47 protein-coding genes (1 of these 47 cut by a window edge) are annotated in these 57,671 nt (G+C 47.7%); 30 read left to right on the forward strand and 17 right to left on the reverse strand.

Going from position 1 to position 57,671, the window contains the following annotated elements; all coding sequences use genetic code 11:
* Positions 1–6: 6 nt before the first annotated feature.
* From CWM47_RS12365 to CWM47_RS12375, 3 genes are all read left to right on the forward strand, one after another.
* Positions 7–1,272 (forward strand): MDR family MFS transporter, encoded by a 1,266-nt coding sequence (locus tag CWM47_RS12365; protein ID WP_100988272.1) that lies wholly within the window; start codon positions 7–9, stop codon positions 1,270–1,272.
* 184 nt (positions 1,273–1,456) lie between these two features.
* On the forward strand, positions 1,457–2,803 hold the full coding sequence (gene argH / locus CWM47_RS12370) for an argininosuccinate lyase (RefSeq protein WP_100988273.1): 1,347 nt from the start codon (positions 1,457–1,459) through the stop codon (positions 2,801–2,803).
* A 107-nt stretch (positions 2,804–2,910) separates the two neighbouring features.
* Positions 2,911–3,129, forward strand: coding sequence for a hypothetical protein (locus CWM47_RS12375; protein WP_157815956.1), 219 nt, complete (start codon positions 2,911–2,913; stop codon positions 3,127–3,129).
* Positions 3,130–3,217: 88 nt separating this feature from the next.
* On the opposite strand, the gene CWM47_RS12380 is transcribed toward CWM47_RS12375, so the two are convergent.
* Positions 3,218–4,081, reverse strand: coding sequence for an SMP-30/gluconolactonase/LRE family protein (locus CWM47_RS12380; protein ID WP_100988275.1), 864 nt, complete (start codon positions 4,079–4,081; stop codon positions 3,218–3,220).
* A 198-nt stretch (positions 4,082–4,279) separates the two neighbouring features.
* On the opposite strand from CWM47_RS12380, the gene CWM47_RS12385 reads away from it, so the two are divergent.
* Positions 4,280–4,489, forward strand: a complete 210-nt coding sequence (locus tag CWM47_RS12385; protein ID WP_100988276.1) for a hypothetical protein — start codon at positions 4,280–4,282, stop codon at positions 4,487–4,489.
* 108 nt (positions 4,490–4,597) lie between these two features.
* On the opposite strand, the gene CWM47_RS12390 is transcribed toward CWM47_RS12385, so the two are convergent.
* Entirely contained in the window at positions 4,598–5,848 is a 1,251-nt protein-coding gene (locus tag CWM47_RS12390; RefSeq protein ID WP_100993848.1) for an MFS transporter, read from the reverse strand.
* A 59-nt stretch (positions 5,849–5,907) separates the two neighbouring features.
* Between CWM47_RS12390 and CWM47_RS12395 the strand changes: the two genes are divergently transcribed.
* Complete coding sequence (locus tag CWM47_RS12395; RefSeq protein ID WP_100988277.1) at positions 5,908–6,573, forward strand: phosphoribosylanthranilate isomerase; 666 nt, start codon at positions 5,908–5,910, stop codon at positions 6,571–6,573.
* 72 nt (positions 6,574–6,645) lie between these two features.
* The gene (locus CWM47_RS12400; RefSeq protein ID WP_100988278.1) at positions 6,646–7,410 is read left to right on the forward strand and encodes a hypothetical protein; all 765 of its coding nucleotides are present in this window, start codon (positions 6,646–6,648) and stop codon (positions 7,408–7,410) included.
* 300 nt (positions 7,411–7,710) lie between these two features.
* Here the strand turns inward: CWM47_RS12400 and CWM47_RS12405 are convergent, their stop codons facing one another.
* From CWM47_RS12405 to CWM47_RS12425, 5 genes are all read right to left on the reverse strand, one after another.
* Entirely contained in the window at positions 7,711–8,133 is a 423-nt protein-coding gene (locus CWM47_RS12405; protein ID WP_100988279.1) for an Hsp20/alpha crystallin family protein, read from the reverse strand.
* Positions 8,134–8,570: 437 nt separating this feature from the next.
* Positions 8,571–9,332, reverse strand: a complete 762-nt coding sequence (gene madM / locus CWM47_RS12410) for a malonate transporter subunit MadM (RefSeq protein WP_100988280.1) — start codon at positions 9,330–9,332, stop codon at positions 8,571–8,573.
* A complete protein-coding gene (gene madL, locus CWM47_RS12415; RefSeq protein ID WP_100988281.1) occupies positions 9,320–9,697 on the reverse strand; it encodes a malonate transporter subunit MadL in 378 nt (125 codons plus the stop codon). Before madL ends, madM begins: the two co-directional genes overlap by 13 nt.
* Positions 9,698–9,721: 24 nt before the next feature.
* A complete protein-coding gene (locus CWM47_RS12420) occupies positions 9,722–11,212 on the reverse strand; it encodes an acyl-CoA synthetase (protein ID WP_100988282.1) in 1,491 nt (496 codons plus the stop codon).
* Positions 11,213–11,262: 50 nt separating this feature from the next.
* Positions 11,263–12,033, reverse strand: coding sequence for an AMP nucleosidase (locus CWM47_RS12425; protein ID WP_100988283.1), 771 nt, complete (start codon positions 12,031–12,033; stop codon positions 11,263–11,265).
* 92 nt (positions 12,034–12,125) lie between these two features.
* Here CWM47_RS12425 and CWM47_RS12430 point away from each other — a divergent pair, with 92 nt between their 5' ends.
* A complete protein-coding gene (locus tag CWM47_RS12430; protein ID WP_100988284.1) occupies positions 12,126–12,569 on the forward strand; it encodes a type I restriction enzyme HsdR N-terminal domain-containing protein in 444 nt (147 codons plus the stop codon).
* Between the two features lie 158 nt (positions 12,570–12,727).
* On the opposite strand, the gene CWM47_RS12435 is transcribed toward CWM47_RS12430, so the two are convergent.
* The 4 genes from CWM47_RS12435 to CWM47_RS12450 form a co-directional block, all read right to left on the reverse strand.
* Positions 12,728–13,297 carry a YceI family protein gene (locus CWM47_RS12435; protein ID WP_100988285.1) on the reverse strand — a complete coding sequence of 190 codons (570 nt, stop codon included), beginning with the start codon at positions 13,295–13,297 and terminating at the stop codon, positions 12,728–12,730.
* A gap of 54 nt (positions 13,298–13,351) precedes the next feature.
* The gene (locus CWM47_RS12440; RefSeq protein WP_100988286.1) at positions 13,352–13,807 is read right to left on the reverse strand and encodes a MarR family winged helix-turn-helix transcriptional regulator; all 456 of its coding nucleotides are present in this window, start codon (positions 13,805–13,807) and stop codon (positions 13,352–13,354) included.
* A gap of 54 nt (positions 13,808–13,861) precedes the next feature.
* Complete coding sequence (locus tag CWM47_RS12445) at positions 13,862–15,919, reverse strand: BamA/TamA family outer membrane protein (RefSeq protein ID WP_100988287.1); 2,058 nt, start codon at positions 15,917–15,919, stop codon at positions 13,862–13,864.
* A gap of 188 nt (positions 15,920–16,107) precedes the next feature.
* Positions 16,108–16,626 carry a GNAT family N-acetyltransferase gene (locus CWM47_RS12450; protein ID WP_100993849.1) on the reverse strand — a complete coding sequence of 173 codons (519 nt, stop codon included), beginning with the start codon at positions 16,624–16,626 and terminating at the stop codon, positions 16,108–16,110.
* Positions 16,627–16,791: 165 nt separating this feature from the next.
* Here CWM47_RS12450 and CWM47_RS12455 point away from each other — a divergent pair, with 165 nt between their 5' ends.
* The 10 genes from CWM47_RS12455 to CWM47_RS12500 all read left to right on the forward strand — a co-directional run bounded on the left by CWM47_RS12455 (position 16,792) and on the right by CWM47_RS12500 (position 31,488).
* On the forward strand, positions 16,792–17,373 hold the full coding sequence (locus tag CWM47_RS12455; protein WP_100988288.1) for a Maf family nucleotide pyrophosphatase: 582 nt from the start codon (positions 16,792–16,794) through the stop codon (positions 17,371–17,373).
* A 42-nt stretch (positions 17,374–17,415) separates the two neighbouring features.
* Positions 17,416–20,262, forward strand: a complete 2,847-nt coding sequence (locus CWM47_RS12460) for an alpha-amylase family glycosyl hydrolase (protein ID WP_100993850.1) — start codon at positions 17,416–17,418, stop codon at positions 20,260–20,262.
* A 127-nt stretch (positions 20,263–20,389) separates the two neighbouring features.
* Positions 20,390–21,988, forward strand: coding sequence for an alpha-amylase family glycosyl hydrolase (locus tag CWM47_RS12465; RefSeq protein ID WP_100988289.1), 1,599 nt, complete (start codon positions 20,390–20,392; stop codon positions 21,986–21,988).
* 275 nt (positions 21,989–22,263) lie between these two features.
* The gene (locus tag CWM47_RS12470) at positions 22,264–22,686 is read left to right on the forward strand and encodes a BLUF domain-containing protein (RefSeq protein ID WP_100988290.1); all 423 of its coding nucleotides are present in this window, start codon (positions 22,264–22,266) and stop codon (positions 22,684–22,686) included.
* A 535-nt stretch (positions 22,687–23,221) separates the two neighbouring features.
* A complete protein-coding gene (locus tag CWM47_RS12475) occupies positions 23,222–26,107 on the forward strand; it encodes a PQQ-dependent sugar dehydrogenase (RefSeq protein WP_100988291.1) in 2,886 nt (961 codons plus the stop codon).
* A 190-nt stretch (positions 26,108–26,297) separates the two neighbouring features.
* Positions 26,298–27,731 carry an arylsulfatase gene (locus CWM47_RS12480; protein WP_100988292.1) on the forward strand — a complete coding sequence of 478 codons (1,434 nt, stop codon included), beginning with the start codon at positions 26,298–26,300 and terminating at the stop codon, positions 27,729–27,731.
* A gap of 141 nt (positions 27,732–27,872) precedes the next feature.
* On the forward strand, positions 27,873–28,796 hold the full coding sequence (locus CWM47_RS12485) for an aspartate carbamoyltransferase catalytic subunit (protein WP_100988293.1): 924 nt from the start codon (positions 27,873–27,875) through the stop codon (positions 28,794–28,796).
* A gap of 148 nt (positions 28,797–28,944) precedes the next feature.
* Positions 28,945–29,523 carry a Uma2 family endonuclease gene (locus tag CWM47_RS12490; protein WP_100988294.1) on the forward strand — a complete coding sequence of 193 codons (579 nt, stop codon included), beginning with the start codon at positions 28,945–28,947 and terminating at the stop codon, positions 29,521–29,523.
* A 78-nt stretch (positions 29,524–29,601) separates the two neighbouring features.
* A complete protein-coding gene (locus CWM47_RS12495; RefSeq protein ID WP_100988295.1) occupies positions 29,602–30,705 on the forward strand; it encodes a vWA domain-containing protein in 1,104 nt (367 codons plus the stop codon).
* Positions 30,706–30,804: 99 nt separating this feature from the next.
* Complete coding sequence (locus CWM47_RS12500; protein ID WP_100988296.1) at positions 30,805–31,488, forward strand: uracil-DNA glycosylase family protein; 684 nt, start codon at positions 30,805–30,807, stop codon at positions 31,486–31,488.
* Positions 31,489–31,537: 49 nt separating this feature from the next.
* Here the strand turns inward: CWM47_RS12500 and CWM47_RS12505 are convergent, their stop codons facing one another.
* Positions 31,538–32,074 (reverse strand): lipocalin-like domain-containing protein, encoded by a 537-nt coding sequence (locus CWM47_RS12505; protein ID WP_100988297.1) that lies wholly within the window; start codon positions 32,072–32,074, stop codon positions 31,538–31,540.
* 206 nt (positions 32,075–32,280) lie between these two features.
* The gene (locus CWM47_RS12510) at positions 32,281–32,790 is read right to left on the reverse strand and encodes a lipocalin family protein (RefSeq protein ID WP_100988298.1); all 510 of its coding nucleotides are present in this window, start codon (positions 32,788–32,790) and stop codon (positions 32,281–32,283) included.
* Positions 32,791–32,923: 133 nt separating this feature from the next.
* Here CWM47_RS12510 and CWM47_RS12515 point away from each other — a divergent pair, with 133 nt between their 5' ends.
* Complete coding sequence (locus CWM47_RS12515) at positions 32,924–33,244, forward strand: heavy metal-binding domain-containing protein (RefSeq protein ID WP_100988299.1); 321 nt, start codon at positions 32,924–32,926, stop codon at positions 33,242–33,244.
* A 129-nt stretch (positions 33,245–33,373) separates the two neighbouring features.
* On the opposite strand, the gene CWM47_RS12520 is transcribed toward CWM47_RS12515, so the two are convergent.
* The gene (locus CWM47_RS12520; RefSeq protein WP_100988300.1) at positions 33,374–34,906 is read right to left on the reverse strand and encodes a P-loop NTPase family protein; all 1,533 of its coding nucleotides are present in this window, start codon (positions 34,904–34,906) and stop codon (positions 33,374–33,376) included.
* A 224-nt stretch (positions 34,907–35,130) separates the two neighbouring features.
* Here CWM47_RS12520 and CWM47_RS12525 point away from each other — a divergent pair, with 224 nt between their 5' ends.
* Positions 35,131–36,915: an IPT/TIG domain-containing protein gene (locus CWM47_RS12525; RefSeq protein WP_100988301.1), complete on the forward strand. Its 1,785-nt coding sequence runs from the start codon at positions 35,131–35,133 to the stop codon at positions 36,913–36,915.
* Between the two features lie 18 nt (positions 36,916–36,933).
* On the opposite strand, the gene CWM47_RS12530 is transcribed toward CWM47_RS12525, so the two are convergent.
* A complete protein-coding gene (locus CWM47_RS12530) occupies positions 36,934–37,869 on the reverse strand; it encodes a 2-hydroxyacid dehydrogenase (protein WP_100988302.1) in 936 nt (311 codons plus the stop codon).
* A 153-nt stretch (positions 37,870–38,022) separates the two neighbouring features.
* Here CWM47_RS12530 and pdxA point away from each other — a divergent pair, with 153 nt between their 5' ends.
* The 3 genes from pdxA (at position 38,023) to CWM47_RS12545 (ending at position 41,322) form a co-directional block, all read left to right on the forward strand.
* Positions 38,023–39,684, forward strand: coding sequence for a 4-hydroxythreonine-4-phosphate dehydrogenase PdxA (pdxA, locus tag CWM47_RS12535; RefSeq protein ID WP_100988303.1), 1,662 nt, complete (start codon positions 38,023–38,025; stop codon positions 39,682–39,684).
* A 106-nt stretch (positions 39,685–39,790) separates the two neighbouring features.
* Complete coding sequence (locus CWM47_RS12540; RefSeq protein WP_100988304.1) at positions 39,791–40,678, forward strand: YicC/YloC family endoribonuclease; 888 nt, start codon at positions 39,791–39,793, stop codon at positions 40,676–40,678.
* Between the two features lie 5 nt (positions 40,679–40,683).
* A complete protein-coding gene (locus CWM47_RS12545; protein ID WP_100988305.1) occupies positions 40,684–41,322 on the forward strand; it encodes a DNA-3-methyladenine glycosylase in 639 nt (212 codons plus the stop codon).
* A 22-nt stretch (positions 41,323–41,344) separates the two neighbouring features.
* Here CWM47_RS12545 and CWM47_RS12550 read toward each other — a convergent pair whose 3' ends face one another.
* The gene (locus tag CWM47_RS12550; RefSeq protein ID WP_100988306.1) at positions 41,345–45,556 is read right to left on the reverse strand and encodes a PAS domain S-box protein; all 4,212 of its coding nucleotides are present in this window, start codon (positions 45,554–45,556) and stop codon (positions 41,345–41,347) included.
* A gap of 392 nt (positions 45,557–45,948) precedes the next feature.
* Here CWM47_RS12550 and CWM47_RS12555 point away from each other — a divergent pair, with 392 nt between their 5' ends.
* Positions 45,949–47,433 carry a right-handed parallel beta-helix repeat-containing protein gene (locus CWM47_RS12555; protein ID WP_100988307.1) on the forward strand — a complete coding sequence of 495 codons (1,485 nt, stop codon included), beginning with the start codon at positions 45,949–45,951 and terminating at the stop codon, positions 47,431–47,433.
* Between the two features lie 95 nt (positions 47,434–47,528).
* On the opposite strand, the gene CWM47_RS12560 is transcribed toward CWM47_RS12555, so the two are convergent.
* Complete coding sequence (locus CWM47_RS12560; protein WP_100988308.1) at positions 47,529–48,746, reverse strand: hypothetical protein; 1,218 nt, start codon at positions 48,744–48,746, stop codon at positions 47,529–47,531.
* 258 nt (positions 48,747–49,004) lie between these two features.
* Between CWM47_RS12560 and CWM47_RS12565 the strand changes: the two genes are divergently transcribed.
* The 7 genes from CWM47_RS12565 to CWM47_RS12595 form a co-directional block, all read left to right on the forward strand.
* Positions 49,005–49,352: a LytR/AlgR family response regulator transcription factor gene (locus CWM47_RS12565; RefSeq protein WP_100988309.1), complete on the forward strand. Its 348-nt coding sequence runs from the start codon at positions 49,005–49,007 to the stop codon at positions 49,350–49,352.
* 773 nt (positions 49,353–50,125) lie between these two features.
* Positions 50,126–51,022, forward strand: coding sequence for a glycosyltransferase family protein (locus tag CWM47_RS12570; RefSeq protein ID WP_100988310.1), 897 nt, complete (start codon positions 50,126–50,128; stop codon positions 51,020–51,022).
* 80 nt (positions 51,023–51,102) lie between these two features.
* Positions 51,103–52,566, forward strand: coding sequence for a right-handed parallel beta-helix repeat-containing protein (locus CWM47_RS12575; protein WP_100988311.1), 1,464 nt, complete (start codon positions 51,103–51,105; stop codon positions 52,564–52,566).
* A gap of 821 nt (positions 52,567–53,387) precedes the next feature.
* Positions 53,388–54,200: a polysaccharide biosynthesis/export family protein gene (locus CWM47_RS12580; RefSeq protein ID WP_100988312.1), complete on the forward strand. Its 813-nt coding sequence runs from the start codon at positions 53,388–53,390 to the stop codon at positions 54,198–54,200.
* Positions 54,201–54,242: 42 nt separating this feature from the next.
* Complete coding sequence (locus tag CWM47_RS12585; protein ID WP_100988313.1) at positions 54,243–56,537, forward strand: GumC family protein; 2,295 nt, start codon at positions 54,243–54,245, stop codon at positions 56,535–56,537.
* A gap of 78 nt (positions 56,538–56,615) precedes the next feature.
* Positions 56,616–57,293 (forward strand): sugar transferase, encoded by a 678-nt coding sequence (locus CWM47_RS12590; protein WP_100988314.1) that lies wholly within the window; start codon positions 56,616–56,618, stop codon positions 57,291–57,293.
* Between the two features lie 37 nt (positions 57,294–57,330).
* A protein-coding gene (locus CWM47_RS12595; RefSeq protein ID WP_100993851.1) for a WecB/TagA/CpsF family glycosyltransferase crosses the window boundary here: on the forward strand, positions 57,331–57,671 show its 5' end (the start). It continues 442 nt past the right edge of the window; 341 of the gene's 783 nt are visible here — the first part of the coding sequence; it begins with the start codon at positions 57,331–57,333; the stop codon falls past the right edge of the window.

A 57,671-nucleotide genomic window follows, 5' to 3' on the forward strand; every position in this document is an offset into this window, starting at 1 on the left:
CGCGCTATGCTTCAGCGCACTTTCCATCTCTATCAACGTGCTTACAAAGGCCTGTCGCCTTCCGTGTGGCTATTGGCGGGGGTAATGCTCATCAACCGATGCGGCACGATGGTGTTGCCGTTCATGACGCTCTACCTGACGCAGCACTTGCATTACTCCGTTCAGGACACGGGTATTGTGATGGCTATTTATGGCCTCGGTGCGTTTGTCGGAACGTTTTTAGGGGGCCGTCTCACCGACCGGTTTGGCTTTTACTATGTCCAGTTGTTCAGCCTGTTGTTTGGCGGCATGGCTTTGATAGGCTTGCAATTCGTCACTCATTTTTATGCGCTTTGCGGAAGTGTATTTGTTTTTACGCTCTTCGGCGATGCGTTCCGCCCGGCGAATCAGGCCGCTATTGCCCATTATTCAGAAACCGAAACCCGCACCCGCGCTTTCTCCCTGAACCGGTTAGCCATAAACCTGGGCTGGTCGGTGGGAGGTGGACTGGGAGGCTTGATAGCCGGCATAAGTTATAATCTCCTTTTCTGGACGGATGGCCTGACGTGCCTGGCAGCGAGTGTAGTATTATGGCTGTTTTTACCGGTTCCAGCCCGTCAATCAGTTTCTGAGGCAAGCCCAACAGACGATCAGCCAGTTGTTTTAACGAAAGCTCTATCACCTTATCGCGACAAGTGGTTTATTGCTTTCGTCATCTGTTCCTGTCTTTACCTGATGGCTTTCATGCAGTTATTCTCCATTGTGCCTTTGTTTTTTAAGGAGGTCATGCAGATGGACGTAGGCACCATTGGGTTACTAACGTCACTCAATGGAATGATAATTGTTCTTATTGAAATGACGCTGGTTTATAACCTGGAACGGCAGAACTGGTCCAAGATAAACCTGATTGTAGTGGGTGTTATCCTGACGAGTGTCTCTTACGTCACATTAGCCTTAACCAACTGGATTCCCGTTTCTTACATGGCCATTGCGCTGGTATTTATACTTGTAGGAACGTTCAGTGAGATGCTGGCGATTCCCTTTATTCAGTCGTTTACGGTCGAGCGAGCGAGTCCCGCCACACGGGGGCAGTATCTGGCGCTGGCATCCATGAGCGGGGCACTGGCACAGACCTTGTCGCCGGCAATTGGGTCGCAAATCGTTGCCCACTTTGGTTTCTCAATACACTGGCTGGTTATTGCCGGCATCAGCCTGCTATCGGCCGGTGGGTTTTGGTGGTTGGGAAAAACGGCACTCAGCAGGCAGTTTTCAGAGATAGATCCAGTTGTCTAAGAAATTGTCTCCCCAACTTTCTTTACGACCTTTGCAAAAAACGAAAGAGTGAAAGAGCGAAAGAGTGAAAGAGCGGAAGAGTGAGAAAGCGAAGGAGTGATCAAGCCAGTCCACTCTTTCGTCCTTTCGCTCTTTCGCTCTTTCACTCTTTCACTCTTTCGCTCTTTCACTAACTCATTGTCTCTTGAAACTCTGGCAGAAAGAAGGCGTCAGCACCGCCGAACAAATTGAACGTTTCACCGTAGGCCGCGACCGTGAAATGGACCTGTACCTCGCTCCTTTCGATGTACTGGGGAACCTTGCCCACGCTCAAATGCTTGAAACCATTGGCCTGTTGAGCAGTGATGAATTAGGCATGATGACTGATGAATTGAACGTTATTTTTCAGAAAATTCAGGCAGGCGAGTTCAAAATTGAAGACGGTGTCGAAGATGTTCACTCGCAGGTAGAGCTAATGCTAACACGGGTATTGGGCGATGTGGGCAAGAAAATTCACTCAGGCCGGTCGCGCAACGATCAGGTGCTGGTCGATTTAAAACTCTTCACCCGTGATCGACTCTGGCGCGTGGCCGAAGCCGTTCGAACGGTGTTCGATAGGCTGGTGAGCCGCTCGGAGCAACATAAAAATGACCTCCTGCCGGGTTATACCCATCTGCAAATCGCCATGCCATCGTCGTTCGGGCTTTGGTTTGGTGCCTATGCCGAGGCTCTCGCCGACGATATGCTGACGCTGCAAACGGCTTACCGACTGGCTAACCGGAATCCGCTTGGGTCAGGGGCGGGCTATGGCTCGTCGTTTCCGCTCAACCGCACGCTTACCACCGAGTTATTGGGTTTTGAAGGTATGCACGTCAATGTGGTATATGCACAGATGAGCCGGGGGAAAACGGAACAAACGGCACTGACGGCACTGGCTGCCGTAGCCACAACGATCTCGCGCATGGCGATGGATATTTGCCTGTATAACAGCCAGAACTTCGGTTTTCTGGTCCTCCCAGACGCGCTCACAACGGGCAGCAGCATCATGCCGCACAAGAAAAACCCGGATGTAGCGGAATTGCTGCGGGCCAAGACCAACAAAATGAAAGCGTTACCTATGGAAGTAACGCTTGTCATGAGCAACCTGCCCTCCGGCTATCACCGCGATATGCAGTTGCTGAAAGAAATCCTGATGCCCGCCTTCGACGAAATTCTGGATTGCCTGGAAATCGCCGATTTCATGCTGGAACACCTTCAGGTAAAGCCCAATTTGCTGGACGACCCCAAATATGATTTACTCTTCAGCGTCGAACGCGTGAATGAGCTAGTGTTACAGGGCGTTCCCTTCCGCGAAGCCTACCGAACCGTTGGTAAAGAGATTGCCGAACATACCTATAACCCACCCCGCGAACTGCATCATACACACGAAGGCAGCATTGGCAATTTGGGAAATGATTTAATCGAAAACGCCATGAACAAGGCCATGACGGGCTTTGGCGCTGAAAAAGCCCAAACAGCCATTCGGCAGTTGTTAAAGGAGCGTATTGACTGAACTGAACTGAACTTTAAACGCCATATCTTGAAGATATGGCGTTTAAAGTTCAGTTCAGTTCAGTCAATACGCTCCTGCCAAACCAATGGACGCTCAACTCTCACTCTATGAATACGTTACCAGAAGAAACCAGAAATGATTTACGGCGAATTGGCGGAGAATTATCCCGCTTATCATTCGATGTTTTAACCGTTGTTGGCATTGGTGATCAGGACGACCTGAACCACAAGCGATTAACTGAAGTCATGGATCACATAGATCAGGCCCTATCCGGTCTGGCAGAAATTATCACCGGGGGTGAGGACGATGATGAAGAACTAGAGTAGGTTATTGGTGGAGTAAGTGAAGTAGCCAATTGACTATTTAACTACTTCACTTACTCCACCAATCACTTACTTCACCTACCTCACCATTTTACTCAACCCGATAGGCGACTAATGAATTTTTGTAAAACGTTGGAACGATCAACAGTTTTTTGCGGGCAACATAGTCAAGGTCAGCCGCGTTGATTTTCTGCTCACGGGTGTCGAGTAGCTGCTCTTTGGAGCCATCGGCGTTGACATGGAACACCTGACCATTCCAGTCCGACACAAAATAATTTCCTTTTCCCTCTGCCGCGATACCATCAGTAGCCGCCATTCCATCGGCGAGAGTTGTCATCGTTTTCGTCGCTAAGTCCACCGAGCGCAACGCACCGATTTTGGTGCTGCCAACCATGAGTTTATCTTTACCGACGGCTAGCACGCCGTTTGGTTTGTTGAGCTGTTCACCCTCCATCCAGACTTCCCATTTGTCGTCTTTCAGGCGGTAGATTTTATCATTCTGGTTATCAGACACATACACCGTCCCGTCTTTTGCTACGGTCACATCGTTCAGAAACCCTCCCTTTCCAACGGCATCCCACGTTTTTTCGGCCTGTCCATTTTCAGTATTGATGCACACCAGGCGGTATACATCTGTTACATACAGCCGATTTTTGTAGAGGCCCATACCTTTTGGTGCATTTAATCCAGATGTCCACCGCAAATTTTCGATTTTACCATCCAGCGTAACTTTAGAAATAAACCCACTGCCATCGAGTTCGCCAGCTTTGCCATCAATATTAGCTACATACAATGTATTACTACCGTCATAGAGCACTGACTCAGGGGTTCGAAGCGTCGTGTCGGTTTCCCATACTTTCACCAGCTTCATTGGTTTCGGGCGGGCGGATGGCGTTAGGGCCAACAGACTGACACTGCCGACAGCCAGGGATAAAAAAAAGGCAAAGTGTTTCATATTTTGATTGATTATCAGGTGATTAAAAAGTTTTGAAAAAAAATAGTTGCATCATGCCGTGTTAAGTATTGGCTCTTGTTGTCTATGCAAAAGGAAAAATATAATTTTTCTAACCAGTTGGTAACTGGCCATCTTTCCTTTAAAAACAATAGAATAACTGGGGTGTTTAAAAAACTCGCACGTTAACAACAACAGGTTATGAAAACTCCACAATTACGCTCTACAGAGGGGCCAACACCGACCGACCAACTTAAAGCAAGTATCCGGGATATGATCCGGCTGCAACGTGATTACCAGATTTCGGATGAATTATTCTGGGAGATTTTTAACACCCGTGTGCTGCTCAACGAGCAGATAGATATAGACGAATTTATATGCGATTTTCATCGGTTGCCTGCCTACGCCTGATTGCTCATTCAGGGAATGAAGAGTGTAGAGTGAACAATGAAGAATAAAAGACTGATTGCCTGTATTTTATTCTTCATTATTCACTCTACACTCTTCATTATCTAAAGTTTAGCTCAATCGAACGGCAAATAAAGCTTTCGACTTGGCGTACACGTACCCGACAACAACCAGTGTAACTACGCCCCCCAGCATAACAGAAGGAACCGTGCCCAGTAATCGGGCAAGCAGTCCAGATTCAAACGCACCTATTTCGTTCGATGAACTGACGAACATGCCGTTTACAGCGGCTACACGTCCGCGCATGTGATCGGGCGGAAAAATTTGCAGAATCGTTTGACGGATAATTACACTGACACTGTCGAAAGCGCCTGTCAGGCCAAGCATAATCAACGACAGATAAAAATTTGTCGATAGGGAAAATACGATTGTCGCTACGCCAAAACCGGCCACCGCCAGCAGCATATTTCGCCACGCATTATGGGTAGGCGGATGTTTGGTCATGTAGGCCATAGTCAGTAGCGCCCCAACAGATGGAGCGGCCCGCAAAAAGCCCAGACCTTCGGCACCTACTTTCAGAATGTCTTCGGCAAAGACCGGCAAAATGGCCACGACGCCCCCAAACAACACAGAGAACAAATCGAGCGAAATAGCGTAGAGAACGATCTGGGTTTTAAACACGAACCGGAACCCTTCTTTCAGGCTTTCACTGAGCTTCAGCACCGGCAAGTCATTGACAGGCATAGGCTTGCGATCAATGAGCGAAATCAACACGAAGCAAACAACAAGCAGGGCAATCACGGCAATCAGGCTATTGTCAAAGCCAACCCAACTGTATAAAAACCCGGCCAACCCCGGCCCTATTATGGCGCCTGCCTGCCAAAACGAACTACTCCAGGTAGCCGAGTTTGGATAGAGTTCGCGCGGTACTAAAAACGGCTTTAGCGAAGAACTGGCAGGAGAATAAAACCCTTTAGCGGTTCCAATCAGCATAAGTACCCCATAAATAGTAGCCAGCCGTGCCGTTTGCGACAACCCTACCGCCACAGAGGGCTGAAAAACCAGATACAGAATAACTGACCCTAACAGAATAACCAGCAAACTCCATTGCAGAATTCGCTTCTTATCCCGACGGTCGGCCAGGTGGCCCCCAAACAGGGATAGCGCAATAAACGGAATCGCTTCGGCAAGGCCAACCAGCCCCAGCATCAGCGGATCATGAGTCATTTTATACAATTCATACCCCAGCGTAACCTCCTGAATCAGCAGCGTAGCCGTAATCAGGAAACTGTTCATTACGAAATAACGAAATTCAGGAATTCGGAGGGATGCGAAAGTGTCGACCGGGGACTGTTGAGCCATACTGTTGTCGGCGTATACTATATTTACCGCCTGAGTGTTTGATTTATCAACCCAAAACCATGCAAGCTCCGTTCCGAACAAGGGTTAAAATTTGTTGCATCAGCAGTCTTGAAGAAGCCCAGCTAGCGATTCGTCTGGGTGCCGATGCGCTTGGTCTGGTGGGCCGTATGCCCAGTGGACCCGGTGTAGTGGGCGATGAACTGGCTGCACAAATTGTTCAGGCCACGCCCCCGCCCCTGGCTACATTCATGCTCACCAGCGAAACGAATGTGGCCGACATTCTGGCCCATCAGCAGCGTGTAGGGGCCAACACCATCCAGCTCGTAGACGCTGTTCCTGCCGACACCTACGCCCAGCTTCATGCCGCGCTACCGACTGTAAAAGTGGTTCAGGTTATTCATGTCATTGACGAAAAAAATGTTACCGAAGCGTTGCTTGCCGTTCAGTATGGAGTCGATGCCCTGCTTCTCGACTCAGGCAACCCTACTCTGGCGGTGAAAGAACTGGGCGGCACCGGGCGGGTTCATAACTGGCAGGTAAGCCGACAAATCGTGGAGCAATCGCCAGTACCGGTGTTTCTGGCGGGTGGTTTGAACCCGACCAACGTTCGGGAAGCGATTAATGCAGTGCACCCTTATGGCCTTGACATTTGCAGTGGTGTGCGAACGAATGGGCAGTTGGATGCGCAGAAACTGGAAGCGTTTATGCATGCGATAAATCCTTAGTTTTACTGAAACGAAACCGTACTCGCCGGGTTATTCATTCATTGTTGGTTCCTGAACCTAAACGGCTTACTCATGCGCAGTCTCACAATTCAGATACCGCAGCCCTGCCACGAACGGTGGGACGACATGCAACCGAACGAACAAGGTCGATTCTGTGCCAGTTGCCAGAAAACGGTAGTTGATTACACGGCATTATCGGATCAGGAATTGGTGCGATTGCTTAGTAAGACATCGGGAAGCAGTTGCGGGCGCCTTCGGAACGAACAACTGGATCGACCTCTGGGGTTGGCAAACCCGTCCATCGCTTCCAGTTGGCGGCATTGGGTCGGACTGCTCACGATGAGCTTGTTCGGCTGGCAAACGGCAAGGGCGCAACTTAATCCGGCCAGAAAACCAGCCCAACCAGCGTCTATACGACCAGACTTTGCTGTCAATACGCTTCCTGCACGAACGAGTGCGTCTCCTCCAACGAAGATGGATATTGTAGGGCGGGCCATGCTAATGGACTCCGCTGGAAACCTGTCACCGGCTTTGGAAGCGTATGTATCTATTTCGCTTCATGGCGAGAATTGGCAAACACAAACGGATAGCACCGGTGCATTCAGCCTTCAGGTTCCTGGTCAACTACAGGTTACAGACCTTAAAATTCAGGTGATGACACCAGGGCGGGCGTCAGGAAATAGTACGTTCAGCGTATCACCGTCAACGTGTTCGGTTGTATTGAATGACATTGTGCTACAGAAACCTATGGCTCCACGAACGATCTCTACTGGGGGTCTGGTCCTCATTAAAACACCTTCCCGCTGGCAGAAGTTGACGCGTAAATTATTCAAATAAACGCGATCTATGAGATTTTGACCGCATAGCGGTCGAACGTTTGTAGAAAAAATTCCAGTTGAGTTAACTAGCGTGCCGTAGGTACGCCACCTTTGGCCATTGTTGCGTACCTACGGCACGCTAGTTAACTCAACTGGAATTTTTTCTACAAACATGTCGTACCTACGGCACTTAAACGAGTAATAATCAGACATGAAACCTCATAGTTAGCGTTAAATAAGAACATCTCTTTTCATGACCTCTAAAAAACAAAAACGCCCGAACCAATTGGCCCGGGCGTTTCAATTCTGCCGATTACCCTTAGGCTACGACAATTTCTTTAACTAATTTCTCTTCTTTCACTTCCACTTTAGGCAATTCAACAGTTAGAATTCCATCTGTGTAAGCGGCTTTGATTGCGTCGGCATTAACCGTTTTTGGTAATTTAAACGCACGTTCAAATGAATTTAAGCTGAACTCGTGCCGGGTAAATTTGTCGGCGGTTTCTTCTGTTTTCGCTTCCGATTGATAGCCAATCGTCAGTTTGTTATTTTCCACGTTGATCTTCAAATCTTCTTTTTTCAAGCCGGGAGCGGCCAGTTCAAGAAGGAATGCCGTTTCGGTTTCTTTCACGTTCACGGCTGGTACGTTAGGCGTCGTGTTCTGATACCGATTGATAACGGGACGGCTATAAAAAGGGTTGAAAAAGGTAGGGAGGTTATTATATCGAACTAAGGTTGCCATGTTCTTATTTATTTTAGTAGGTTGTTTATTGTCAAACACAAACAGCCTTGCTCAAATGGCGTACCAAATCTAAAACTTTAACTAATGCTGTCAGTTTGTCTTAATTAGTTCAATAACGGGTAAATTATACTGTCATTTTGGCGCATTTTTGAGAATTACGGTGAAATTCTAATGATAAAATGTCTTACCTGCTGGCATTACGTTTTTTAGGTTTTTGTCATGGCTCCGGCCACCCGGACCGACGAAGAAGGGATCTTCGGATGAGACGAAGTGCTCCAATTTACCGAAGATCCCTCCTTCGTCGGTCCGGGTGGCCGGAGCCGTGACAAAAACACAGGACCACAAAAAGCCTAAATAAACTCATTACAATTCATCACTGAACTTCTGCATAAGCACAATTCATTACACCTACTCCACTCACTTCACCATAATGGCTCTCAGCCAACAATAACCTTCACCAGTAAATACAAAATGGATGGGCAAAGTAAACAGCCCAGGCCTGTATAAAACGTGGCTGTCATGGCTCCATACGGAACAAGTTTTGGGTCTGTGGAAGCCAGCCCTGCCGCTACCCCACTTGTGGTGCCGATTAAACCGCCAAAGACCATAGCCGTTGCCGGATTATTTAACCCGATAACCCGTGCAACGAGGGGTGTACAAATAGTAATGGCGATCGATTTCACGAGACCGGTAGCTATACTTATGGCGATCACGTCAGACGATGCACCAATGGCGGCACCCGTTACGGGCCCAACAACGAATGTGCAGGCTCCAGCCCCAATGGTTGTGATACTTATCGCATCCCTATACCCCATGAAATAAGCAATGGTAGCTCCAGTAAAGAAAGTAAGTATCACGCCAACAAAAAGCGAAATGATACCCGCCAGGCCCGTTTTCCTGACAACGACGAAACTGACGCCCATAGCCGTTGACACAATAGCGAAATCGCGGAACATGGCGCCCCCCATCAGCTCGAACCCACTTAATTCTTTTATGTCGGCGATACCTTTGCTCCCGCCAGAAACAACACCCCCTATATACGCTAGTACCAACCCAAGAAAGATAGCGATGGCCGATCCCGGAATTTTTTTGCGGGTCAGTTTCTCCGACAGGAAATCGGATGAGTACATAATCAGGCCTACCGATAGAAATGCCACGACCAACCCATTTTTGGCCAGGAGAGTTGTTATATACTCCATTCTTCCGGTGTTTTCAGCGAGATTCTAGTAATAGACGGAACGAGAAACAGACAGATAGCCACGGGTATAATCCCGGCGGCAAGAGCAATCAGGCCGCTCGACAAGGCCACCCGAACATTTTGAGTAGCCGACATTGCGACAATAACGGGAATGTACATTTTACTCCAGAACAGGATTCCACTTTCCATTTCGGGATGAAGACTATCCCGTTTTTCGAACCAGTTTTGTGCGAAAACAAGCAGCAGCATGGCAAATCCAACGCCCCCCACATTCGCATTAATATGGATAAGCCTACCCAGGGTTTCGCCCAGCAGTTGACCCGCAATAAAACAGCCCGCTAAAAGGGCAACACCTCTGATAAGCATCGGGATTGATAGTTAATTCGGGCCTTAAAATAGTTTCTTCAAGTCATTTTTTGTGACCTTCCCCATAGCGTTGCGCGGGAGATCGTCCACTATAAGATACTGCCGGGGTACTTTATAAGCGGGCATTAATTCACGAATCCAGGCATTCAGCAGGCTGGTATCGAGCGCTGTGTCATTGACAACGAGGGCCGCAACAACCAGTTCTCCCCACTCTTCGTTGTCCACGCCCACCACGCTGCAATCGCTGATTTGGGGATGGGTTCGTAATACTTCTTCTATTTCCAAAGCCGAGATTTTGTAGCCGCCCGATTTGATAATGTCAATTGAACTTCGTCCCAGTATTTTATAATATCCGTCATCCTGCACGGCGACATCGCCCGTTTTAAACCAACCATCGGCCGTAAACGTCGCTTCGGTGGCGTCTGGTTTACGCCAGTATTCCTGAAAAACGTTTGCTCCTTTCACCTGAATTTCGCCGGCATCGCCCGGAGCCACCTCCTGGTTTTGCTCATCGACCAACCGAATGGTTACACCCGGCAATGCCTGCCCAATATGCCCTGCGCGTCGTTCGCCCAGATAAGGGTTACTTATGGCCATACCGATTTCGGTCATGCCGTAGCGTTCCAGCAACCTGTGCCCGCTGATGGTTTCCCATTTTTCCATCACAGAAACAGGCAAAGCCGCCGACCCGGACACCATTAGCCGGAAGGTCGTCATACTGGCCTTTAATGCTTTCTGCTGTTCGTCGGGCAGGCTGTCGAAATAGGCGATCAGTTTAAAATAAATGGTCGGCACGGCCATAAACAGGCCGCTCACAGGCTGTAAGGCCGTCTTTGTGAACCAGTCAAATACTCGTTCGGCAGAAAAATTTGGCAAAAACTCAACCGTTCCTCCCGCCCATAGGGTACATGAAATTACATTTATAATTCCATGTACATGGTGGAGTGGTAACACACACAAAATAGTATCCTGATCTGAATACGCCCAGGCATATACGAGAGTAGATACCTGCGCTTCGATGTTAGCATGTGTCGTCACCACGCCTTTGGGCAGATTCGTGGTACCACTTGTATAGAGAATCATAGCCCGACGGGTGGGTTCCAATTTCGGCAAAACACTAGCTAGTTGCGTTTGAGACTCCCCTACTACAATAAATCGTATGTTATTCAACTCCGAATATGCCTTCAGGACAGGCTCGAACTCGGGGGATACAACGATGATTTCCGCCTGAGTGTCCTCAATTACATACTGTAGCGACGCCAGTGGATACGTTATGCAAAGCGGTACGGCAATGCCGCCAGCCAACCAGATACCCCATTGAGTACGTACATAATCAAAGCCCGGCAGCACCATAAAAGCGACCCTGGCTTCCAGTAAATCAGCTCGATCCTCCAGTAGTATACTCGCAAACTGGTGCGAAGCTTCCTGCAAATCATGATAACTATATGACCTGTTATTGGCAACAATAGCTGTTTTAGCCGGTTTGATAGGTTGACGTCGTAAGAGCGATAGCATCAGTATTTAATTAACGTACTTGCATTCATAAAATGAACATCGGCTCCTATCTACTCAAATCGCAAATGCTTCACCGAATCGCCGGATGATTCGAGTTCGAGCAGGGCGTCGATACCAATTTCCAAGTGAACATTCACGAACTGGCCCGTTACCCGCTTATCACTCTCTTCGGTTTTGACGCCTTCCGGCACTAATGGGTTGTCGGATACCAGCAACAGAGCGCCGTGGGGAATGGAGTTCACAAAGCCAACGGTGAAAATAGTTGCCGTTTCCATGTCAATTGCCATTGTCCGAATTTCGCGCAGGTAATCTTTAAATTGTTCGTCATGTTCCCATATGCGCCGGTTGGTCGTGTACACCGTGCCGGTCCAGTAATCCAGCTCGTATCGTTTGATGGTCGATGAAACCGCCCGTTGCAGTCGGAACGATGGCAAGGCCGGAATTTCGGGGCGCATGTAATCGTTGCTGGTCCCCTCCCCCCGAATGGCGGCAATGGGCAGCACCAGGTCGCCGATCTGCGTTTTTTTCAACCCGCCACATTTACCTAAAAACAAAACAGCTTTGGGGTTAACAGCCGACAGCAAGTCCATTACGGTGGCTGCCATTGCACTACCCATGCCAAAATTTATAATGGTAATATTATTGGCCGTAGCCGTTTGCATGGCTCGGCCCATACCAAAAATTTCTACATCGAACTTTTTAGCAAATAGATCGACATAGTTTATGAAGTTAGTCAGCAAAATATATTCGCCGAAATTTTCAATAGGGGTTCCCGTGTAGCGCGGCAACCAGTTCTGAACGATTTCTTCTTTTGTTTTCATTTTTAAAGAGTGAATGAGTGAAAGAGCGAATGGAAGATTAAAAAGATTCGCTCTTTCACTCATTCGCTCTTTCGCTCTTTTATCTTTGAGGTATGGTTGCGCTGAACCTCCCGACTTTTGACTGTAAAATTAAACAAGTCGAAGGGAAACCCTACATTTTCGATTCATTACGCCGGAAGTACGTCCGGCTCTCGCCCGAAGAGTGGGTTCGGCAGCATATTGTCAATCTGCTGCTGACTCATTATGCCTATCCCAAATCTCTTATTCGCACCGAAGGAGGACTAATCCTGAACCAGACCCAAAAAAGGACAGATGTGGTGGTCTTCGACCGGCAGGGGCAGCCTTTTCTGGTGGTTGAATGCAAGGCTCCCCATATTCCATTGACCCAGTCGGTATTCGATCAGATTGCCCGCTACAACCACGTACACAAGGCTCCCTACCTAGTCATTTCCAACGGCCTGACACACTACTGCTGCGGCATTGATCACAACACGGCCGATGTGCAATTTCTGGACGATTTCCCGGCATTTATGTAGCGTGGTTTTATGTAACGTGGCAGGAATGCCGCGTAGCTGTAGGCTAACAAGTATAAGTACTATTTCAGCCTACAGCTACGCGGCATTCCTGCCACGCTACATGAAAAACCCCCGGCACCGTTGGGTGTCGGGGGTTTATATACATACGGCAGTGTAAATTAGTTAGCCTTAACAAGCTCACCACTGGCGCGGATCGAGATTTCGTCGCTAACAACAGCCGCAGGAACCGTACCTAACGTAAAGTCAGCACGTTTCACTTCGCCAGTTACTTTAAAACCAGCTAAGGTTTTCTTGTTTTGTGGGTTGGTAACAGGACCGGTGATAACCGCATCAAGCGTTACTGGCTTGGTTACACCGTGCATCGTCAGGTCGCCCATCAGTTTGTATTTGTTGCCCGATACTTTGCTGATCGACTTGCTCTTGAATTCCAGGGTTGGATATTTAGTTGCGTCGAAGAAATCGGGGCTTTTCAGGTGACCGTCGCGTTTTTCCTGGTTCGTGTTGACGCTGCTTACATCGGCAGTCAAGTCGATTTTAGCATCCGTAAAGTCAGCCTTCTCCGATGTCATTTTAACATCGAAATTCTGGAATTTACCATCAACTTCAGACAACATCATGTGTGTTACTGTGAAGCCTAAGTTAGAGTGCGCTTTGTCAAGCGTCCAGTTCTGAGCAAAAGCGCCTACCGAAGCGAACATCAGTGCAGCGATCATGGTTACTTTTTTCATTGGTTTGTAGATTAATAAATGGAAAATAGGTAAAAGTACTACAGGTAAAGTAAGTTAAGCCCGCAACTGATCGAGCAGTTGACTAAGGGTTGCGGCATCATCGGCAGTCAGTTTTTCCTGCAACAGCAAATCCCATTTGGCCTGCCGGGCATCTAACTGGGTCAGCAAATCAAGGCCCTTCTCCGTAATGATCACATCAACGGCCCGGCGGTCACTTGGGCATTCTGTACGTAAGACAAGTTTCTTGGCAACCAACTTGTCGACCAATCGGGACGCGTTCGACATTTTATCGAGCATGCGCTCCGTGATGTCCGATACTTTGATTGGGTCGGGAAACTGTCCACGAAGAATCCGCAACACATTATATTGCTGTAACGTGAGCTTAAACGGCTTCAATAGTTGCGTCTGGCTGCCAGCCAGCCAGTTGCTGGTATATATTAAATTCACAATCACCCGATGATATGAGGATTTGAATGGCGTGCTCTGTTTGATGTCAGTTTCTATAGACATGCCACAAATATAATGTATATGTATTTAATGTTCCTACATTATATGCAATTATTTTTAACGATACGGTACGATCTGGGGCGCGGATAAATCGAAATCGCGCAGTCTCAGGATTGGAATCCCTTCGAACGACTGGCGAAAAGGAATTGTATTTCCCGGAATATTCGGGTAATATGTGAGTCGGATTTGAAAACTATTGAATGTCAGGTTTTCATTCCGGAGTCTAAAGCCAATGCCATACCCCTGATACAAAGGGCTGCTCAGCAACGGGCGCTCGGGAAAAGTGGTCAGGCCAAGGTTGACGAACGTGACGAAAGCAACCCGAAACCCAACAAGATTCAAGCGCGAAAACAGAACATTTTCGTAGTTAATCAACCAGCGTTTCGTGCCTCGCAAAGCATCGCTGTTAATACCGATACCATCCGTCGTGATCCCCCCGCCACTGCTACCCAGGGTAATATATTCGTTCGAAAAGCGGCCAATACCGGTAGTGTACCGGGTATTGAAAAAGTGGCGCATGTTTCCCCACTTCGTTTTCATCAATGAACTAAAAAAATTGGATTCGAACGAAACAACGCCCTGCTCAATTCGACTATTCCGAATGTAGCCACCCATATTGACCAGTCCATACACATACCCGAGACCACGCACATACCTACCCTGCGAAAAATTCAGCCCTGTATACAGTCGTTGCCCCAATTCGGCGTTATCAAAACCAATAACGCCCGCCACCGTTTCGCCGATAGGAACGTCTTCTGTACGGCCAAACCCGTAAATCAATACATCCCGAACGTATTTACGCCGGGAGAAACCCATGCTAAACAGGGTCGTTCGGCTATCCTGATAAACCTGGTTTGTATCGGCCGTTACATTGGGACGTGTTTTGTAGGTATAGCTTGTATTACGTAAGGCCACAATGAGTCGCGAACGCCCTTTTTCGTCAGAATCGCGTTGTCTATAGAATAATCGAAAGGAACGGCCAATCCAGATGTCGGAATAATTATAACTGAGTGGAACCAGCAATACGCTGTCGTTTCGGGTAACAAGCCGATTGTTGATCTGGGTATGATTCAGCTCAATTGACCCGGCATATTTCATGTCGGGGGTTAAAAATGGGCGATATAACTTAACAGATGCCTGTTTCAAATCGCGCAGATACAGCAGGCTGGCTTCGGCAGTCAGGAAGGTTTTGCCGATAAACGGAACAGTATACCGCCCCTGGTATTCTACTTTCTGACGCGGATCGGTACCCGAATACGCCACCTGCGCAAACAGGTGATGTCCCAACCCCCTAAAATTGAGCTGATCGAAGCCAAGACTAAAATTGGTTAAGCCGCCAAAACCACCATTGGGCAAGAGTGACCAGACATCCTGAGTAATGACATAGACATCGACAAACTGCTTACTATTTGGCCTTGGCAAGACCAGAATACGGGCATCGTGGAAGATGGATGTAGTACGCAATAGTCGTTCATTGTCACGAAGCACGTTCGGGTCGAGCACATCGCCTTGCCGGAACAGTAAATATGAATTACGGATAACATGCTCGCGGGTGTTGAAGTGAAGGCGGTTACCTGTGCGTTCAACCCAGTTGGCGGGTTTACGCAGGGTGTCATACACTGTTTGGCCAAATACGCCGAGTCGTTTGATATAAATATCACCAATAATTTTCCCTTCAAATGCCTTAAACGGATTCACTTCAATCTGGTTGACCTCACCCGTTTTTGCCCGGCTGTTATACACATCCTGAAAAACAAGATCGTACAATTGGTGGGTTAGCCGGTGTTTATACATTCTGGTTTTCAGGCGGCTGTAAAAAACACTGTCACGCTGTTGGGCTAAACTGTCGGCTACGGAGCTGGCGCGAATAGTGGCTAGTGAATGAATCAGCGCCAAAGAATCTACGGCCATTTGCCGGATAGGCTGATGCCCCAGGGTGTCTATCTGTAATAGAGTAGGTGCTACGGGCGCAGGGGCCAGCTCTTTCGTGACGGGATTCTTTACGCGGGTATCCTGCTGAGCTACTGCGTTATATGAGTATCCGGATATGAGTGCCAGCCACACCCAGAAAGGATGCAAGCGAGACCAACGCACGACCAGATACAAATTTTCCATTGATACAAAAACGACAATTAGAACGCTGCCGATACAAATGGTTTAATAGGGGTGTCTACCCCACCCCAACCCCTCCCGGCACCGGCCGCCCGGCTTGAAATAAGGGGAGGGGCTAAAAGAGACTAGCAATAGCCCCTCCCCTTATTTCAAGCCGGGCGGCCGGTGCCGGGAGGGGGTGGGGTAATTACTTAGTATAACTGTTTCTGAAGCCAATAATCCCGCTGGCGTTCTGAACCGAATTGAAAATAGTGAAAGCCAAAGCGCTCAAAACCCATCTTCTTGTAAAACTCGATGGCCCGTTCGTTTCGCTCCCACACGCCAAGCCAGACGGCATCGTACCCCTGTGCCTTTGCCCAGTCAATACAATGATTCAGTAGCGTTCGCCCCTGCCCCTGCCCTATTTGCGACGCTAACAGGTAAATGCGCTGGATTTCTATGGCATTACGTAATTTCATCCGTCTTGGTGGCGCGTGCTTCCGTAATTTTGCATAACCAACGGGTGTGCCATCCGGTGAGACCATCAAAAAAAATGTCGAACGGAAGTCTGCCAGTTCCGTATCCAGAATGGGCTGTGTAATAGCCGACTCAATGTATTCGTCAACTAGGTCGGCAGGATTGTGGGGCGGCCCGAAGGCTTCGCGCATAGTTACGGCCGAGAGGTCTGTAAGGATTGCCGCGTCGGCAAGGGTAGCAAGTCGGATAGACAAAGGATGTATGATGTATAGTGTATGATGTATAATAATCAAATCGCCTGCTAAGGTGATCATTTACGAATATAAGTGGAAATTTGCCCGTGTCATTCCCAATACCAACCGAATAACTTCTACAAGCACTCCCCACACATCTTTCATTATTCATTATTCATTATTCCTGTGCTAGCATTACGTTACCCTTTGATACTCGCGTCGGGTTCGCCCCGTCGGAAGCAGCTCATGACCGATGCTGGCTTTTTGTTCACGATCGAAACGCGCCCAACCGATGAGCTATTTCCAGATACCATGCCTGCCGATGAGGTAGCCGAATACCTGGCCCGCCAGAAAGCTGAACAGTTTCTGAACGATGGCCAGCCATCCGAACGGATTGTTCTTTGTGCCGATACGGTGGTCATTCTGGATAACCAGATTCTGAACAAACCGCAGGACGAAGCCGATGCTCGCCGAATGCTCCAGGCCCTGTCGGGGCAAACGCACCGCGTTCGTACAGGCGTGGCAATTTTGTCGCCTACGGGTTTGCACTCATTTACGGATGAAACAGTCGTTCAGTTTGCAACCCTGACCAACGAGGAGATCACCTATTACATCCGGGAATGTAAACCGTTCGACAAAGCCGGTTCGTACGGTGCACAGGATTTTATTGGTCTGGTAGGTATTGAGCGGCTGGAAGGCTCGTTCTACACGGTTATGGGATTGCCCACACACCGCGTTTACCAGGCATTGAAAGCGTACGTGAGATAGGAATAAACCCGTATGTTTGTGGCCTTTTCCATCAACAAGGCTATGAAATTTCTGTACTACCCGCTCTTTCTTTTCATTTTCCTGCTGGCACCCGCCTTTGGACAAGTTGTTACGACACAGCCCGCATTCCCAAACGCCGATGCTGAAATTACCCTGATTTTCGACCTGACAAAGTCTACCGATAGTCGGGCAAAAGGGCTACTCGGTAAACAGGACGACGTTTATCTGTGGTCGGGAGCCGGATCGACAGCCGCCGGTAATGCGTTTGAATTTCAGCCCGCCGGGCAAACAGATTTTGCCAAACCCTTTACACCGGGCAAAATGACAGCTCTCGGCAATGATAAATGGCAGATAAAGCTGGTGCCGCGTACTTACTTTGGTGTACCAGCCGCAACACCCATTCGCAAACTGGGACTGTTGCTGAAAGGTGGCGATGGAAAAGCCCAGACAGAAGATTTTTCGATAGTCATTTACGATGCCAGCTTTAACCTCACTCGGCTGTCTCCAGGTCAGAAACAGTTTTACGTCGATGCCAACACATCCTTACTGGTACGCTACAAAAGTTCGCAGTCGGCAACCTTTAGCCTGACCCTCGACGGGCAACCTGCCGCCAGTGCTACGGGCACAGATTCACTCAATACATTGCTCAATACCGGCACGCAATCGGGTTTGCAACGGACGGTGATTGTGAAGGCAACTTCACTTAGTGCAACGACCGGCACGACGGCTATTTCCGACACGTTTTTCTTTACCGTTAAACCCCAATCGCCAATTGCGGTATTGCCAACAGGGCTACAGGATGGCATTAATTATACGGGTACGAACAAGGCCACACTGGTACTGTATGCGCCAAAGAAAAGCTTTGTGTATCTGCTCGGCGAATTCAACAATTGGGCAATCAACCCGGCTTATTTGATGAACCGGACGCCCGACGGCAACCGCTATTGGCTCGACCTGCCCAACCTGCCCGCCGGTGAAACGGCTTTTGAGTATTTGGTCGATGGTACCATCGGCGTTGCTGACCCTTATGCAGACAAGATTCTGGATCGCAACAACGACAAATTTATTCCGGCCACGACCTACCCTAACCTGAAAGCTTTCCCCGACAAAGCGCAGGGCAATACGGTTTCTGTTTTGCAGCCGGGCCAAACAGCTTATGCGTTCCAGACGACCGGTTTTCAGCGACCCGCCGTCAACACGATGGTTGTTTATGAGCTGCTCGTCCGCGATTTTGTCCAGAATCGAAACTACCAAACCCTCACCGACAGTCTGGCCTATCTGAAACGACTTGGCATCAATACCATTGAACTGATGCCCGTTACGGAGTTTTCGGGCAACGATTCGTGGGGCTACAACCCCATTTTCTACTTCGCTCCCGACAAAGCATATGGTACGAAAGACGCCCTGAAACAATTTGTCGATGCGGCTCATAAACAGGGCATTGCGGTGGTGCTCGACATGGTGCTGAATCAGGCCGATTACGAGTTCCCGTACGTAAAAATGTACTGGGCTGGTGATCGCCCCTCCGCCGACAGCCCGTATTTTAACCAACAGGCCACGCACCCGTTCAGCGTCTTTTTCGATTTCAACCACGAAAGTCCGGACACCAAAGCATTTGTCGATCGGGTGTGTACATACTGGTTGCAGGAGTTTAAAGTCGATGGCTTTCGCTTTGACCTCTCGAAAGGATTTACCCAGAAAAATTCCGGCAATGATGTGTCGGCCTGGGGCAACTACGATGCCAGCCGGATTGCCATCTGGAAACGCATTTATGACCAGATCAGAACCGTTGACCCAACGGCTTACGTCATTCTGGAACACTTTGCCGACAACACCGAAGAAACTGAACTAGCCAATTACGGCATGATGCTCTGGGGAAATCACAACGGCGACTACCGGAACGCCACCCGCTCGGCACAAGGCGATTTTTCGGGCATTTCATATCAGAAACGTAATTTCCAGAAACCGAATCTGGTTGGTTATGCGGAGAGTCATGACGAAGAACGAATTGTCTATGACCTTCGCCAGAATGGCACAACAACGGGTTCGTATACCATTAAATCGCTGCCCACCGCGCTGGATCGGGCCAAACTGGCAGCCGCGTTCCTGTTGACAGTGCCGGGCCCGAAAATGATCTGGCAGTTTGGCGAGCTGGGTTATGATCTATCCATCAACACCTGTTCCGACGGTACAACGATCAACAATGACTGCCGCACCGCTGCCAAACCAATTCACTGGGACTATTACAAAGATGCCGACCGGCAAAAATTATACAAAGTGTACAGTGCTCTGATCAACCTCAAAACCACGGTTCCAGCCTTTGCCACGTCGGACTTTACAACCGACTTTACCGGCGTTGTCAAACGGCTAACCCTGCGCAGTGCATCGGTTACTGTTTTCCTGATTGGCAACTTCGATACGAAACCGCAGACGATCAATGCGGGGTTTCCATCGAGCGGGAAGTGGTACCATTTCTTTACGGGGCAGGAAGTACAGATAACCGACGCCAGTCAATCGGTAATGCTGGAGCCGGGTGCCTTTCATCTGTACTCGACCAGCAAACTCCCTACCCCCGACGCGGGCCTTGTTCCCTTTGCTCTTGTACCCAGCACGGTAACGGCAGTAGAGCCTGAGCCGGTTAGCCAAATCCTCATTTCGCCAAATCCGGCTGGTGAACAGACTATTGTCGATATAAATAGCGGCTATCGGGGAGTGGTGGACCTCAGTTTGCGCGATGCTGGCGGGCGTTCGGTTCGGTCGATGAGTGCGTTGAAAATCAGCGAGCGGCTCCGTCAACCAATCGATTTGCAAACCCTCTCGTCGGGAATCTATTTCCTTCGAATCCAGCAAGGTGAGCAGCAAAGCGTTTTGAAGGTATTGAAACGATAGGAAACTCGAAGTTTGACCATTCCAGCTTATGGTTGTACAATTCTGGAATAAATGCTTATTGGCCCCTTGCGTGTAAACTCATCAGTAATTTTCGCCGTTTGTTACGTACCAGCAGTTTTCCCACTAAATGCAATCTGATATTTCTGACACAAAAACAAAGGCAGGCGACCCATCGCCCAGCCATCTACCTGTAAATCAAATTCGTACAGGCTGTACCGGTGTCCATTACGAAATTTTCGTTCGCTCGTTTGCCGACTCGAACGGCGATGGAATCGGCGATCTGAACGGCGTTACGAGCAAGCTTGATTACCTGAAAGACCTCGGCGTTTCGGCTATATGGCTCATGCCTGTAAGCCCCTCGCCAACCTATCATAAGTATGATGTTACCGACTATTACGGCATTGACCCGGAGTATGGGACAATGGACGATTTCAGGCGGTTAATTGCCGAAGCGCATCAGCGCGGCATTGGCGTTATTATCGACCTGGTTTTGCATCACACCAGCATTCATCATCCCTGGTTTCAGGAAGCATCCAAAGGCCCGGATAATCCCTACCGGCAGTATTACCACTGGTTACGCCCCGACGAAATCAAACGCCGAAAACTGGCTACCCGCGACATTACGGCCGATTCGGGCGAGAAAAGCCCCTGGCATTCGGTTCGGGGAGACACATATCGCAACCGGTACGCCGGAGCGGGCGAACCGCCCGAAAAATATTACGGCATGTTCTGGAGCGGTATGCCCGATCTGAACTTCGACCACCGGCCCGTGCGAGAGGCCGTGTTTAACATTGCTCGCTACTGGCTTAACGAAATAGGCGTTGACGGATTCCGGCTCGATGCCGCCCGCCATTTGTACCGCGAAGCCGAAGAACCCAAAAATCACGAGTTCTGGCAGGAATTTGGGCGCGTCGTTGAATCGGCAAAACCAAATGCTTACACAGTCGGCGAAGTCTGGACACGCCCGGAGCGCATCGCGCCCTATTTTCGGGGATTGAAGGCCAACTTCAATTTCGACCTTCAATTGATGATTGCCGAAATTGTTAAACAGGAAGACGACACCGAAGATCTGGTCGAATTTTTAATCTATGTTCACAGCACGTTCAGCACTGTAAACCCGGAGTTTATTGATGCACTCCTTCTGTCGAACCACGACCAGAACCGCATTGGCAGTGTATTGAAAGGAAATGTCACCCACCTGAAAGTGGCGGCCAATCTTTTACTTACACTATCCGGCCTCCCCTACATGTACTACGGCGAGGAGATTGGTATGCTGGGTATGAAGCCGGATGAGCATATCCGGGAGCCATTTTTATGGGATGTTCGTGCCAACGATACCCAACGCACCTGCTGGCGTCGGGGGAAATACAGCACCAGCCAGACAGTTCGGCCATTGGCGCAACAGCAAAACGACCCCGATTCGCTTTTTAATCAGTACAAACGCCTGATTCACTACCGAAACGGCCATCCGATTCTGAATAATAACCTCAGCAGGCTCTTACCATCGGGTATTCGCCAAAAGGGGATCGTGGCGTTTATGAGGCAAAATTCCGCTAGTGGGCCATGTGTTCTGATCGTGCATAACCTGACAGGCAAACCCATTGATGTTGTCTTTTCGCCGGGCGAAAGCTGGTGCCGGTGTATTATGTTTGAAACAGTACCGGGCAGCTCCTTTACCGGCGACCGCGTAATTGTTCCGGGTTATGGCTGTGTTGTCGTGGAATAGTGCATAGAGTGGGGAAATACCCGTGCCGGATGCGTGCTGAGCGGACATCAGTTTCATGAGCGAAGTTTGGATCGTGTGATAACCCGGCACGAGTCAATAACTAATCTATCTCTCAACGAGTTACCTCTGCAACAGCTACTGGTTTTATGTACAGGGAAGCTACTGAGTAACGGGATATACAGTTTTCTTGAAATAATTACTATATGTTACCTTTTGATTTTAAGGGTAACATTTTATAGTTTAGTAGTTTAGTTTCTACTGCAATTTTAACTCAAATGGAATACTGTATTGTCTACCTTAGTTCGTCAAAAGGTTTATTCTCTGAAGAACAACTAGCCCGTATCCTACAACAAAGTCGACAAAAAAATCAGGCTGTGGGCATTACAGGCATTTTACTGTACTTCAATGGCTGCATCATTCAAGTGTTAGAAGGAGAGGAAGAGCATGTGAAAAACTTGTATAATGTTATCCGTCAGGACGCTCAGCATACCCAAGTCATTTCGTTGTATAGTTATCCAATCGAAAAACGAACCTTTTCAGACTGGTCAATGGGCTATAAAACTATATCGTCCAGCGAGTTTAACCACATAAAGGATCAGCTCCCATTTATTAATAATCCAGCTTCGTCAATATTGCAGGAGGACAATGTTATTCTGTCTTTAGTAAAGCAATTCTACCTGAATAATCGCGGAAATTGACGCTTATTGATCGTTAAGTAAATGGGTCGTAACATAACCAGTAGGGCTCACGGAGCAACCCATTTTCTTTTGCAAAAGCCACCTTATTCATGTGGCAACTGTTCATCTCAAAAATCGGCAGTTAGTAGATTTAAGTACTTTATTGAAAATACATTAGGTTATTTTTTGTCATGCTGGAACGCCAGCCCGGTGGAACGCCAGCATGACAAGTACAGCTAGTCCGAATACGCTAAACTAGTTGTACCTGAGTACTTATTTGGAGTGAGCTTAGACCAATTGATTTCTTCTTTACAAACAACTCAAGTAATCGAGCTTAATCAGTTGGCAATGAAAGTCTGGCTTTAGTAGTCTGTTTCCTTTCCATCGGCAAAAACAGGTCATTGGCCGATGTTCCGCCCCTCTCTGTCTATTGCGTTTTTATAGCGGACCGGATTGTTGTTGCTTTGAGTAATCAAAGCACAAGTCGTTGTGCCCCGTCGCGACTCACTCCGGCATCTCCTCTCAAAAAGCTGTTAGTTTACATACGAATACCTGCATGAGAAAATTAAATTTTACACCAAAGCGGACTGGCTTCCTTGGTAAGGCAGTTCCTGTATTGATCAACGGATTACTCGTAATCGGGCTGGCCTCATTTGTGGTACAGGATGGCCCGGCAAAGCCCGACGAAACACGATTCACGCCCGTTGTGGTGGCCGAAGACCTTGATGAACCAATGACCTTCGAGGTACTAAAAGACGGCACGGCCTTCATTATTGAGCGTAAAGGGGGCGTAAAAAAATATGACCCGACTACTCAAACCGTCGATTTGCTGGCAACCATACCCGTTAACACCAAATACACGTCGGCAGCGGGCAAGGTATCCGAAGCCGAAGAAGGGTTGATGGGTATGTCGCTCGACCCTAATTTCAGCCAGAACCATTTCATGTATCTGTATTACGCTCACCCCACCGAGAAGAAGCATATTCTGACTCGCTGGGAGGTTCGCGACAATAAATTAGGAGCCGAAAAAGTGGTACTCGAAGTGCCTACTCAACGTGAAGTTTGCTGCCATACAGGCGGGGGCATGACCTGGGATCGGTCGGGAAATCTTTACCTGACAGTAGGGAATAACACAGGCAACCAGCAGGCCGCTCAAACCGACGAACGGCCCGACCGCAGTAGTTGGGACGATCAGGGTCACGCAGGAAACACGAATGACCTTCGGGGAAAAATTCTGCGCATTCACCCCGAAGCCGACGGTAGTTATACCGTTCCCGAAGGCAACTTATTTCCGAAAGGAACCGCAAAGACCCGGCCTGAAATTTATTCGATGGGCCACCGTAATGCCTGGCGCATTTCTATCGACAGCCAGACGGGCTATCTGTATTGGGGCGAAGTGGGTCCCGATGCCACCAAAGATTCGGAGATTGGTCCGCGTGGATATGATGAGTTGAATCAGGGACGCAAACCGGGCAATTTTGGCTGGCCGTGGTTTGTGGGCAACGATCAGGCATTTCCGGTTTATGACTACGCCAACAAAAAACCACTGGACAAAAAAGATCCTAAAAAACCGATCAATAGCTCACCAAACAATACGGGCCTGACGGAGCTGCCACCGGTAGCACCATCGTTCATCTATTATCCTTACGCGGTTTCGGAAGAGTTTCCGCTTGTAGGTACCGGCTCACGTTCGGCAACGGGTGGGCCCGTTTATCGGCAGGCCGACTTTAAAGGAGCCAAGCGCCCGTGGCCCGCTTATTACGAAGGCAAATGGCTGGCTACCGATTTCTCGCGCGGCTGGATTATGGCCATTTCTATGGATGCCGATGGCAACTACAAGAGTATGGAAAAGGTGTTGCCAACCTATCACCCCGTCGAACCCATCGACATGAAGTTTAGTCCCGATGGTGACCTTTACGTTCTCGAATACGGCAGCAACTGGTTCCGTAAGAGCGACAACGCCAAACTGGTTCGTATCGAGTACAACGGCGGAAACCGCAAACCCATCGTTCGGGCATCGGCCAGCAAGCCCGGCGGCACGGTACCGCTGCAACTTACGCTCTCTGCCGATGGCACCAAAGATTTCGACGGCGATGCGCTCACCTACCAGTGGAAAGTAAGCACGCCCGGTGGTGCATCGAAAGTGTACACAACGGCTAATCCATCGGTAAGCTTCGACAAAGCTGGCGTGTATACCGCTACCCTAACCGTGAGCGATTCAAAAGGGGCAACGAATAGTCAGTCGATAAAGCTCATAGCGGGCAACGAACCACCCGCTGTTGCAGTCAACCTAAGCAGCAACCAAACATTTTTCTTCCCCGATCAGCCCATTCGCTACGCCGTTCAGGTAACCGATAAAGAAGATGGCAGCCTGGGCAAGTCGAATACGGCAGCGGGACAGATCAGCCCGGCTCGTGTCGCTATGAGTATCGATTATACGTCGGAGGGTTTCGACTATGCCGAAGTGATACAGGGACAACGCAGTGTCGATGCTTCTACGCAGTATGCGGTGGCCCACGCACTCATTAACCAGAGCGACTGCAAAGTTTGCCATCAGGTTGCCACCAAGTCGGTAGGGCCTGCCTTCACCGCTATTGCCGCCAAATATAAAAGCGACGCGGGTGCTCCTGCCCGGCTGATCGCCAAGATCAGGCAGGGTGGCGTTGGTATCTGGGGCGATGTGGCGATGCCGGGGCATCCTGCCATGTCGGTCGCCGACGCGGGCATTCTGGTATCGTATATTCTTCACATCGATGAGAAGACATTCAGCACCCTACCCACCAGCGGAACCTACGCACTCAAATTACCCGAAGGCGACAACGGGAAGGGCTCAGTGCTAATCCGGGCGGCTTATACCGACCGTGGCGGGGTGGTGAAAGGAGGGAAACCTGTACCATCGCAAACAGCCGAAAAGATGCTGATTCTGCATAGTCCCCAACTGGAAGCATCGTCAGCAGCGATCATCCACGGTGCCGATGTAAAAGCAAAAGGCATGGGCAAAGGCGAAAACGTAATTCCTTATGCCAACAGCTATCTTGCTTTCCGGCAGATTGATCTAACCGGTATCAAGCAGTTAGAACTTGTGGCAGCCGCGCAACGACGCGAAGGCAGTGCAGGCGGAACGATTGAAGTTCGGCTTGGCTCTGTAACCGGACCTGTCATTGGCGAAGTGGCCGTTGAACTCGCGCCCGAAGTGGACATGGAGAAACTCATGGCTCAGCTGGAATCTGCCCCTAAACCTGCGGCTGCGGCTCCGGGAGCCAAACCTGCGGCAGCAGCTGCACCGAGGAATCCATTTGCCCGTCCGCCGGTTAAGCTTGCCCTCAAGGCTACTGAAGGTATGCACGACCTGTATTTCGTCTTTAAAAACGATAATGCCAAAGCTATTCAGCCGTTGATGTCCCTCTCGACTATTAAATTTATGGATACGGTAAATCAGTAGGGAAACTTAAACGGATATCATTACCAATCTCTTTTTAATCAATGACACAAGCCGTGCTCAACCTGGTTGGGTACGGTTTTGTGTGTTTACGCACAATATATTGGATTGCAGCAGGGGCAAAAAAATGTCACTAAAGGGCCGTATAATTCCAGCTTTGCAGACTTTAGTAAGAAATTGATAGCTCACGTTTATGACTAAATTTGTCTTACTCCTGTTCCTCATCATGTCTTGCCTGGCAAAAGGGCAAGCACCGAAGCCTACCCGTCCCAATATTATTTTCATTTTGGCCGATGATCTGGGTTTTGGGGATATAGGCGTTAATGGACAAAACCTCATCAAAACACCGGTCATTAATCGTATGGCGGCTGAGGGGATTCAGTTCAGGCAATTTTATGCGGGCACAACGGTATGTGCGCCCTCACGGTCGTCGCTCATGTCGGGACTACATACGGGGCATACGTACATACGGGGTAACAAAGAAGCACTTCCCGAAGGCCAGCAGCCCATTGCTGATTCGGTGGTAACGGTAGCCGAACTATTGAAACAGGCAGGTTATACAACAGCCGCATTCGGTAAATGGGGACTGGGTCCCGTTGGCTCGGAAGGCGATCCAAACAAACAGGGTTTCGACCGATTTTATGGCTACAACTGCCAGTCACTGGCCCACCGCTATTACCCCGATCATCTTTGGGACAACGAGAAGAAGGTGGTACTCCCGGCCAATAAAAACCTGACGCAAACGAATGAGTTCGGCCCTGATCTTATCCAGAAACAGGCCCTGAATTTTCTGGATACCCGCAAAAGCAAACAACCCTTCTTTTTATTTCTGCCCTACACGCTCCCCCACGCCGAACTAGTTCCGCCCACTGATAGCCTTTTTGCCTACTACAAAGGAAAATTCGCCGAAACGCCCTATATGGGTGCCAATTACGGGGCCAATGCCAAAACAGGTGGCTATGCTTCGCAAGGCTATCCGCATGCTGCCTATGCCGCTTTGGTATCGAGGCTTGACAGTTATGTAGGGCAGATACTAGCCAAATTGAAAGCCAATGGGCTTGATAAAAACACACTCGTTATTTTCACGAGCGACAACGGCCCACACCGCGAAGGCGGTGGCGATCCAGCATTTTTCAATAGCAGTGGCGGTTTTCGTGGCATCAAACGCGACTTATATGAGGGCGGTATTCACGTACCGTTTATTGCCCGCTGGCCGGGCGTTATCAAACCCGGTACGCAGAGCGATTTCATTGGTGCCTTTTGGGATCTTCTACCCACTTTTACCGAATTAGCGGGCGCCAAAACGCCAACCCGTCTGGATGGTCTCTCGTTTGTACCTGCACTAACCGGCAAGGGAACGCAGAACCAACACGACTATCTCTACTGGGAATTTCATGAACAGGGTGGCAGGCAGGCCGTTCGGCAGGGGAACTGGAAAGCCGTACGCTTACAAGCCATGAGTGACCCTAACGGCCCGGTTGAGTTGTATGACCTCTCAAAAGACCCGGCAGAAACCCATGATATAGCCGCTAAAAACCAGGACAAGGTCAAACAGCTTAGCCAGTTCATGAACCAGTCTCATGTAGAATCACCTTTGTTTCCTTTTTCAAAACGGGAAAAGCAGTAGGCAACACCCGGTTAGAACGTACGGCCAGCATTAGCTATTCAAACTCTATAGAATTAAGAAACCCGTAAAGACAACTGTACTCAATAGTGTCTTTATCAGGTTAGGGCCTATCTTTGCCCAATTTATAGTTATACTGCTCTCATGGCCCAATCCCTTAGCGTCCGCCATTTGGTGGGTATCAAAGACCTGACCGAGTCTGACATTCAACTTATTCTGGATACGGCCGGGCAATTTAAAGAAGTCATAAACAGGCCAATCAAGAAAGTCCCATCGCTCCGTGATGTGACTATTGCCAACGTTTTTTTTGAAAATTCGACCCGTACCCGGCTCTCTTTTGAGCTGGCCGAGAAACGATTATCGGCCGACGTCGTCAATTTTTCGGCTTCGGGCAGTTCGGTCAAGAAAGGCGAAACCCTGCTCGATACGGTCAACAATATTCTGGCCATGAAGGTCGATATGGTCGTGATGCGCCACAGTAGTCCCGGCGCTCCCCATTACCTCACCAAACACATAAAAGCCAATGTTGTCAATGCGGGCGACGGCACGCACGAGCACCCGACCCAGGCGCTTCTCGACTCGTTTTCGATTCGCGAAAAACTCGGTGATGTGGCCGGTAAACGCATCGCGATCATCGGCGATATTACGCACTCCCGCGTAGCTCTTTCCAATATTTTCTGCCTGCAAAAACAAGGGGCCGAGGTAATGGTTTGCGGCCCCAAAACGCTCATCCCCAAATACATCGTAGCGCTGGGTGTGAAAGTTAGCCACGATGTTCGGGCAGCACTAGCCTGGTGTGATGTGGCCAACGTGCTGCGTATTCAGTTGGAACGGCAACAAATCAAATATTTCCCATCGCTACGCGAATATTCCCTGTACTTCGGCATTTCCAAACAGATGCTCGACGACCTCGACAGGCCCATCGTTCTGATGCACCCCGGCCCCATAAACCGGGGCGTAGAGCTAACATCCGATGCCGCCGACTCATCGCATTCCATCATTTTGGATCAGGTCGAAAACGGCGTTGCTGTTCGTATGGCGGTGCTGTATTTGCTGGCGCAGTTGTAAGGTAGGTGAAGTGTGCTTTTAAGCGCTATTAAACGCCATATCTTGAAGATATGGCGTTTAATAGCGCTTAAAAGCACACTTCACCTGACAGCTCCTAACCGGTATAATACATTTTCTCGTTATATTTGATAAAACAGATTTGCCGCTAATGGAACAGGAACTTCGAACGATACATCCTCCCCGCTTCCGGGAATTCGACGATGACTTTTTCTTCGCTCTTTGCCAGGCCAACGAAATGACGAAGTTGGAGCGCGATGCCAACGGAAATATTATCCTTATGCCTCCCACCGGATCAGAAACAGGACGCTACAACGCCGAAATAGCTATTGAAATAGGAATATGGAACCGCCGGATGAAACTTGGTTACGTCTTCGATTCCTCTACTGGCTTCAAACTACCGAACTCAGCGGTACGATCACCCGATGTTGCCTGGCTTAGCCGCCAGCGCTGGGACACCATACCTGAAACAGACCGCCAGGGGTTTGCGCCACTTTGCCCGGATTTCGTGATTGAAATTCGCTCGAAGAGTGATGATTTGAAAGAATTAAAAGAAAAAATGGAGGAGTATCGAAATAACAGCTGCCGACTTGGCTGGCTGATTGACCGAGCCGGGAAACAGGTACTCATCTACCGGGAAAATGGCTCCATTGAGATTAAACAAGGTCTAGAAATCAACTTATCCGGCGAAGACGTTCTACAGGATTTTACAGTACAAATTGAGCTGTAAGCAGACCGAACAAATCCTTGAAACGCGCTGTTCTTGACATACAGGTTCTGGCTTCACGACTACTCACTTACTGACAATATGAAAGGCTTTCAATTTTCTGATTATGTACCGCCCGAGCAGAAAGAAGGCAGTAACTTCGATAAACTGCTCAATATTTTCCAGCAGCTGCTCCTGCTAACATCCGGCGATGTAGAGCAGGCAATGGCCTGGATGAGTCAGCTAGACCGGCAATATGGCCTCACCGACGATAAATACGGCATCGGCAATTTCTTCGACGACCTTAAAGAAAAAGGTTATTTGACGGAAGAGAATCAGGAAGGCAAAATCTCGATGACGGCCAAAAGCGAACAAACGATTCGTCGGAGTGCGCTCGAAGAGATTTTCGGAAAACTTAAGCGCTCGAAATCAGGTGGCAATCATAAGACACCTTATACCGGAACGGGCGATGAGTTGAGCAGTGATCTTCGCTCCTATCAGTTTGGCGATTCGCTGGAGCAGATTTCCATGACCGAATCCATCAAAAATGCGCAGATTAACAGCGGTGTAGAGGAGTTCAGGCTCATGGAGCGTGACCTTGAGGTGACGGAAAAGGAGCAAAAGACGCAAACCTCTACCGTGCTGATGATCGACATTAGCCACTCAATGATTCTGTATGGCGAAGACCGTATTACACCCGCTAAAAAGGTGGCACTGGCGCTGGTTGAACTGATCAAAATGAAGTATCCCAAAGACACTCTCGACATTGTGGTCTTTGGCAACGATGCCTGGCAGATTCAGGCCAAGGAGCTTCCGTACCTGGAAGTTGGCCCCTATCACACCAATACGGTGGCCGGACTTGAACTGGCGATGGACTTGCTGCGTCGGCGCAAGAACAAGAATAAACAGATTTTCATGATCACCGATGGCAAGCCGACTTGCCTGAAAGAAGGTATTAAATACTATAAGAACTCATTCGGGCTTGACCGAAAAGTTGTGAGCAAAACCCTCACGCTGGCAGCACAGGCACGTCGGCTGGAGATTCCTATCACGACATTTATGATTGCCTCCGATCCCTATCTGAAGCAGTTTGTGCAGGAGTTCACCAAGGTCAACAATGGCCGGGCTTACTACAGCGGGTTGCAGGGACTAGGCAACATGATGTTTGAGGATTTCCAGCGAAACCGCAGAAAGAATATTAAATAGAATTGTGTTTGTTAAGGGTTGACGGATAGTATAAACGCCATATCTTCAAGATATGGCGTTTATACTATCCGTCAACCCTTAACAAACACAATTGACCAAATGATGACTTTTGCCGATAAAGCCATTGCTTATTACAACTCGTTAGCCGCTCCGGCTAATCTGCCGCCCGATATTGGTGTCATAAATCCATACCAACGGCCCGACGTAAAAGGCATTGTCAGTGATTTTTACACCCGTTTTTTCTCCGACAATAGTCCGCGCGTTTTTGTATTGGGTATAAATCCTGGTCGGTTTGGTGCAGGCGTAACGGGTATTTCATTTACAACTCCTCAGAATCTGCGTCGATACTGCGCCATTGACAACGACCTGCGCGATACCCCTGAGTTATCAAGTCGGTTTATCTACAAGGTCGTCGACGCGTTTGGCGGGGCGAAGGCATTTTACAGCCAATTTTTCCTGACGTCTTTGTTTCCCCTGGCCTTGACCAAAGCCGGGAAAAACTATAATTTCTACGACGACCGCGCCACTACTGAAGCCTTATGGCCTGCTATTAACCAAACGGTACAAACCCAGCTTATTTTTGGCTACAACAGACATGTAGCGGTCTGTCTGGGGCGTAAAAACGAAACGTATCTGCGCCGACTGAACGATCAGCAGGGCTTTTTTGACCGCATCGTTACCCTTGACCATCCGCGTTATATTTTGCAGTATAAATCAAAGTCGATGCCCATGTATCTGGAACAATATATTACTACGCTCCATGAGTGCATAGAAGGTCAATAAAAAAGCGGATGCTGGCCAGCATCCGCTTTTTTATTGACAACTCAAGCTATTACACCTTTGTCAGCTCCAGGGTAACTGTATAGGTTTCCTCTTTACCATCTCCGTCAAAATCTTCTTTATCCGGACCGGATAGCTTCAATGTGTTGCCACTAATAACGGTGTCATAAACCGTTACATCGGTACCGCTGGTCAGTGTTAGTTTTGTGCCGTCCAGTTTCCAGGTCGAGTTATCTTCAACCGGATTTACATCGGTCGATGTTGTGCATTTTGCACCCGGCGTTCCGGTAACCTTTCCATTGGCGTTGAATATGATGGTTGTGCCCGTCAAACAGTCTACCAGATCAGTACCAAGTCCATTCGGTAATGATTTAAAATAAGCCAGCAAATCTGTATTTTTCTGACCGGTCCCCAAAAAATCAACGCCAGGGTCAATCTTGTAACCCGATATTTTCCAGCCCCCCTGAATGGACGATGAGGTTGCCGGTGTTACCGTATCATCACTACCTTTTTTACAGCTTCCGAACCAGAGTGGCATCGCCAGGACCAATACCCAGGCAAATGTGTGGACCCAATTTTTGTTTTTCATTGTCTATCGTGTGTTAATAGTTTGGTCAAAACTATTTTACATCCAGACATTACCAGTCAAGTGTTGAGCTAACGGTTCACGGTTGTTCATAAACGGTCATTGATGTTATGTTCAACTTCTGTTAACGTTACTCTATAAACACGGGCGACCGCCCATAAAAAAAACCAGCTTATTATTAAGCTGGTTTTCCAGATTGCACCTGTATTTTACTGTTTCGTTAAATTCATCGTGTACGTATATATTGTAGCGCTTGGAACCGGATAATTTAAGGTTCCCTGCCACTGTAATCCCAGGATGGTTCCTGTGCTAAGTACAGTATATTCTGTTTTAGTACCGTCTCCTTTCGTGATTGTCAATTTGTTGCCACTCTGTGTCCATTTGCTGGTTGCATCAATCCCGGTAAACGTGCTAACCGGTACGGGAAGGCTCTGACAGGAAGATGGATTATCGGTTGTGGCATCACCGCCGGTTTTGAAGGTTATAGTAATGTCATTTAAACAGGTAGAGTTATTGAAAAACAATTTAGAAGCCGCTACCACATCGGTATATAAACCAAGTGCTTTGGGGTCGATCGTAAGCGCGCTGATTTTGTAACTACCTTCCACCGTTGTTGTCGCTACTACTGGGTTATCGTCATTCTTGCAGCTTCCGAACCATATGGGTATAGCGATTACTATTGCCCAGGCGAACAGGCGTGATGAACGTAAATTTTTCATTTGTTTCTGGTTGTAAGTTGTTATTAACTACGTGATGCCATAATTTGGCTTACAAATAAAGAGAGTTCCGTCTTAGATTGCGTGGATTCTACCTATAATTTACTGACGCCCTATCATTTTACACCCTCATCTCATGCTCGTAACTACTACCTCTAACATTGAAGGCAAGCACATCACAAAATATGTGGGCTTGGTCAACGGAGAGGCCATTATTGGCGCCAACCTTGTCAAAGATTTTTTCACATCAATCAAAGATGTAGTTGGTGGTCATTCGGGGGCTTATGTGCAGGCACTGCGCGAAGCGAAAAGTATTGCGCTCAAAGAAATGATCGATCAGGCTACCCGCCTGGGTGCCACCGCCGTTATTGGGGTTGATCTGGATTACCAGACCATTGGCGGCAATGGTGCGATGCTCATGGTAAGTGCCAACGGCACAGCGGTGGTTATTGAGTAAAGCAATTATATTGAGCTAACCACCAAAAAAAAGGCGCATTTATTTTCATAAAAAAAGGTGTTCGAGATGGCTTACGCAGCCTTTCGAACACCTTTTTTACGAAGCGTACTTTCTGTTACTTACGATACCCTAAAACCGATCCTCGTCTTCATCTTCTTCCTCACCACCAAAGCTGGTGCCGGGGTTGAACATAGAGCCGAGCAAGTCTTTGAACGACAGACCCGTGTCCATTGCTTTCTTACCAACCAAGGAATGTTCGGCAAGGCCATGCAACGCAAATTCCATCATGAACAGCTTTTCAGACTTGCCCAATCGTGGGTGGAACTGGTCAACCAGATCATCGAGACCATCAATTGTGCGCAGTCGGGCTTCGTAGTCACGATTGGTTAATTCGTTGAGGAATTCCATCGTGTTACCGTCACCAAACCAATCTGTGATTTTTTTGTAGGGATTGCCGCGTTTATCTTTTTTGGCTTTTTCAGGATTCGGAAAATAGCCAAGAAACTGATTCCGGATCGCTTTACCGATCAGGTTTTGCGCAACAATAACCGGGCCTTCTACTTCGCCTTCATAGACCAGTTCGACTTTTCCACAAATGGCGGGCACAACGCCGTACAGATCGGCAATACGAACGAAGGTGTCTTTTTCGGCATTGATCAATACTCGTCGTTCAGCCGCCGAGAGTAAGTTTTCATAAGCCGAAATCGTCATCCTGGCCGATACCCCACTTTTAGAGTCGACATATTCACTTTCACGAGCTTCGATGGCCACTTGCTCAATCAGGTCGGTAATCAGTTCATTGGTTTTCACCATGCTTTTCTGTTCGTTCTTGACAACAGCTTCCTGCATGGTGATTTTCTTCCCAATTTCTATCGACTTCGGATAGTGGGTCACGATCTGGGAGTCGATCCGGTCTTTCAGGGGTGTCACGATACTTCCCCGGTTGGTGTAATCTTCCGGGTTGGCCGTAAACACAAACTGAATATCGAGCGGCAGCCGAAGTTTGAAGCCCCGAATCTGAATATCGCCTTCCTGCAAAATATTGAAGAGCGATACCTGAATACGGGCCTGTAAATCGGGCAGCTCGTTGATCACAAAAATACACCGGTGCGAACGGGGAATCAGGCCGAAGTGGATCGTCCGTTCGTCCGAGTAAGGGAGTTTGAGCGTTGCCGCCTTGATGGGGTCAACATCGCCAATTAGGTCAGCCACCGACACATCGGGTGTGGCGAGTTTCTCGGTATAGCGGTCGCTTCGATGCATCCACGAAATGGGCGTTTGATCGCCATGCTCGGCAATCAGATCAATGGCAAAACGCGAGAGCGGCTGCAACGGATCATCGTTCAGTTCCGAACCGGCCACAACAGGGATGTACTCATCTAACAGATTGACCATCAGTCGGGCAATACGAGTCTTTGCCTGACCCCTGAGTCCCAGCAGATTGATGTGGTGCATGGACAGTATAGCCCGTTCCACGTCTGGAATAACGGTGTCTTCGTACCCCCATATACCCGGAAAAACGACTTCTTTTTCCTTGATTCGGTCAATTAAGTTAGCCCGCAGTTCCTGTTTAATTGAATGGGTTTCGTAACCGGCGGCTTTTAGTTGACCAAGTGTAGAGATTGCTAGTAATTTTGATGCTTTCAGGCTGCGGTAGCTCATTTGATAATTCTTAGTGAAGACTATCGGGTGAAAGGTGAAGAATAACGGTTAGTTTTTCGAGAATGTGCCAGAATGAATCATACTTTATAATTCTTTTTCGTTCATATTCTGGAGTCTTCGCCCCCCCTTTCCTCTAACAGGCTTTATATGAAAATGGTTTTTAGACAGTCAAATTGACTAATTTTACAGCCTTATGCCCGAGCTTGTACTCACCTGTTGCCTTTATGAAATCAACATTCTTACTTTTCTTTCTTTGCATTCTATCGTTCAGTATTAGTAGTTGTCGGGTCCAGCATAGTCCGCCAGAATTAGTAAAGCTGTCTATTAATCAAGCGTATGTAGACCAGGCAATTACTGTAACTGGTTACCAGTTTGGCTCTTCACCATCTGTTATATTTGGCGCTGCTACTGTGGCTCCAATCGTTAGTAATGACGAAACAACGATTCGGCTAACGGTACCGCGTGTAGCACCCGGCAAAACCCAGATTCGGGTTCAAACCGAAGAAGGAACGTCAGATCCACTTCTATTTACAGTTCTTCAGCCGGGCCCTATTGTCAATTCAATTCAACCGACAAACGGGCTGCCCGGCACAGAAATTATAATTACGGGCGACTATCTGAATCAGATCAAACGGATACGCTTTAATGACAGTGACGCTGTAATAAAAGATAGTACGGCTCAAAAGCTTACCATTGTTGTGCCGGTTACTGTGCCGCGTGGGCCAACGTTTCTATATATTGAAACGGTAGGGGGCGAAGTCGGGAATAGGTTTACGGTTGCGGGAACACCTCAGATCATCAGTGTAAGTCCTTTAAATACTAAACCCGGTGCGGAGTTGGTTATTCTTGGCAAGAACTTCACCGATGGCATCGTCAGTATTAACGGCTTGACGACCGATAAAGCATTGACGACCATTAAGGATACCGAAATTCGAACGATCATTCCGGCAACGGCAACATCGGGGAAAGTGGTGGTCAGGGTATTCGAAACATTGGTAGCCACCAGTACCGATACGGTGAAAATTTTTCAGCCGCCGTTTATTACTCACCTTCTTGCATCAGATGGTTATGCGGGCGAAAAAATTATAGTGGAAGGGAATAATATGAGTGAAGTGTCAACCTTCGCCATTGACAATGTACCGGCATCTTTCCGATTACTGAATAGTCGACAGGTTGAAGTTACCGTACCTGCCCTTCCCGCGTCGAAACAAGTGTCGGTGTCGGCAAGTGGTGTTGGCGGGAATACCTCGGCAACTGATCCATTCTTTTACTACCTGGCTCCTTCTGCGCTGGTTCTCAATCCGGCAAGGCAACTACCAGGCAAAAACCTTACCATTTCGGGTAAAGATCTTTACCGCATTACCAGCGTTACAATTAGCGGTATCACAGTACCCATTACCAGCCGAAATGAGGGAATCGATCTGCTGGTTGGCATTCCTCCAACGGCCGTTAGCGGGCCTGTGACCGTTACCAGCAAGGCGGGTACGGCATCTGCCCCTCTAACATTGGTTCAGCAAGCGGTAGTCACGGATATCATTCCCTTGAAAGCGCGGCCCGGTGAGCGGGTTGTTCTACGAGGCAACTTCCTGATGAATGCCCAGATTTTGTTCACCGGATCGGCTACAGCTGCGGCCGATGGGGGTAAAAATGAGGAAACCGAACGATGGGTAACGGTTCCTGCCGATGCCCAGACCGGCCCTCTAAAAGTAACGAACCTGACAAATACGACAATCACTACAACACCGTTCACGGTATTAAGGCTGATCTCAGCCGTAGATTTTACTCTTAAAACGGGAAAAGTTGGCGACGAAATTATTCTGACCGGCCAGAATATGGCAACCGTTCAGGAAATTCGATTTAGCAATGGTGGTTCGGTCGCAGCCAAGTTTGTACTGGAAGGTACTACCGCCAGAGTGACCGTCCCGACTGGCGCAGTGACCGGCCAGATCTGCCTGACAAATGGTGCAGGAACATCCTGCACCAGTGCTATTTTTACCGTAACCAAGTAGAGACGCAATTCCTTGCGTCTACTTGGCTATTTGCCTGACCAGCACCTCGTTGATGCGAACGTAACTTTCGTGGGTCCACCCGGCAATGTGAGGGGTCAGCACAACGCGGTCGGACTCACGAAGAAAGTCAAACGATCGCTGCTGTTCCGGGGTGAGTTTGGCCAACTTCTCATTTTCCAGTACATCTAAACAAGCTCCCCGAATTTTTCCGCTTTCCAGCCCCCGCACAACAGCCGCCAGCGACGTAATTTCGCCCCGCGCAATATTTATGAAGTAGAATGGCTTCCTGAACTGATCGACAAACGTATCGTTGATGAGCATTCGCGTTTCGCTAGTGAGGGGAATGTGCAGGCTCAATACATCGGCCTCTTCTATGATTTGCGCCAGCGTGGCTTCTTCGGCAAAGGCATCGCCGTAGTTGGTCAGGAATTTATCATATGCCAGCACCCGGCACCCAAAACCACTAAGGCGTTTAGCCGTAGCATTGCCGTTGTTTCCATAGCCAATTAGGCCAACTGTAAGTCCGCCAAGTTCGTAACCCCGGTTTCCTTCGCGGTCCCAAATACCCTGACGCACTTCGCGATCTGCTTTCAGAATATTCGCCAATAGGGCCAGCAACATCCCGACTACATGCTCGGCAACGGCGTCGCGGTTACCTTCGCCCGCATGAAAAACCCGTATACCGCGTTTTTTAACTGCATCGAGATCAATTAAATCCAGTCCGGCACCGGCCCTGCCAATAAACCGTAGCGTTGGCGCGTGCGCTAATACGGCCTCGTCGATAGTTGTTTTACTACGAATAATAAGCCCTTCGAAAGGAGAAATAGCAGTTATAAGCTCTTCCCGCGTAATTTTAGGTTGATAATCGTACTGAAAGCCTGCCTGATCGAGCATAGCAAAAAGCGACGGGTGCATTTCGTCGGCAATGAGAATAGAGGGTTGGTTCTGGGACATCCGTTGGCTTTTCGTAACTTGCAGCGAATACAATGAAAAATGTAGAATGAAAAGTGATGAATAAACACGAGTTTAGTTTATTCCGTTTGTTCATCGCTTTTCATTCTACATTTTTCACTAATTGCTAACTCTTGGCGAAACTACGAAAAGTACATGGAACAACGCCAATCCGAAGAATCGAACCCACCTCGTACGACTCCGTCTGCCGCACCGGCACCAGACCCTCGTTCACGAACTACACAGGAGGCCGAAACGGGTTCAACGTCAACATCACAGGCAGGTAACCAGCAAGAGGTACCTGCGCGCGAGAATCGCAATGGCGAACCACGCAGTAACGACCAACGCAACGGTGGCCAGCGAAATGATCGAAACCGCGATGGCGGACCACGCGATGGCGGACCACGCGATGGCGGACCACGCGATGGCAGACCACCACGTGACGGTGGGCAAAACCAACGCGAGAATCGCTCTCAGAACAACCGCCCCGGTCGCGAAGAACGGCCTGCTGAACCAGAAAGCGCTGGTGAGCCGGGTGCGCCCCCAACCGACCGGCCAGAGCGCAGCCAACGGCCAAACCAGCCCAACCAGCGGCCTAAAAATCAGCGGGATGGCCAGCAAAGCAACAATCAGCGGCCCACCGAGAACCGGCAGCGCGATGACGCTCAACCCAATCGAAATCGGCCGGCGAACGATAACCGGAATGGCCAGCGTGAATCCATTTCGAACGACCCGGAGCCACGACTGAATAACGACCTGTCGGGGCAAGTCACAGAAAACATGGGGCGGGAAGATCGGTTGGTCATCGGTATTTCGCTGGGTGATTATAACGGTATTGGACCTGAGGTAATCCTGAAAGCGTTGCAGTATAATCGCTTACAGAAGATTTGCACCCCCGTTATTTACGGCTCCATGCGGATCTTGAACCGGTACCGTAACCTGTTGAACCTGAAAGACTGGAACCTGAACGGTGCTCAGTCAATCGGTCAGATTAGCCATAAACTTACGAACGTCATTACGTGCTGGCCCGACCAGAATCAGGATATTCAGCCAGGGCAGGTAACCGCCGACGCCGGGCAGGCAGCTTTCGCGTGTTTACAGCGGGCGGTGGACGATTTGAAAGCCGGAAAGCTGGATGCGCTGGTTACAGCACCTATCAATAAAAATAACATCCAGTCGGAGGAGTTCAAGTTTCCGGGTCATACCGAGTACCTGGCTCAGGAATTCGGCGTGCAGGACAACCTGATGTTTTTGGTCAGCCAGAGCCTTCGCGTGGGTGTGGTAACGGGTCACGTGCCGTTGGGGCGCGTTCGGCAGAACATCACCCGCGAACGAATAGCGCAGAAATTAAGCCTGATGATGCGGTCGCTAAAACAGGATTTTGGCATCGAAAAACCCAAAATTGCGGTACTTGGGCTGAATCCCCACGCTGGCGAAGAAGGGTTGCTTGGCACGGAGGAAAATGACATCATCAAACCGCTTATTGCCGAATGGCGCAATAAAGGTCAGTTGGTGTTTGGCCCCTACCCTGCCGATGGCTTCTTTGGCACACGAGCTTATTTGAAGTTCGATGCGGTGCTGGCCATGTATCATGATCAGGGCCTGATTCCGTTTAAAGCGATTGCCTTTGAAGAGGGAGTCAACTTCACAGCGGGCATGTCGGCAGTTCGTACGTCGCCCGATCATGGCACGGCCTACGATATTGCCGGAAAAGATCTGGCCGATGAGACATCTATGTTACAGGCGATTTATACCGCCATTGACGTTGCCCGAAACCGAAAAGAGTACCTGGAACTGGAAGCAGGCGCATTAAAGTAAGTTATTGGTTAGTAGTTACTGGCTTATTAGTTATTAGCTACATGCCAACGCATTAATAACCAATAACCATTTACGACTAACCAATCAACTCAATAACCAAGAATCAATGCTTAAATCAATGACCGGCTTCGGCAACGCAACAGTAGAGGCCGACGGCCTGTCTGTCACGGCGGAAGTAAAAACGCTGAATTCTAAATTTCTGGATATTTACTGCCGCATGCCCCGCCAGTTTTCCGACAAGGAAATTGAATTGCGGGCGTTGCTGACACATCAGCTGGAGCGTGGTAAAGTTGAGCTTTCGCTTAATTTGGCCCGCACAAATGCGATTCGGCCGGGCGTTACCATCAACCGACCTTTAGTGGCGGCTTATGTTTCTGATCTGAAAGAGACAGCCAATACGATGTTAATGAGCATTCCGGATGGCGATGTGCTGCAAATGGCGTTGCAACAACCCAATGCATACCTGACCGAATCGACCGACCATTCGGCGGACTCTACAGACTGGTCAACGGTACTGGCGGCCGTTCAGGAAGCCATTCGGCGGTGCGATGGGTTTCGCAAACAGGATGGTGCGGTGTTGGAAAGTAAATTTCAGGAGTATATAAAAATCATTACCGACCGGCTCGCCGATATTGAGGAACACGATGTTAAACGGATTCCGGCCGTTCGCGACAGGATGCGCAATTCGGTGCGTGAGTTACTGGACAGCGAATCTTTCGACCAAAATCGCTTTGAACAGGAGTTGGTCTATTATGTCGAGAAATTTGACATATCGGAAGAGAAAGTCCGGCTGAATAACCACCTCAGCTATTTTCTGGAAGTGCTGGCAACGGAAGAAGCCAACGGCAAAAAGCTGAATTTTATCTCGCAGGAAATTGGCCGCGAAATCAACACCATCGGTTCCAAAGCCAACGATGCATCCATTCAGCGGTTTGTGGTGCAGATGAAAGATGAGCTGGAAAAAATTAAAGAACAGACCATGAATGTGATTTAGGACGTATGCCTAAACTTACTCTCGACGTTTACCAGAACCACGATACAATAACCCTTGCCCAGCTTTTGCTCGGCTGCGAACTCGTTCACGAATCCGGCAGCGAAGGCAATACGGCAGGGATTATTGTTGAAACGGAGGCTTACCTGACCGACGATCCGGCTTGCCATGCCTACCGCCGACAAACGCCCCGAAACGCGGCCATGTTTGGCCCGCCCGGAACACTCTATGTGTACCAGATCTACAATCATTACAACTGCATCAATGTCGTTATGGGGCCGGAAGGCGTGGGCGAGGCCATCCTGATTCGGGCGCTCGAGCCCACAGAGGGGATTGACCTGATGGGCCTACGCCGAAATGAAGCCTTTAAAACCGGCTTTGAGCGGTACCGCAACAACACCATCGATTCAACCACTGCCGATGGGCAGCGTAACCTCGCCAACGGACCAGGGAAACTTACTATTGCGATGGGTATCAGCCGGACGGAGCACAACTTTACGTCGTTAACAACGGGCGATATCTTTATTCGCGGACCCGTTCTGCATGATTTCGAGATGGTTACGACTACTCGAATCGGCCTGACGCAAGGGGTCGACTTACCGTATCGGTTTTATATAAGAGGAAATAAGTTTGTGAGTAAAAAGTAAAAAGCGTTGCATTACCAACTGGCTAAACGACTGGCTCGCCCACCCATTTTTTCAGTAAACCAGTTAAATAGTCGATTTCCTTTTCTACACTTCCATACAACTCGGCTATTCCCTGAGTATCTGTCGTTTCTACGCATTCCAACTTTCTGGACAACTCCGCCAGGTTAGTGAAATTCACGGTTAAGGCCGTTCCTTTCAATTGGTGAGCCACTGATTTCAGGTCGTTTATATTACCCCGCTGAAGCGTCTCATACATGCGGACTGGCACTGTATTTATATACTCGCGGGCAGCCGCGAGAAGCATATTTATTAATTCTTTATTATTGCCCAGTCGCTCTTTTAAACCTTCCAGATCAAAATGATCGGTAAGGTCAGCAGGCGGATTTTTTGTTGATGGCTCTGCTTCCTGATGGAGCCATTTTGCGATAATCTTTTCCAGTAACGCTGGCAAAATGGGTTTACTCAGGTAGTCATCCATGCCCGCCTGAAGACATTTTTCCCGCTCACCCTTTACCGTACCGGCAGTTAGCGCAACAATAGGTATCCTTTTATTTATCTCCAGACTTCGAATGACTTTAGCCGCTTCGTACCCATTGGTGAGGGGCATCTGAATATCCATAAAAATAAGATTAGGATGGCCAGATTGAAACTGCTCAATAGCCTCCTGTCCATTTACGGCTTTCAGCAGGGTGGCCTCCGGCAAGATACGGGCCAGCAGCGACGCGGCCAGTAACATATTGACCTGGTTATCTTCGGCAATCAGGATGGTAGCAGACCGGTGAGTATAGCCTTGCTCATGCGGCAACACCATCATTTCCTTATCAGTGACCTGTACTGTTGTCTTTAGTCTGATCTGGGCTAAGGAGTTATAAAGCTGCCCCAGTTTAACTGGTTTTACCAGCCGCTGAAATACGTTCAGTTCAGTACAGGCGGCCGTTACTTTTTCATCTTCCGATGAACTGTGCAGCAGCATAATTGGTAACTGCTCGGCCAGCAAATGCAAATCATTTCGAATGTGCCGGATCGTTGACAGGCCATCGAAAAAAGGCATGTGATAATCCATCAAAACAGCATCGTAGCGTTCGCCCGTCTTTAACCGCTCCAGTGCTTCGACCCCGCTCTTGACCTGATCGCTTTGAATGTCTTTTAACCGGAGCATTTCCTGTAAAATATGCCGATTGGCAGCGTTGTCATCAACAATCAGCACGTTTCGTATCAGCTCCAAATTTGTCCACTCTACGGTATCTTCGACCATTGACTTAAAGTCAACATCGAAATAGAATGTACTGCCTTCGCCAAAGACACTGTGCAACTGAAGCTTGCTGCCCATGAGTGCCAGCAGCTTGTTTGAAATAGCCAGTCCTAAACCAGTACCCCCAAACCGGCGGGTTGTCGATGCATCCTCCTGGGCGAAGGCATCAAATATCTTTACCTGATTTATCGGAGCAATGCCTATACCCGTATCCCGCACCGAGAAACGAAAACATGTATTCTCATTGTACTGTGAGCCAATGAGTTCTACCTTCAATTCGATCTCCCCCTCCTGAGTAAACTTAATGGCATTGCTCAGTAAGTTCACTAAAATCTGACGAATTCGAACAGGATCTGTCCAGATAAATCGAGGTACATCGGGCGCAATATTCAGCAGTATTTCCAGGTCTTTCTGGTGAGCCTGAAGTTTAATTATATCGGTTACCTGACTGCCAATCTCCAGCAAATCCGATTTTTCGATACACAGATCCAGCTTGCCTGCCTCAATCTTGGAGAAGTCAAGAATATCGTTGATAATGTCGAGCAGTGAATTGGCCGACTGGTACACCAGCGACAGATAATGTTGTTGAGTCTTGTCGGTATTTGTTTTCAGCAACAGGTCTGTAAAGCCAATCACCCCGTTGAGAGGTGTGCGAATTTCGTGGCTCATATTGGCTAAAAATTCCGACTTGGCCATGTTGGCCGCTTCTGCCAGCTCTCTGGCCCGCTGGAGTTCCTGTTCGGCTTTTTTACGGTCGGTAATATCCTGAAAAGTACCATAGATCCGAACACATTCGCCGTCTTTAAGATCCGCTTCGCCGAGTGCTTTTACCCATATTTCATTGCCTTTGGCAGTAATAATGACCAATTCGAGATCCCAGGGAATACCTTCCAGAACGCTCAGTTCAGCAGCCGCCAAAAAGGCATCCCGGCTTTCGCCCTCTTTGAAAAAAGAAACGTCAGTGACCATGTCAGGAACATAAGCGGGTGCCACTTCATGCATCTCTTTTGTTATGTCTGACCAGTATAATGTCTGTGCTTTCCAGTCTATCTCCCAGCCACCAATGCGGGCCAGTTGGTTGGTTTGGGCAAGATTTTCCTTCGTTCGCGTCAGTTCATCATTGGCTCGTTGCCGATCTGTAATGTCACGGGCGGCAGCGTAAATGAGTTCACCCTCTGTCCTGGCGCGCCATTCAATAACACTGTAAACACCGTCCTGATGTCGATAGCGATTTGTGAAGTTGAATATCTTGTCACCCTGTCCCAGCGTTTGGAAGGCTTCAAGGGTTTTCGGCAGGTCGTCGGGGTGAATGAAGTCCATAAATTGCCTTCCGTTTATTTCTTCGACAGGGTAACCAAGAATAGATTCCCAGGCTTTATTTACCGTTATAAATTTCCCGTCCAGATTGGCAATACAGAACAGATCCAGTGCTGTGTTAAAAAAGGCTTCAAGCTCCTGAGTTTTGGCTTTCAACCTGTCTTCCAGTTGTTTTCTGCTGGTTATATCCCGCTCTACGGCAATAAAGTGCGTGCAGTTACCAGCCTCATCAAAAGCGGGTGTAATGGTCACCTCGAGCCAGTACGTATGGCCACCCTTTCCGTAATTCAGGATAATTTCTGTACAATCTCTTTTTTCTTTAACGGCCTGCCCCATTCGGCGGGTGGTTTCAGGGTCCGTTTCGGGGCCCTTAAGAAAACTGCCCGGCCTTCGGCCGATAACTTCTTCTTTCGAGTAGCCTGTTAATTTTTGAAAGGCATCGTTTACCCAGGTTATATAACCATCTGCATTAGTAATGACAATTATATCGGTCGTTTTGGCCGCAACCAGCGCCAGTTCTTTCAGCTTTTCCTGATCCAGTTTGCGATCCGTAATATCGTGTAGGGTAGCAATGATTTCATTTTTTCGTGAATCAAAAACGCCCTTTGAATTACTCCAGATCCATTGCCCGTTTTTATGCCGTATGCGATGTTCAACATTTGAGGTTAATCCTGGTTTGGCAGCTTGCTTAAGCGCTGAAAAACAGCGGGTAACATCGTTGGGGTGAACAAAATCAACAAACGATTTACCAATCATTTCATCTAGTTCATACCCATACAGCCTCGTCCAGTTTGGGGCAAGATAAGTAAACACCCCTTCCAGATTAACCCGCAGCAGAGCATCACTCATATTGGTAACTAAAAGAGCCAGATCTTCTTCAACAGCCTGTTTATCCGTTACATCGTACCCTATACACAGAATCTCTGTTACTTCATTAGTTGCTACCGATACCTGAGCAATGAATTCCCACTTCGTTAAGAGAATACTACCATCACTAAGGGGTTTTCTAAGAAGTACGTGATGGGCTTTTCCTGGGTCCTGTATACAGTTGACTGCTGTATCCAGACATTTACCATGATCTTCAACGATGATACTTTGCAGAGAGGGCGTTCCAAGTATATCGGTTTTGTTCAGCCCGAAAACACGGCAGAAGTGTTCATTAACAAACGAGTAGTTACCATTTAGATCAGTGGTTATAAAATATATAGACTGGTTATCAAGAATGCTTTTAAAGGCAATTTCCAATTCACTAACCAATCCGTTTTCTTTTCTTTCATGAATCCGACTGTAGTGAGCGCCTATCATTCGGCTGGGCTTACCCTGCTCATCCCGGATCAACCAACCCCGGCATGCAAGTTTAACAATTGTCTTATTCTGGTGTACATATCTGATTTCTTGATCGTAAAAAAAATCAGGCTCACCTACTTGATCAATGACCAGTTGAGTAGACTGTAAAAAATCATCGGGATGAACCAGCAATTGCCAGTTAGGCAATTGATGAGGCATATAGCCAAGTACAGAACATAAAGCAGGGTTTACCCATCTATCCTCAGGGCTTTCCAAATTCCAGTACCAGAAACCATCCAGGGCAACTTCCTGAATAAAATTAAAAACTGGCTCATGAAATTTCACAAACTCATACAGTTCTTCTTTCAGATTTTTCATCAATTCGTTACGGCTATGTATATTTACTTTATGCTATATACTATACTTATCTATCAACGTAAACTATTATAGAATAAATAATATTAATGTTTACCAAAACTAACATTTATAAACTAAATATTTCAGCATAATGCGCTTTTATTCTTTTTTCGGCGCTGATGATCAGTAATTTAATAAGCTTTCAACCATCAAATTTGAATATGCTCTGGTAATTACCCTGATCATTTATAACGACTTGCACTACCCATAGATATAACCAATAAAGTAAAATTGGTGCACTGATAGTTAACTAATAAAAATTTCATTAAACTCATGAATAGATAAACTACCGAATAATAAATTTATTTGGATGCCGTTCCTAAAGTAGTATTACTCTCTTTTTATCAGAAACTATGTTCAATTTTCTCCGATGGAGTGGTGTAGCAACCATAGCTGCACCACTCATCATGATGAGTTGTGAGCGCCCGAATTTGCAGGCTGATCCAACAGCATCCGTTACTACCGCAAAATCCTCAATTACCTTTATGTCAATGAATCAGGTCAGGGGTCTTAGGGAAGCCGCCCCCGATAGTATTTACCTGACAGATGCTGACAAAGCAGGCGTTTTTGCCCTGGACGTGCATGACAAAAAAAGCGATGATAACACCGGGGTTACGCTGGTGACCGCAAACGGAGATCGCTATAAGCGCGTCTACGCCGGATCTGCCAGTGCTACCTGGTTCAATATATCGACACAGGATAATGATATTGGTCCCGAGTTGCAGGCAGCGGTGAACTCGACAAATGATGTTGTCATTCCCGATGGTGAGTATACGCAGCTAACAAAAGTGATCCTGAGAAGCAACGTAACGATTCGGGCGAATCCGGGTAAGGTAACGATCAAGCTCACCGGCAGCCAATACATCTCTTTTCAGAATTTCTGGCTCGAACAGAATCTCAATAACATTACCATCGATGGGTTGAGCTGGCTGGTTGCCTCAACTGCACGGGTAGAGGGCTCTTATGGCCCTATCACAATTGATGGCCCTTCGGTACGGAATCTGACTGTCAGAAACTGCCGAAGTATTCATACCTCATCTACCGCCAATGTCAACTGGTTTTTTCTGAAAGTCCAGCCGGGGAAAGTGACCAGCAATATTTTGGTAACAAATAATTATGCCAGAGGAGCCCGCATGGGCGCCGAATTTCTCAGCCAGCGTCAGCCCGTTCCTTATCTGGGAAAGGGGATCACGGTTACAAACAATAACTTTGAGAACTGCGGCTTCGGCATATCGGTAGCTGGCTCGTTCGATGGTGTTGATGTAAGTAACAATTACCTCAAAAACTGCCCTACTTATGGTGTTGAATTTGCTGGCTGGCTGCATAATGCAAGGCTCACCAACAATAAGTTTGAGGGCAGGTTCACATCGCTTTTTGCCGGTAACTGGGAAAACGACGGCGATGGCAATACAAGCGGCAACGGTATGTATGTCAATAATAATTCAACCGTAAATTTGGCAACCGGCAAATGGCAGGTTCGCAATGGGTATAACATGCTGATGCAGAACAATAACCTGATGATGACCGGACTGCTCGATATTTCGGGGGCCACAAAAAATGCCCGGTTCATTAACAACCGATTTGTCAGCACGACCGAAAATAAGGTTATCCAGATTAATGACGCAGCAAATCTAACGTTTAGTACTAATTACATCAGCAATGAAGGGGTCACGAATAGTTGGGTAACCATTGTTGTCAATGGACAAGCCTGTACCAATAACTCTTTCTTCAACAACACCATCGTACGAAGTTCGGGCAGTTTGCTTGCCGCTGGTAACGGCGCTACGTTTCAGTTCTATAACAACCGCGATAAAAACGGAAATCTGCTCTCTTTATAGCTTGAATTTATTATGCACGGCGTAAAGTAGGCTATCATTACCCCAACCCCTGAAGGGTAATAATAGCTTGCTTTACACTATATCAAAACCACGTCTCAATCAGGCGGGTTTAGTGCCTTCTCCAGCTCGCTTTCTTCATCTGCCGTTGCTGAATCCTGGCGACGTTTGGGGGGTACTTTTACCTGGTTATCGACAGTTTGCCTGCTCTTGACTTTGGGGGGCGTTTTTGTCGATTCAACACGAATTGGTTCATTTACCACGTTTGCGGTTGACATCTGTTGAGGAACTTTGTTAACCGGTGCTATCGCTGATTGGCTAACCGGTCTGCCCTCTACCTGAGGTGCCGGTACAGAAGAACTTATCGTACTGCGTATCACTTTATCCAACTCACTATTCGCCAATGTATCCGTAGTACTGGCGGGTTTTAAACGCGGTGGCTCATCTGACGTAGTAACCTGACTGGCTGTTCGATCCTGGCAAAGGCTCGGAAAAAGCTGGCATTTAAAGGTATAGCTAACAACGGCCAATGCAGCTAACAGCCCAACTGTCAAACCGGTTATCCACCACTTCCTGGCTGGCGTGTTAGTATCCGAAACTGGCTTCGTTCCTACTACACCTGTGCGTAAACTTGGTAACAAGCTCATCTTCTGCCCTTCCAGAATAACCGTCTCACTAGTATATGGAGCTTCGATTCGTAGATGGCCTTTTTGTCGACCTCGCTTACCCGAGAAGTAACGAATATGCACATACGTCCCCGTTGCCGATGGAACAACCAGTATCGAAGGCCCAAAAGTAGGTCGGCTGTCGCTTGCCAACAGGAAATAATCAGGCGAATCGGTGGAAATAGAGACAGGTGTGTTGGCGTTTGTTTGAGCAATGGTCAACAATCCAAAGCCTGGCCTGTCTGCTGATGACTGCATAATTGTCAATACCGAATCACTAACAGTAAGTTCAGGTTTTTCACTGATGGTTAGCGATGTGTTGGCTGAAGTATCGACCGTCAACACAATTTTTTCGTCCAGTGAATTGTGAATGACTATTTTTCCAGAAGTGGGTCGATCACCGGTAAACAGTAAGGTAACGGTCCCCTCAGCAATCCACTGTCCATTAGGATGTTTCTTGTAGGGGAAGTCCTGAGTTTGCTTGGGCTCGGTCGTTAGGGAGGTCGTTAGCAAATAGCCTTCTGGCGCATTTACGACTAGATTTCCGATCATCCATTCAGGGCCAACTATCGACTCAACCGGGAAGCTAAACGCCTTATCGTGAAAGTCGTCGGCCCGAATAATCGTTGGTACAGGCTGTCGAATAGGCATATAAAGTGGCTATAAAAGAGGAATATGGTATGCAAATCAAACTATAAAGGCTTCTTTTTAGTTAGAAAACGCTATACTTCATTGATGAAAACAAGGTAAAATTTAGAACAATTGTATCAGATGAGGGCTTACAAAAAGGTAAAATTTAGTGTAGAGTAAACAGAAAGTTAGCCAGCCATGTCTTGCCCAAACGTTTTAATACAGCTTAAAACCGAATGCAAAGGCACTACGTATGTATGACAACTCAACAGACTCTATATGAAAACTATTCAATTAATTGGTTATTCACCCCCCGTTTTAATTAACTCTATCGTATGGCTTGAAGGAGACGCTAATTACACACGAATACATTTTCAGGATGGCACCGTGAAATTGATTACTCAGTCTCTGAATTGGTTTGAACAAAATCTCGATTTTGTACGGGTTCATCGTTCGGCAATCATCAATCAGGCTTATGTCGCGGAGTTCGTCCAAAAAAAAGGACGTTCGGGTTGGGTTCGATTAATGGACGACACAATCATTCCTGTTTCCCGCGACCGGCTGGATTACACAGCGATTCATCTGGCATTGGCCAATGCCCATGAATCGCCTTCTAAAGAAGCCTAAAAAAGGTCTAACAACCGTCCAGTTCAGAATGGGTACCGTTGAGAATTCTATTCTTAGCCGTTGTTTCTTTGCCAGATACATCCGTTGAGTTTCGATAAAAATAACACATATTGATTTATATCAAGAGTATTACATGGGTTATATACTCAGGTACTTAACACAAAAATAATAGGCTTGTTAGACGTAAAAGGCAGTTAATTTCTAAACTGGTATAACTATGAAAAATTATATTTTTAATCTTTTTGTTTAAACGATAATGTTACCAAAATTAAATACTCGTAAATAAATTATTCCAAAATTTTAAATATAAAAACATTAAACTACAGTTTACTATAATGGGCTAAATCATCCAATAGCCACAAATCCTTTGTTTGAGAAAACTCCCCATCTAGTTTTATAGTAGATATCCATGAAAGCGGTGCTAAAAGTGTCAATTTATTTCTGCACAATAGCTTTACTTCATAATTAGTAGATGGATAGACTACCAAGCCCTACTCTTAGTTTATATAACATCTATTTTAATAGCAGTTCCTAATTATCAAAAAGGAATTTCACTAATGTAAGCATTGACTTACTGAATTGTAAAAACAAATACCAAGCGCATTACACTCTGCTTTATCCAACTATTTACGATACATAAGTCGTCCTTTAATTCTGATCATTCGATCTGGTTTATCTGGCACGCCTATGTTTAACTATCAGTACAACTGCCAGTTGTTGAAGGGCTTTGGCTTGTAGACAATTGATTAATTATTACTCAAACGTTTTATTTTATGAATGCACCGGTAATTTTATTTGCCTATAAACGGCCGCGCGAACTTAAGGCGACAATTCAGGCTCTTCAGGCAAATCATCTGGCCCCGGAAAGTGATCTGTATATCTTCGCCGATGCGCCCAAACGCCCGGAAGATGCGCCCAAAGCCGCTGAAGTTCGCCAGCTTCTGGATGAGATTTCAGGTTTTAGAACTATCTACCGCGACTATGCAGAAACCAATATTGGATGTGCTGATTCGGTTATCAGAGGGATATCCTATGTTCTGGACAGACATCCATCGGCCATAATCGTTGAAGATGACCTGATCACATCGCCGAATTTTCTGGACTTTATGAACCAGGGTCTGGAGCAGTATGCTAAAAACAAGCGGGTATATTCTGTAGCGGGTTATACATTTCCTTTTCAGAAACCGGCAGATCATGACTCCGATGCCTACTTCATTCAGCGGCATAGCCCCTGGGGATGGGCAACCTGGGCCGATCGCTGGCAATCAATTGACTGGGATATGGCCGAGTACCCAGCCTTTATACAGGACAAAGATCAGCAACGCGCTTTCATGCAGGGCGGCTCTGATTTGCTCAATATGCTGCGCGACCAGATGGAAGGAAGAGCCGATGCCTGGGATATTCGCTTCTGTTTCAACCGGTTCAAACGGAACGGATTAACGGTTTACCCAACCACTTCGAAAGTAGAAAATATCGGTTTTGGTGAAGAAGCCACGCATACGAACATTTACAATCGCTACAAAACGGAACTGGACGATGGTGCGCAGCGCGTATTTACGCTACCCAGAATTGTTCAGACTACTGAATACTACAAGCGGCAGACGCTTCGACGCTACAGCGTACCGATTCGAATATTCAATCGACTGAAAACGCTGGCTGGCATGCGCTGACCGGACTTCCGCCCGCTCCAGATGTCTTAGTCGGAGCGGGCTTTTTTTTACTTAAAATCATTTATAAATCGCTCATCGTAATGAAATATTCCAACTTTTTCAAGTTAAGCCTGTTGGTAAGCTCACTTACCCTCCTCGCTTATTGCAAGCAGTCAGACCCGGAGCCCGATGTGTTTGTTCAGCGGGAAGATGCCTTGACCATTGCTCAGGTAAGATCATTCAATAGCAGTTCTGTACCTACGAGTATTCGCATAACGGATGCTGGTAAAGAGGGGGTGTTCAAACTAGACCAAACAGACCAAACCAGTCCCGACAATGCGGGAATTACACTGGTCACTGTCAAAGGATATCGGTATAAACGGGAGTTTACCGGATCGGCAAACGCCTTTTGGTTTGGGGTCACTGAATCGGATGATGATATGGGTCCCGAATTAATTGTAGCCATAAGGTCTACCAATGATATAACGATTCCGGACGGCACCTACACGCAATTAACCCCCGCTAACCTGAGGAGTAATCTGACACTTCGGGGTAACCCCGGTAAAGCGATCATCAAACTCCCCAAGTCGCATGTTTCTTTGGGAGCCCTTGTCAATGCTACCGATAATTCATCTATTAATGATGTAATGATCGACGGGTTGACCTGGATCGTATCTTCTCAGGAGATAGGCCAATACGGGACAATAGCTATTGATGGCCCTTCTGTGTCTAATCTGACGATACAAAATTGCTCGGGCAATGACGCAGCGGCAAAGGACAGTACAAACTGGCTGACGCTGAAAATTCAGGCCGGACACACAGCCTCGAACATCATTGTGCGCAACAATACCGTGCAGGCAAAACGTATGGCCTGCGAGATATTCAACCACGACAACATCAATGTTTATGCAGGCACGAACATAACCGTGAGCGGTAACACCTTCTCCAATTGTCACTTTGGCATTTCGCTATCCGGTCCGCTGGATCAGCTTACTGTGGACAATAATTACATAAAAAACTGTAGTCTCTATGGTATCGAGATAGCGGGGGCGTCGCACAATGTAAAGATCACCAACAACAAATTCGAAGGCGTATTCGACAAATTTCTGGCAGGGTCAAATGACGGTGCTGGCAACGGTACTATTGTTGGCGGCATGATTATTAGCGGCAATACGACAGTTGGCCAATGCAAGGGCGGTGTGCTGATTACCAATGGCGGCACAGTACAGTTCACCAAAAATGTCCTGAATATGACAGGTATGATTGAGTTGAAAAACTCAACGGCGGGTGGAACATTCAGCGAAAACGTTATTGAAAGCCTCGCCACCAAAGCAATCATCTGCGATGATACACCAAATCATACATTTACCAACAACACAATTTCTAATAAAAATTGTCCGGTAAATCAAGCTACGATTCTGGCATATGGCCCAAAGGCCGTTAATAACGTGATTACAAAAAATATCCTGATCCAGGGCGTAGGTGGTAAGCCATACGACGCTGTGTTGGGCGCTACTATCCAAGCATCACAGAACCGTGCAGAAGCAGGCAATTTGATCCCATAATAAGTAATTATTCTTAAGTGTGACAGTAGCTTACTTCAAGGTTAATTTCGGGTAGGTATTAACTAAAATTGTAAAGATTTTTTTGTTACTGGTAAGCATTTCAAGGTCGAGCAGCTCATCAAATTAGTATTGATGAGCTGTTTAAATTTTAAAAAGATGGGGCACTTTTCTGCTTTCAGTTCAAGATGATTTATCAATGAAAAACAGTACAATACCTTTTAATAAAAAAACAAAAAGTCTGATATAGAGGACTTCTTACAATAGTACAAATTAGTATTTAAAAACCGCTAGAGACATTATATAATAATTTATCCTTTCTTTATAACTATGCCAATAAATGATCAAAAAACTTAGTTAATTTCTTAATTGGTATTACTATCTTGTTTTATAGAAAACATCCCTTAAGTACCATAATATTATTAATATTAAGCGTTGATTCGGCGTAATTTGTTACCATATATGAAATAACAAAAACAAAATACGTTCTTTTTATTTACAGATTCGAAATGGGTGTTTTTCCCCTAAACCTTTGACCACATAAATCAACATTCTACTTTCGAGTTATAATAGTACAACGGACGAATGACAAATTCTCCCCCTTTGTACTCCACCGTGCACCTATTTTCCTAGTACGCTACACGTACACGCTACAGGCTTCTGCTACCAGACTATTGTAGTGAATTCACTAAACAAATTAGTAACCATTGTCAGAGTAGTATACAGTGTAAACTATTTCCGAGAACTGAGTCAATAAATAAGTAATCAGATTCATTTCATTTACCGATCATACTAAAAACAGAATGACCAATCCACGTTTAAGAATGAGTAAAAAAACGAGTAAAAAAGTTGAACTACGCCTGGGCAGTTGGATTAGCTTACTAGTGGTCATCCTTTCGGTAGGCTTACTGAACGGATGTACATCGGCCAAGAAACTAGTCTATTTCCAGGGCGTGACAGCACAGGATGATACAGTAAGTATACAGGAAACCTTTATACCAACGATTCGAAAAGGCGATGTACTATCGGTTCAGGTGAGCAGCCTGAATGCTGAAGCATCGGCTTACTTTAATCCAGTATCTATGGCCGACGCCAGTGTGGCAAGTGCTGCGGCTAACCCGCTGGCCCGCACTATAGGGTATGCAGTGGCTGATGATGGTACGATCAAACTGCCCCTTATTGGCCAGTTGAGTGTTATTGGATTGACAAATGCAAAAGCGGGTGACCTGATAACCTCCAAGCTTAGAAATTATCTTAAAGAACCAACAGTCAACGTACGCAACCTGAACTTCAGAATCTCCGTACTGGGAGAAGTAAGTCGACCGGCTTTGTTCACAATTCCAAACGAACAGATCACGCTGCCGGAAGCCCTGGGGCTAGCTGGCGACCTCACCATTTACGGTCGTCGTGACAACATTCTCATTATTCGCGAAGAAGGTGGCAAACGGGTATTTAAACGCCTTAACCTAACCCAGCGTGATGCGTTTAAATCGCCTTACTATTCACTCCATCCAAATGATGTAGTATATGTGGAACCTGGCAAGGCAAGAGTGACGAGCGTAGACAGAGCTTATCAGCTTGCACCGATCATAACCGGCGTTTTATCGCTGATAGCTATTATCGCGACCCGGCGCTAACCGGAAGCACCATCAACTCTCAACGTAAATCAAGAGAACGAAATGAATCAAAACTCGACTCAATCGTATGTTTCCTACCAGGTTGTTGACAACAACCCGGCTCTGAGGACGCATATTCTCCCCTACCTACGCTATTGGCCTCTATTCATTCTGTCAGTGGGCTTATCGCTGGCGGGGGCCTATGTGTATCTCCTCTACAAACAGCCTATCTATAAAGTCCAGGCAAGTTTGCTGCTCCAGGATGAAAAGAGGGGCAACGGCCAGAATAATCCGCTGAAGGAGCTGGATGCCTACTCCCCCAAGAAAGTTGTCGAAAATGAACTGGAAGTCCTGCATTCATCTACCCTGATGGATCGGGTGGTGACCGGCCTTCATCTGGACAGCCAGTATTTTCGCCAGACGAAATACGGCAAGCGGGAAATATTTACCGAATCGCCGGTTTGGTTGCTGATCGAAGAAGCCAAACCTGATTTATACAAAAAGCCATTGTCGCTTTCGTTTGTCAATGCGCAAACGGTGCAGATCAACGACAAAACGTATCCGCTCAATGAGCAGCTCAAAACTCCTTACGGCCAGTTTCGTGTACTGACCCGGCAGGCTGTGAGCAGCAAGACCGAACCGGTTATCGTTCAGGTAATGCCACAGGCAGCCGCCGTTGGTATGTATCTGGACAAACTGAAAATTGAGCCAACCAGCAAAACATCAACGGTCATTCATTTGACACTGGAAGATGCCGTTCCACAAAAGGGTGAAGCAGTACTGAACAGCCTCATCAATGAGTATAACCAGGCAGCCATTGCTGATAAAAATAAGGTTGCCGGAAACACCTTGAAATTCGTAGAAAACAGACTCCGGATGGTATCGGGCGAGTTGGCTGCGGTTGAGAAGAATGTAGAGCAGTATAAGTCAACCCTAGGCATTACTGACCTGAGCGAACAAGCTCGCTCTTTTCTGCAAACAGCCAACCAGAACGATACGCAACTAAATCAGGTAACCGTTCAACTGGCCGTACTCGACGACTTGCAAAGGTTCATTAGCACCCAGTCGGACAAACGTGGCAGTACGCCCGCTACGGTAGGTATCAACGATCCCGTTTTGCTGGGTCAGATCAACAACCTGTCGCAGCTTGAACTGGAGCGCGATGAACTGCGCCAAACGAGCGGAGACGAAAATCCGAAACTTCAGGCACTGGACAAGAAGATCAGAAACACAAAAAACAACATTGATCAGAACATCCTGACAATGAAGTCCATGCTAACGAGTTCGAAAGAGCAGTATATAGCGAAGAATGAGAAGCTCGAAAGCGATATCCGTACGGTGCCAAAACAGGAACGGGCGTTGATGGACATTACCCGTCAGCAGAACATCAAAAACGACCTGTATACCTACCTGCTTCAGAAACGCGAAGAAATGGCCGTTACGTTTGCTGCTGCCATTTCTGATAGCCGGACCATTGATGCGGCCAAAAGTAGCCTCAGCCCTGTGAAACCGGTGGGTATTGTGATCTACGCCCTCTTTGGTCTGGTTGGTCTGTTGCTGCCCACAGCGGCCATTGCCGGCAAAGGCGCTCTGAACACCAGAGTATCGCGCCGGGGTGATGTAGAAGGCGTAACCCAGGTGCCTATTTTGGGCGAAATAATGAGCAAGCGCCACCGCGATGTGCTGATTGTAGCGCCTAATAATCGATCGGTCATTGCCGAGCAAATCCGGTCAATCCGAACAAATCTTCACCTCGGAAAAGGCGATTCTGACGAGAGTCAGGTGATTTTGTTCACCTCAAGCATCAGCGGTGAAGGCAAGTCATTCATATCGCTCAACCTGGGGGCAAGCATGGCCTTGCTGAAACAGCCCACGGTGATTCTGGAAATGGACTTACGGTTACCCCGCCTGCACCAATTGTTCGACATCGACAATTCGGTAGGTATCAGCAATTACCTCAATGAAGAGGCTGAGCTGGACGACATTCTAAAGCCGGTTCCGGGTTACCCGAACTACTTCATTATTCCCAGCGGGCCCCTGCCTCCAGATCCTTCGGAACTGTTAAGCGGTCCTAAGTTGAAGCAACTGATCGGTGAGCTGCGTGAGCGATTCCGGTATGTGATCATTGACGCACCCCCGGTAGGTATTGTTACAGATGCTCAAGCCATTGCTCCTTATTCTGATGCAACGCTCTTTGTTGTTCGGCATGGAGTAACGCCTAAGGATAGTCTCAAGGTACTGGATATGCTCTACCGTGAGCAACGCTTCCAGAATATGAGCATTATTCTGAATGCAGTAGGCAGTGGTGATGGATACCATTTCAACAATGGCTACAAAAACAGCTACTCGTATCGCTAATACCTTCGACGCCATTAAGGCGGTTTGCTTTTGACCGGTGATTTTCTCAACTGTCCATACCTGTAACTAGATATTCTTATGCAGGCTTCTACCAACGGAAAAACTTTTCATTTATACCTAAGCTACGATGGTGAGGCAAGGCCTTACACAACGAAGCGTATTGTTCAAGATGTCAAAAAGCGGGGATTCGACCTGCTTGTGGCAACCTTGGTATCAGCCCTTATTCTCATTTGGCTCATACCTCTACTTGCCCTATTGATTAGATTGACATCATCGGGTCCTCCCATCTTCGTGCAGTCCCGAACAGGGCGAAATGGACGGGTGTTTCCCTGCCTGAAATTTCGGACGATGACTTACGACCGAAATGCGAAATTTCATCAGGCTACTCAGCACGACATGCGTATAACCCGCATTGGTCGGTTCCTCCGCAAGACGAATCTCGATGAGATGCCTCAGTTCCTGAATGTACTGGCCGGGCACATGAGCATTGTAGGGCCTCGCCCCCACCCGATTCCGCTCGACGCCCAGCACTGGCATACACTGCCTGGCTACAAAGAGCGCTACACGGTTCGACCCGGTATTACCGGTCTGGCGCAGGCAAGAGGAGCGCGGGGTGAAACGGCAGAGGTGTACAAGATGAAGATTCGGGTTCGCTACGATCATCTGTATATCCGTCGCCAATCGACTCGCCTGGATGCAAAAATCTGCTGGTGGACCGTACAGGCGGCTCTTAAAGGCAATAAAAATGCCTGGTAAACAAACATCATCTATAACGCATAAATCGTCCACCCTTATGACAAAAGTCCTACAAGTCAAGCTTTATGATGCTGGCTTGCCTTCGGCGGTGCAGTCTATTATTGGCCAGTGTACCGCTGCTTTACCCAAAGAGAACAAGTGTATCAGCGCAACAGGTGCACACGGTTTGGTAACGGCCTTTAAAGAGCCGGAATTCAAAGCGGTGCTGGATTCCTTTTACTGGAATCTGCCCGACGGTATGCCGGGTGTATGGGTTGGCAAATTGAAAGGTGCCAAACAAATGACCCGCTGCTACGGTCCCGACTTTTTTAAGTTCGTGATGGAAGACAGTGCCGACAAATCGGTCAAACATTTCTTCTGTGGCGGCCAGGAAGGCGT

The organism is Spirosoma pollinicola (assembly GCF_002831565.1).
GTDB lineage: Bacteria > Bacteroidota > Bacteroidia > Cytophagales > Spirosomataceae > Spirosoma > Spirosoma pollinicola.

Coding starts and splice junctions, on each gene's coding strand:
- CWM47_RS12435 (WP_100988285.1), bottom strand. CDS start 13,297: ATGAAAAAAGTAACCATGATCGCTGCACTGATGTTCGCTTCGGTAGGC.
- CWM47_RS12445 (WP_100988287.1), bottom strand. CDS start 15,919: ATGGAAAATTTGTATCTGGTCGTGCGTTGGTCTCGCTTGCATCCTTTC.
- CWM47_RS12380 (WP_100988275.1), bottom strand. CDS start 4,081: ATGAAACACTTTGCCTTTTTTTTATCCCTGGCTGTCGGCAGTGTCAGT.
- CWM47_RS12555 (WP_100988307.1), top strand. CDS start 45,949: ATGTTCAATTTTCTCCGATGGAGTGGTGTAGCAACCATAGCTGCACCA.
- CWM47_RS12510 (WP_100988298.1), bottom strand. CDS start 32,790: ATGAAAAATTTACGTTCATCACGCCTGTTCGCCTGGGCAATAGTAATC.
- CWM47_RS12540 (WP_100988304.1), top strand. CDS start 39,791: ATGCTTAAATCAATGACCGGCTTCGGCAACGCAACAGTAGAGGCCGAC.
- CWM47_RS12550 (WP_100988306.1), bottom strand. CDS start 45,556: ATGAAAAATCTGAAAGAAGAACTGTATGAGTTTGTGAAATTTCATGAG.
- CWM47_RS12470 (WP_100988290.1), top strand. CDS start 22,264: ATGGAATACTGTATTGTCTACCTTAGTTCGTCAAAAGGTTTATTCTCT.
- CWM47_RS12440 (WP_100988286.1), bottom strand. CDS start 13,807: ATGTCTATAGAAACTGACATCAAACAGAGCACGCCATTCAAATCCTCA.
- CWM47_RS12495 (WP_100988295.1), top strand. CDS start 29,602: ATGAAAGGCTTTCAATTTTCTGATTATGTACCGCCCGAGCAGAAAGAA.
- madL (WP_100988281.1), bottom strand. CDS start 9,697: ATGCTTATCAGAGGTGTTGCCCTTTTAGCGGGCTGTTTTATTGCGGGT.
- CWM47_RS12570 (WP_100988310.1), top strand. CDS start 50,126: ATGAATGCACCGGTAATTTTATTTGCCTATAAACGGCCGCGCGAACTT.
- CWM47_RS12485 (WP_100988293.1), top strand. CDS start 27,873: ATGGCCCAATCCCTTAGCGTCCGCCATTTGGTGGGTATCAAAGACCTG.
- CWM47_RS12480 (WP_100988292.1), top strand. CDS start 26,298: ATGACTAAATTTGTCTTACTCCTGTTCCTCATCATGTCTTGCCTGGCA.
- CWM47_RS12365 (WP_100988272.1), top strand. CDS start 7: ATGCTTCAGCGCACTTTCCATCTCTATCAACGTGCTTACAAAGGCCTG.
- CWM47_RS12375 (WP_157815956.1), top strand. CDS start 2,911: ATGAATACGTTACCAGAAGAAACCAGAAATGATTTACGGCGAATTGGC.
- CWM47_RS12565 (WP_100988309.1), top strand. CDS start 49,005: ATGAAAACTATTCAATTAATTGGTTATTCACCCCCCGTTTTAATTAAC.
- CWM47_RS12585 (WP_100988313.1), top strand. CDS start 54,243: ATGAATCAAAACTCGACTCAATCGTATGTTTCCTACCAGGTTGTTGAC.
- CWM47_RS12590 (WP_100988314.1), top strand. CDS start 56,616: ATGCAGGCTTCTACCAACGGAAAAACTTTTCATTTATACCTAAGCTAC.
- madM (WP_100988280.1), bottom strand. CDS start 9,332: ATGGAGTATATAACAACTCTCCTGGCCAAAAATGGGTTGGTCGTGGCA.
- CWM47_RS12465 (WP_100988289.1), top strand. CDS start 20,390: ATGCAATCTGATATTTCTGACACAAAAACAAAGGCAGGCGACCCATCG.
- CWM47_RS12430 (WP_100988284.1), top strand. CDS start 12,126: ATGGTTGCGCTGAACCTCCCGACTTTTGACTGTAAAATTAAACAAGTC.
- CWM47_RS12490 (WP_100988294.1), top strand. CDS start 28,945: ATGGAACAGGAACTTCGAACGATACATCCTCCCCGCTTCCGGGAATTC.
- CWM47_RS12530 (WP_100988302.1), bottom strand. CDS start 37,869: ATGTCCCAGAACCAACCCTCTATTCTCATTGCCGACGAAATGCACCCG.
- CWM47_RS12580 (WP_100988312.1), top strand. CDS start 53,388: ATGAGTAAAAAAACGAGTAAAAAAGTTGAACTACGCCTGGGCAGTTGG.
- CWM47_RS12560 (WP_100988308.1), bottom strand. CDS start 48,746: ATGCCTATTCGACAGCCTGTACCAACGATTATTCGGGCCGACGACTTT.
- CWM47_RS12575 (WP_100988311.1), top strand. CDS start 51,103: ATGAAATATTCCAACTTTTTCAAGTTAAGCCTGTTGGTAAGCTCACTT.
- CWM47_RS12395 (WP_100988277.1), top strand. CDS start 5,908: ATGCAAGCTCCGTTCCGAACAAGGGTTAAAATTTGTTGCATCAGCAGT.
- CWM47_RS12525 (WP_100988301.1), top strand. CDS start 35,131: ATGAAATCAACATTCTTACTTTTCTTTCTTTGCATTCTATCGTTCAGT.
- CWM47_RS12420 (WP_100988282.1), bottom strand. CDS start 11,212: ATGCTATCGCTCTTACGACGTCAACCTATCAAACCGGCTAAAACAGCT.
- CWM47_RS12475 (WP_100988291.1), top strand. CDS start 23,222: ATGAGAAAATTAAATTTTACACCAAAGCGGACTGGCTTCCTTGGTAAG.
- CWM47_RS12500 (WP_100988296.1), top strand. CDS start 30,805: ATGATGACTTTTGCCGATAAAGCCATTGCTTATTACAACTCGTTAGCC.
- CWM47_RS12405 (WP_100988279.1), bottom strand. CDS start 8,133: ATGGCAACCTTAGTTCGATATAATAACCTCCCTACCTTTTTCAACCCT.
- CWM47_RS12505 (WP_100988297.1), bottom strand. CDS start 32,074: ATGAAAAACAAAAATTGGGTCCACACATTTGCCTGGGTATTGGTCCTG.
- CWM47_RS12385 (WP_100988276.1), top strand. CDS start 4,280: ATGAAAACTCCACAATTACGCTCTACAGAGGGGCCAACACCGACCGAC.
- CWM47_RS12460 (WP_100993850.1), top strand. CDS start 17,416: ATGAAATTTCTGTACTACCCGCTCTTTCTTTTCATTTTCCTGCTGGCA.
- CWM47_RS12425 (WP_100988283.1), bottom strand. CDS start 12,033: ATGAAAACAAAAGAAGAAATCGTTCAGAACTGGTTGCCGCGCTACACG.
- CWM47_RS12545 (WP_100988305.1), top strand. CDS start 40,684: ATGCCTAAACTTACTCTCGACGTTTACCAGAACCACGATACAATAACC.
- CWM47_RS12515 (WP_100988299.1), top strand. CDS start 32,924: ATGCTCGTAACTACTACCTCTAACATTGAAGGCAAGCACATCACAAAA.
- CWM47_RS12400 (WP_100988278.1), top strand. CDS start 6,646: ATGCGCAGTCTCACAATTCAGATACCGCAGCCCTGCCACGAACGGTGG.
- pdxA (WP_100988303.1), top strand. CDS start 38,023: ATGGAACAACGCCAATCCGAAGAATCGAACCCACCTCGTACGACTCCG.
- CWM47_RS12390 (WP_100993848.1), bottom strand. CDS start 5,848: ATGGCTCAACAGTCCCCGGTCGACACTTTCGCATCCCTCCGAATTCCT.
- CWM47_RS12520 (WP_100988300.1), bottom strand. CDS start 34,906: ATGAGCTACCGCAGCCTGAAAGCATCAAAATTACTAGCAATCTCTACA.